Source organism: Oceanobacillus sojae (assembly GCF_007991515.1).
In the GTDB taxonomy this organism is placed as follows: Bacteria; Bacillota; Bacilli; order Bacillales; family Amphibacillaceae; genus Oceanobacillus; species Oceanobacillus sojae.
The window spans coordinates 1-57,671 of sequence record NZ_BJYM01000015.1; the positions used below are offsets into that span (position 1 = coordinate 1).

59 protein-coding genes, 2 riboswitches and 1 other annotated feature are annotated in these 57,671 nt (G+C 37.4%); of the genes, 24 read left to right on the plus strand and 35 right to left on the minus strand.

Annotated features, from left to right (window positions below):
- Positions 1-397: 397 nt before the first annotated feature.
- Positions 398-706, minus strand: coding sequence for a rhodanese-like domain-containing protein (locus OSO01_RS16600; RefSeq protein WP_147211569.1), 309 nt, complete (start codon positions 704-706; stop codon positions 398-400).
- 121 nt (positions 707-827) lie between these two features.
- On the opposite strand from OSO01_RS16600, the gene OSO01_RS16605 reads away from it, so the two are divergent.
- Positions 828-1,586 carry a YybI family spore inner coat protein gene (locus OSO01_RS16605; protein WP_147211570.1) on the plus strand — a complete coding sequence of 253 codons (759 nt, stop codon included), beginning with the start codon at positions 828-830 and terminating at the stop codon, positions 1,584-1,586.
- A 103-nt stretch (positions 1,587-1,689) separates the two neighbouring features.
- On the opposite strand, the gene leuS is transcribed toward OSO01_RS16605, so the two are convergent.
- Positions 1,690-4,104, minus strand: a complete 2,415-nt coding sequence (gene leuS, locus OSO01_RS16610; protein ID WP_147211571.1) for a leucine--tRNA ligase — start codon at positions 4,102-4,104, stop codon at positions 1,690-1,692.
- Between the two features lie 110 nt (positions 4,105-4,214).
- Positions 4,215-4,436 (minus strand) — a binding site (T-box leader).
- A gap of 361 nt (positions 4,437-4,797) precedes the next feature.
- On the opposite strand from leuS, the gene mnmM reads away from it, so the two are divergent.
- Complete coding sequence (mnmM, locus tag OSO01_RS16615) at positions 4,798-5,364, plus strand: tRNA 5-(aminomethyl)-2-thiouridylate-methyltransferase MnmM (protein WP_147211572.1); 567 nt, start codon at positions 4,798-4,800, stop codon at positions 5,362-5,364.
- A gap of 21 nt (positions 5,365-5,385) precedes the next feature.
- Here mnmM and OSO01_RS16620 read toward each other — a convergent pair whose 3' ends face one another.
- Positions 5,386-5,775, minus strand: coding sequence for a hypothetical protein (locus tag OSO01_RS16620; RefSeq protein WP_147211573.1), 390 nt, complete (start codon positions 5,773-5,775; stop codon positions 5,386-5,388).
- 516 nt (positions 5,776-6,291) lie between these two features.
- On the opposite strand from OSO01_RS16620, the gene OSO01_RS16625 reads away from it, so the two are divergent.
- Positions 6,292-6,819, plus strand: coding sequence for a gamma carbonic anhydrase (locus OSO01_RS16625; protein WP_147211574.1), 528 nt, complete (start codon positions 6,292-6,294; stop codon positions 6,817-6,819).
- A 62-nt stretch (positions 6,820-6,881) separates the two neighbouring features.
- Here OSO01_RS16625 and metK read toward each other — a convergent pair whose 3' ends face one another.
- Positions 6,882-8,081, minus strand: a complete 1,200-nt coding sequence (metK, locus tag OSO01_RS16630) for a methionine adenosyltransferase (protein ID WP_147211575.1) — start codon at positions 8,079-8,081, stop codon at positions 6,882-6,884.
- Between the two features lie 178 nt (positions 8,082-8,259).
- Positions 8,260-8,365, minus strand: a riboswitch (SAM riboswitch).
- A gap of 182 nt (positions 8,366-8,547) precedes the next feature.
- Between metK and pckA the strand changes: the two genes are divergently transcribed.
- The 4 genes from pckA to OSO01_RS16650 all read left to right on the plus strand — a co-directional run bounded on the left by pckA (position 8,548) and on the right by OSO01_RS16650 (position 12,896).
- On the plus strand, positions 8,548-10,134 hold the full coding sequence (pckA, locus tag OSO01_RS16635; protein ID WP_147211576.1) for a phosphoenolpyruvate carboxykinase (ATP): 1,587 nt from the start codon (positions 8,548-8,550) through the stop codon (positions 10,132-10,134).
- Positions 10,135-10,306: 172 nt separating this feature from the next.
- On the plus strand, positions 10,307-11,299 hold the full coding sequence (locus OSO01_RS16640) for an ABC transporter substrate-binding protein (RefSeq protein WP_147211577.1): 993 nt from the start codon (positions 10,307-10,309) through the stop codon (positions 11,297-11,299).
- A gap of 12 nt (positions 11,300-11,311) precedes the next feature.
- Complete coding sequence (locus tag OSO01_RS16645; RefSeq protein WP_147211578.1) at positions 11,312-12,118, plus strand: ABC transporter ATP-binding protein; 807 nt, start codon at positions 11,312-11,314, stop codon at positions 12,116-12,118.
- The gene (locus OSO01_RS16650) at positions 12,105-12,896 is read left to right on the plus strand and encodes an ABC transporter permease (protein WP_147211579.1); all 792 of its coding nucleotides are present in this window, start codon (positions 12,105-12,107) and stop codon (positions 12,894-12,896) included. Before OSO01_RS16645 ends, OSO01_RS16650 begins: the two co-directional genes overlap by 14 nt.
- A gap of 42 nt (positions 12,897-12,938) precedes the next feature.
- On the opposite strand, the gene ytkD is transcribed toward OSO01_RS16650, so the two are convergent.
- The 9 genes from ytkD to OSO01_RS16695 all read right to left on the minus strand — a co-directional run bounded on the left by ytkD (position 12,939) and on the right by OSO01_RS16695 (position 22,617).
- Entirely contained in the window at positions 12,939-13,409 is a 471-nt protein-coding gene (gene ytkD / locus OSO01_RS16655; protein ID WP_147211580.1) for an RNA deprotection pyrophosphohydrolase, read from the minus strand.
- Positions 13,410-13,439: 30 nt separating this feature from the next.
- Positions 13,440-13,952, minus strand: a complete 513-nt coding sequence (locus OSO01_RS16660; protein ID WP_147211581.1) for a hypothetical protein — start codon at positions 13,950-13,952, stop codon at positions 13,440-13,442.
- A 177-nt stretch (positions 13,953-14,129) separates the two neighbouring features.
- Positions 14,130-14,444: a hydrolase gene (locus tag OSO01_RS16665; protein ID WP_147211582.1), complete on the minus strand. Its 315-nt coding sequence runs from the start codon at positions 14,442-14,444 to the stop codon at positions 14,130-14,132.
- Positions 14,445-14,625: 181 nt separating this feature from the next.
- Complete coding sequence (locus tag OSO01_RS16670; RefSeq protein WP_147211583.1) at positions 14,626-16,179, minus strand: mechanosensitive ion channel; 1,554 nt, start codon at positions 16,177-16,179, stop codon at positions 14,626-14,628.
- A 117-nt stretch (positions 16,180-16,296) separates the two neighbouring features.
- Positions 16,297-17,733, minus strand: a complete 1,437-nt coding sequence (locus OSO01_RS16675) for an o-succinylbenzoate--CoA ligase (RefSeq protein ID WP_147211584.1) — start codon at positions 17,731-17,733, stop codon at positions 16,297-16,299.
- Positions 17,734-17,829: 96 nt separating this feature from the next.
- Positions 17,830-18,648: a 1,4-dihydroxy-2-naphthoyl-CoA synthase gene (menB, locus tag OSO01_RS16680; RefSeq protein ID WP_147211585.1), complete on the minus strand. Its 819-nt coding sequence runs from the start codon at positions 18,646-18,648 to the stop codon at positions 17,830-17,832.
- A gap of 27 nt (positions 18,649-18,675) precedes the next feature.
- On the minus strand, positions 18,676-19,470 hold the full coding sequence (gene menH / locus OSO01_RS16685; RefSeq protein WP_307725851.1) for a 2-succinyl-6-hydroxy-2,4-cyclohexadiene-1-carboxylate synthase: 795 nt from the start codon (positions 19,468-19,470) through the stop codon (positions 18,676-18,678).
- Positions 19,467-21,212 carry a 2-succinyl-5-enolpyruvyl-6-hydroxy-3-cyclohexene-1-carboxylic-acid synthase gene (gene menD / locus OSO01_RS16690; protein WP_147211586.1) on the minus strand — a complete coding sequence of 582 codons (1,746 nt, stop codon included), beginning with the start codon at positions 21,210-21,212 and terminating at the stop codon, positions 19,467-19,469. Before menD ends, menH begins: the two co-directional genes overlap by 4 nt.
- A 4-nt stretch (positions 21,213-21,216) precedes the next feature.
- The gene (locus OSO01_RS16695) at positions 21,217-22,617 is read right to left on the minus strand and encodes an isochorismate synthase (protein WP_147211587.1); all 1,401 of its coding nucleotides are present in this window, start codon (positions 22,615-22,617) and stop codon (positions 21,217-21,219) included.
- 502 nt (positions 22,618-23,119) lie between these two features.
- Between OSO01_RS16695 and OSO01_RS16700 the strand changes: the two genes are divergently transcribed.
- Entirely contained in the window at positions 23,120-24,055 is a 936-nt protein-coding gene (locus OSO01_RS16700) for a 1,4-dihydroxy-2-naphthoate polyprenyltransferase (protein WP_147211588.1), read from the plus strand.
- 41 nt (positions 24,056-24,096) lie between these two features.
- The gene (locus OSO01_RS16705) at positions 24,097-24,450 is read left to right on the plus strand and encodes a TraR/DksA C4-type zinc finger protein (RefSeq protein ID WP_147211589.1); all 354 of its coding nucleotides are present in this window, start codon (positions 24,097-24,099) and stop codon (positions 24,448-24,450) included.
- Between the two features lie 263 nt (positions 24,451-24,713).
- On the opposite strand, the gene OSO01_RS16710 is transcribed toward OSO01_RS16705, so the two are convergent.
- The 4 genes from OSO01_RS16710 to OSO01_RS16725 all read right to left on the minus strand — a co-directional run bounded on the left by OSO01_RS16710 (position 24,714) and on the right by OSO01_RS16725 (position 29,606).
- Positions 24,714-25,517, minus strand: a complete 804-nt coding sequence (locus OSO01_RS16710) for an alpha/beta fold hydrolase (protein ID WP_147211590.1) — start codon at positions 25,515-25,517, stop codon at positions 24,714-24,716.
- A 14-nt stretch (positions 25,518-25,531) separates the two neighbouring features.
- The gene (locus OSO01_RS16715) at positions 25,532-26,614 is read right to left on the minus strand and encodes a Gfo/Idh/MocA family protein (protein WP_147211591.1); all 1,083 of its coding nucleotides are present in this window, start codon (positions 26,612-26,614) and stop codon (positions 25,532-25,534) included.
- A 30-nt stretch (positions 26,615-26,644) separates the two neighbouring features.
- Positions 26,645-27,463, minus strand: a complete 819-nt coding sequence (locus OSO01_RS16720; RefSeq protein WP_147211592.1) for a sugar phosphate isomerase/epimerase family protein — start codon at positions 27,461-27,463, stop codon at positions 26,645-26,647.
- Between the two features lie 97 nt (positions 27,464-27,560).
- The gene (locus tag OSO01_RS16725; RefSeq protein ID WP_147211593.1) at positions 27,561-29,606 is read right to left on the minus strand and encodes a PTS sugar transporter subunit IIABC; all 2,046 of its coding nucleotides are present in this window, start codon (positions 29,604-29,606) and stop codon (positions 27,561-27,563) included.
- Between the two features lie 486 nt (positions 29,607-30,092).
- On the opposite strand from OSO01_RS16725, the gene OSO01_RS16730 reads away from it, so the two are divergent.
- The gene (locus OSO01_RS16730; protein ID WP_147211594.1) at positions 30,093-30,845 is read left to right on the plus strand and encodes a DeoR/GlpR family DNA-binding transcription regulator; all 753 of its coding nucleotides are present in this window, start codon (positions 30,093-30,095) and stop codon (positions 30,843-30,845) included.
- A 209-nt stretch (positions 30,846-31,054) separates the two neighbouring features.
- On the opposite strand, the gene OSO01_RS16735 is transcribed toward OSO01_RS16730, so the two are convergent.
- A complete protein-coding gene (locus tag OSO01_RS16735) occupies positions 31,055-31,636 on the minus strand; it encodes an ECF transporter S component (RefSeq protein WP_147211595.1) in 582 nt (193 codons plus the stop codon).
- Between the two features lie 163 nt (positions 31,637-31,799).
- Positions 31,800-31,923: riboswitch (FMN riboswitch) on the minus strand.
- A gap of 91 nt (positions 31,924-32,014) precedes the next feature.
- Positions 32,015-33,079, minus strand: a complete 1,065-nt coding sequence (locus OSO01_RS16740) for a zinc-binding metallopeptidase family protein (RefSeq protein WP_147211596.1) — start codon at positions 33,077-33,079, stop codon at positions 32,015-32,017.
- A 185-nt stretch (positions 33,080-33,264) separates the two neighbouring features.
- On the opposite strand from OSO01_RS16740, the gene OSO01_RS16745 reads away from it, so the two are divergent.
- From OSO01_RS16745 to OSO01_RS16765, 5 genes are all read left to right on the plus strand, one after another.
- Complete coding sequence (locus OSO01_RS16745) at positions 33,265-33,819, plus strand: thioredoxin family protein (protein ID WP_147211597.1); 555 nt, start codon at positions 33,265-33,267, stop codon at positions 33,817-33,819.
- 133 nt (positions 33,820-33,952) lie between these two features.
- Positions 33,953-34,951 (plus strand): potassium channel family protein, encoded by a 999-nt coding sequence (locus OSO01_RS16750; RefSeq protein ID WP_147211598.1) that lies wholly within the window; start codon positions 33,953-33,955, stop codon positions 34,949-34,951.
- 195 nt (positions 34,952-35,146) lie between these two features.
- Entirely contained in the window at positions 35,147-35,515 is a 369-nt protein-coding gene (yugI, locus tag OSO01_RS16755; RefSeq protein WP_147211599.1) for a S1 domain-containing post-transcriptional regulator GSP13, read from the plus strand.
- 297 nt (positions 35,516-35,812) lie between these two features.
- Entirely contained in the window at positions 35,813-37,159 is a 1,347-nt protein-coding gene (locus OSO01_RS16760; protein WP_147211600.1) for a glucose-6-phosphate isomerase, read from the plus strand.
- A gap of 339 nt (positions 37,160-37,498) precedes the next feature.
- Positions 37,499-38,686, plus strand: coding sequence for a MalY/PatB family protein (locus OSO01_RS16765; RefSeq protein ID WP_147211601.1), 1,188 nt, complete (start codon positions 37,499-37,501; stop codon positions 38,684-38,686).
- A 102-nt stretch (positions 38,687-38,788) separates the two neighbouring features.
- On the opposite strand, the gene OSO01_RS16770 is transcribed toward OSO01_RS16765, so the two are convergent.
- From OSO01_RS16770 to OSO01_RS16780, 3 genes are all read right to left on the minus strand, one after another.
- Complete coding sequence (locus tag OSO01_RS16770) at positions 38,789-39,397, minus strand: superoxide dismutase family protein (RefSeq protein WP_246145193.1); 609 nt, start codon at positions 39,395-39,397, stop codon at positions 38,789-38,791.
- A 72-nt stretch (positions 39,398-39,469) separates the two neighbouring features.
- A complete protein-coding gene (locus OSO01_RS16775; RefSeq protein ID WP_307725852.1) occupies positions 39,470-39,694 on the minus strand; it encodes a hypothetical protein in 225 nt (74 codons plus the stop codon).
- 118 nt (positions 39,695-39,812) lie between these two features.
- The gene (locus OSO01_RS16780) at positions 39,813-40,076 is read right to left on the minus strand and encodes a phosphocarrier protein HPr (protein ID WP_147211602.1); all 264 of its coding nucleotides are present in this window, start codon (positions 40,074-40,076) and stop codon (positions 39,813-39,815) included.
- A 206-nt stretch (positions 40,077-40,282) separates the two neighbouring features.
- On the opposite strand from OSO01_RS16780, the gene deoD reads away from it, so the two are divergent.
- Positions 40,283-40,990, plus strand: a complete 708-nt coding sequence (gene deoD / locus OSO01_RS16785; protein WP_147211603.1) for a purine-nucleoside phosphorylase — start codon at positions 40,283-40,285, stop codon at positions 40,988-40,990.
- A gap of 141 nt (positions 40,991-41,131) precedes the next feature.
- Positions 41,132-41,611 (plus strand): divergent PAP2 family protein, encoded by a 480-nt coding sequence (locus OSO01_RS16790; RefSeq protein WP_147211604.1) that lies wholly within the window; start codon positions 41,132-41,134, stop codon positions 41,609-41,611.
- 58 nt (positions 41,612-41,669) lie between these two features.
- Here OSO01_RS16790 and OSO01_RS16795 read toward each other — a convergent pair whose 3' ends face one another.
- On the minus strand, positions 41,670-41,981 hold the full coding sequence (locus OSO01_RS16795; RefSeq protein WP_147211605.1) for a YuiB family protein: 312 nt from the start codon (positions 41,979-41,981) through the stop codon (positions 41,670-41,672).
- A 394-nt stretch (positions 41,982-42,375) separates the two neighbouring features.
- Positions 42,376-43,584, minus strand: coding sequence for an NAD(P)/FAD-dependent oxidoreductase (locus tag OSO01_RS16800; protein WP_147211606.1), 1,209 nt, complete (start codon positions 43,582-43,584; stop codon positions 42,376-42,378).
- Positions 43,585-43,894: 310 nt separating this feature from the next.
- On the opposite strand from OSO01_RS16800, the gene OSO01_RS16805 reads away from it, so the two are divergent.
- Positions 43,895-44,878, plus strand: a complete 984-nt coding sequence (locus OSO01_RS16805; RefSeq protein ID WP_147211607.1) for an NAD(P)/FAD-dependent oxidoreductase — start codon at positions 43,895-43,897, stop codon at positions 44,876-44,878.
- Between the two features lie 223 nt (positions 44,879-45,101).
- On the opposite strand, the gene OSO01_RS16810 is transcribed toward OSO01_RS16805, so the two are convergent.
- From OSO01_RS16810 to OSO01_RS16820, 3 genes are all read right to left on the minus strand, one after another.
- A complete protein-coding gene (locus OSO01_RS16810) occupies positions 45,102-45,458 on the minus strand; it encodes a HesB/IscA family protein (RefSeq protein ID WP_147211608.1) in 357 nt (118 codons plus the stop codon).
- Between the two features lie 77 nt (positions 45,459-45,535).
- Positions 45,536-46,390, minus strand: a complete 855-nt coding sequence (gene dapF, locus OSO01_RS16815; RefSeq protein WP_147211609.1) for a diaminopimelate epimerase — start codon at positions 46,388-46,390, stop codon at positions 45,536-45,538.
- 20 nt (positions 46,391-46,410) lie between these two features.
- The gene (locus tag OSO01_RS16820) at positions 46,411-46,737 is read right to left on the minus strand and encodes a YuzD family protein (protein ID WP_147211610.1); all 327 of its coding nucleotides are present in this window, start codon (positions 46,735-46,737) and stop codon (positions 46,411-46,413) included.
- Between the two features lie 176 nt (positions 46,738-46,913).
- On the opposite strand from OSO01_RS16820, the gene OSO01_RS16825 reads away from it, so the two are divergent.
- Positions 46,914-47,138, plus strand: a complete 225-nt coding sequence (locus OSO01_RS16825; RefSeq protein ID WP_040979025.1) for a NifU family protein — start codon at positions 46,914-46,916, stop codon at positions 47,136-47,138.
- A 68-nt stretch (positions 47,139-47,206) separates the two neighbouring features.
- On the opposite strand, the gene OSO01_RS16830 is transcribed toward OSO01_RS16825, so the two are convergent.
- Both OSO01_RS16830 and OSO01_RS16835 read right to left on the minus strand, forming a co-directional pair.
- The gene (locus OSO01_RS16830; protein WP_147211611.1) at positions 47,207-48,172 is read right to left on the minus strand and encodes a 2-hydroxyacid dehydrogenase; all 966 of its coding nucleotides are present in this window, start codon (positions 48,170-48,172) and stop codon (positions 47,207-47,209) included.
- A gap of 60 nt (positions 48,173-48,232) precedes the next feature.
- Positions 48,233-49,198: a YutH/CotS family kinase-like spore coat protein gene (locus OSO01_RS16835; protein ID WP_147211612.1), complete on the minus strand. Its 966-nt coding sequence runs from the start codon at positions 49,196-49,198 to the stop codon at positions 48,233-48,235.
- Between the two features lie 86 nt (positions 49,199-49,284).
- Here OSO01_RS16835 and OSO01_RS16840 point away from each other — a divergent pair, with 86 nt between their 5' ends.
- On the plus strand, positions 49,285-49,803 hold the full coding sequence (locus OSO01_RS16840) for a phosphatidylglycerophosphatase A family protein (RefSeq protein ID WP_147211613.1): 519 nt from the start codon (positions 49,285-49,287) through the stop codon (positions 49,801-49,803).
- 52 nt (positions 49,804-49,855) lie between these two features.
- Here OSO01_RS16840 and nucF read toward each other — a convergent pair whose 3' ends face one another.
- The 3 genes from nucF to OSO01_RS16855 form a co-directional block, all read right to left on the minus strand.
- Positions 49,856-50,623, minus strand: a complete 768-nt coding sequence (gene nucF, locus OSO01_RS16845) for a 5' nucleotidase NucF (protein WP_147211614.1) — start codon at positions 50,621-50,623, stop codon at positions 49,856-49,858.
- 61 nt (positions 50,624-50,684) lie between these two features.
- Positions 50,685-51,320 carry a helix-turn-helix transcriptional regulator gene (locus OSO01_RS16850; protein ID WP_147211615.1) on the minus strand — a complete coding sequence of 212 codons (636 nt, stop codon included), beginning with the start codon at positions 51,318-51,320 and terminating at the stop codon, positions 50,685-50,687.
- Between the two features lie 30 nt (positions 51,321-51,350).
- Complete coding sequence (locus OSO01_RS16855; RefSeq protein WP_147211616.1) at positions 51,351-51,788, minus strand: DUF86 domain-containing protein; 438 nt, start codon at positions 51,786-51,788, stop codon at positions 51,351-51,353.
- 161 nt (positions 51,789-51,949) lie between these two features.
- Between OSO01_RS16855 and OSO01_RS16860 the strand changes: the two genes are divergently transcribed.
- Positions 51,950-53,380 carry an amidase gene (locus OSO01_RS16860; RefSeq protein WP_147211617.1) on the plus strand — a complete coding sequence of 477 codons (1,431 nt, stop codon included), beginning with the start codon at positions 51,950-51,952 and terminating at the stop codon, positions 53,378-53,380.
- 62 nt (positions 53,381-53,442) lie between these two features.
- On the plus strand, positions 53,443-53,688 hold the full coding sequence (locus OSO01_RS16865) for a hypothetical protein (RefSeq protein ID WP_147211618.1): 246 nt from the start codon (positions 53,443-53,445) through the stop codon (positions 53,686-53,688).
- A 75-nt stretch (positions 53,689-53,763) separates the two neighbouring features.
- Here the strand turns inward: OSO01_RS16865 and OSO01_RS16870 are convergent, their stop codons facing one another.
- A complete protein-coding gene (locus tag OSO01_RS16870) occupies positions 53,764-54,039 on the minus strand; it encodes a YutD family protein (protein WP_077602125.1) in 276 nt (91 codons plus the stop codon).
- Between the two features lie 204 nt (positions 54,040-54,243).
- Here OSO01_RS16870 and OSO01_RS16875 point away from each other — a divergent pair, with 204 nt between their 5' ends.
- Positions 54,244-54,789 carry a YhcN/YlaJ family sporulation lipoprotein gene (locus OSO01_RS16875; RefSeq protein ID WP_246145194.1) on the plus strand — a complete coding sequence of 182 codons (546 nt, stop codon included), beginning with the start codon at positions 54,244-54,246 and terminating at the stop codon, positions 54,787-54,789.
- A gap of 68 nt (positions 54,790-54,857) precedes the next feature.
- Complete coding sequence (locus tag OSO01_RS16880; RefSeq protein WP_147211690.1) at positions 54,858-55,805, plus strand: M23 family metallopeptidase; 948 nt, start codon at positions 54,858-54,860, stop codon at positions 55,803-55,805.
- Between the two features lie 82 nt (positions 55,806-55,887).
- Here OSO01_RS16880 and OSO01_RS16885 read toward each other — a convergent pair whose 3' ends face one another.
- Complete coding sequence (locus OSO01_RS16885) at positions 55,888-55,989, minus strand: methionine/alanine import family NSS transporter small subunit (protein WP_147211620.1); 102 nt, start codon at positions 55,987-55,989, stop codon at positions 55,888-55,890.
- Between the two features lie 14 nt (positions 55,990-56,003).
- Complete coding sequence (locus OSO01_RS16890; RefSeq protein WP_147211621.1) at positions 56,004-57,527, minus strand: sodium-dependent transporter; 1,524 nt, start codon at positions 57,525-57,527, stop codon at positions 56,004-56,006.
- Positions 57,528-57,671: the final 144 nt, after the last annotated feature.

A 57,671-nucleotide genomic window follows, 5' to 3' on the forward strand; every position in this document is an offset into this window, starting at 1 on the left:
GTCGCTTTAAAAAAGCGGCCAAATAAATATATCATATATCCAATATCTCGTCAACAACTTTTTATTGAAATCTTTTAAAAAGTATCAACTGAACATTGGATTTTTATTATAGCATTATCGACAAATTAAGTCAACACATGCCCGGTAACTTTCTTCTCGTTAAAACAAACTGCATTTCCTGTCCTTTTTTATACTTCTTCCTCTATAAAAATACATATAATATATCACATTTTGTAAGTACCTTCTGTAAACAGAATGCAGAGCTACAATAACTCTCTTTACTTTAATAAAGAATGTCTTCCTGCATTCAAATTTATTCCGCAGGTTTTTCACTTCCCTGCGGAACATTTTCTTTGGCTAATTATATATAGGCGAACGTTTATGATGAGCTTAGTTATTATTTAATAATAACTTCTCCTTGCCAATTTAACATTCCGCCGCTCATATTCCTCACTTTGAATCCCTGTTCTTGTAAAAAAGCAGCTGCATTATAGCTTCTTCGTCCAGAACGGCAAATCATAATATATTCTTTTTCCTTATCTAAGTCTGCATAGACATCTGTTATATCACCTAAAGGAATGTGAAGTGCATTTTCAATGATTCCTTGTGCTACTTCTTCATCTTCTCTAACATCAATAAGCTGAATATTATCATTCTCTTTTATAGCTTCTACTTCCTCCGGGGAAAGCTCTTTAATATCTTCCATTTTCTCTCATCTCCTTTTATTACATTCTTCTTTATCATATTAAATGGATAGTGAATAGGATTCAACTCGTTTGATTAAACTAAAGCAAAACTTAATCTCTTTAGAAATAGAAGGTGACATAATGGTTTATATCAGTTTATTGTTTTTAACTCTATTTTTTGCTCCGGCAGAAGCGACTCCAAATGACGGAATACTTATCCATACTTACGAAGAGGATGTTACAGGTGATGGAGAAGTAGAACTGTTAGAGTTAAAAGGGAAATTATTTGCTGAAGACGGTGTTTATTATCAAGATATTTGGGTCGATATTTCAAGCCATTCTTCTGATAAAACATGGCGGATTAACTATGGCGGAGGTTATGATCCGGAATTACAATTTGCCGATTTAACACATAATGGCGTAACAGATATTCTTTATCAGAGTCCAACCGGTGGAAGCGGCGGATTGTATACTTCTCAACTGAATCAATGGGAAAAAGATAATTTTATTGAGCTTCCTCTTCCTGTAGAACAACCGGTGAAAGGAGAATTTATGAATGATTTTAAGGTATCCGTTCAGTTACTGCCAAAAGAACCCCCTATCATTTTAGATGTCTCCGGGCAGAAAGAAGAATATATTCGTTTGAAATTATACAATGATCAGGGTCAGCTTTTGGAACCGACAACGCTGATGATTGATCCGGTTGCATTTTTTGAAGTAATTGATTTAGAAGATAAAAATGAGGCAGGCTTAAAAAGTTATCAGCAAATCAGCGGGGCTTATCATGCAGACCGAATTGGAACTGTTGAATCAATTTGGGTTTACGATAAGGACAAGTGGATATTGCTAAAAACTGCTTTACAAACGGACCTCCCTCATATAGATGACTCTGCTAGCTAAAAAATTCATTTTTTCCGTTAAAAAACCGGACTAATCATGTTCTCACGGTAGAACGTTGATTATAGTCCGGTTTCTTATAATATACATTTATTTAATAAAAATATTAATTAGCTACAACATTAACAAGTTTATCTGGAACAACAATTACTTTCCGAATTGTTTTTCCTTCCAACCACTTTTGAACGCTGTCTTCACTTAATGCCATTTTTTCAAGATCATCTTTTGCAGTACCTACTGGAACGCTTAGTTTTGCACGAACTTTCCCCATTACCTGCAGAACTACCTCAACCTCATCTTCAACAAGCTTCGATTCATCATAAGCAGGCCAGCCGGCATAACTAATAGATTCTTCGTTGCCAAGCTTTTGCCAAATCTCTTCACACATATGTGGTGCAACCGGAGAAAGAAGCTTCACAAACCCTTCTGCATAATTTTTGGGAATCGAATCTGCTTTATAGCATTCATTAACAAATACCATCATTTGAGAAATTCCTGTATTAAAGTGAAGGTTCTCAAAGTCTTCTGTTACCTTCTTCACCGTTTCATGATAAACCTTATCCAGCTCTGTTGCGGCATCATCTGTAATTTTATCTGTTAACGAGTTATCGTCATTAATATACAGTCTCCAGACACGGTCCAGGAAACGGCGGGAGCCGTCTAAACCATTTGTTGACCAGGCAACAGATGCATCTAATGGTCCCATGAACATTTCATACAACCTTAATGTATCTGCACCATGAGAAGTAATTATATCATCCGGATTAACTACATTCCCCTTTGATTTACTCATCTTCTCATTACCTTCTCCAAGAATCATCCCTTGGTTAAACAATTTCTGGAAAGGTTCTTTTGTAGAGACAACGCCGATATCATAAAGGAATTTATGCCAAAAACGTGCATATAGAAGGTGAAGTACAGCATGTTCTGCACCACCGATATAAATATCAATCGGAAGCCATTCTTCCAATGCTTTGGGATCAGCAAGCTGTTCTTTATTATGCGGATCAACATAACGAAGGAAGTACCAGCAGCTGCCAGCCCATTGCGGCATTGTATTTGTTTCTCTTCTGCCCTTCATCCCCGTTTCGGAATCTACTACATTCACCCATTCTTCATTCGTAGCAAGTGGAGATTCACCAGTTCCTGATGGTTTAATCTCTGTCATTTCAGGAAGTTCCAGAGGAAGTTCCTCATCCGGCACTGCTGTCATACTGCCATCTTCCCAATGAATAATTGGAATAGGTTCACCCCAATAACGCTGTCTAGCGAAAAGCCAATCACGCAAACGATACGTAATTTTCTTTGTACCTTTTTCATTTTTCTCCAGCCAATCAATCATTTTTGAAATAGCTTCGTCTTTACCCAGACCATCCAGGAACTCTGAATTTACGTGAGAGCCATCTCCGGTATAAGCTTCTTCTTCTATATTTCCGCCAGCAACAACCTCTTTAATTGGAAGTTCAAAAACTTTGGCAAATTCATAATCACGCTCATCATGTGCAGGTACAGCCATAATTGCTCCACTGCCATAACTCATCAATACATAATCTGCTACCCATATCGGCATTTTCTCACCGTTAACAGGATTTACAGCATAGGCACCAGTAAATACACCTGTTTTATCTTTAGCAAGGTCTGTACGCTCTAAATCAGATTTTGTTTGTACTTCATGCAAATAATTTTCCACAGCTTCTTTTTGGTCAGCCGTTGTAATCTTTTTAATAAATGGATGTTCAGGAGCCATTACTGCATATGTTGCTCCGAATAATGTATCTGGACGTGTCGTAAATACAGTAAAGGTTTCATCATGCCCTTCAATAGAAAATGTTACCTCAGCACCTTCTGAACGCCCGATCCAGTTACGTTGCATTTCTTTCAGGCTTTCCGGCCAATCCAGATCTTCCAAATCAGAAAGCAGGCGATCTGCATACGCAGTTATTTTAAGCATCCACTGTTTCATCGGTTTACGGACTACCGGATGCCCTCCTCGTTCACTTTTACCGTCAATTACTTCTTCATTTGCAAGGACGGTTCCAAGAGCCGGACACCAGTTTACAGCCACTTCATCCATATAAGCAAGATCATTTTCATAAAGCTTTTTGAAAATCCATTGTGTCCATTTGTAATAATCAGGATCTGTTGTATTAACTTCTCTATCCCAATCATAGGAAAAACCTAACTCTTTAATCTGTCTCTTAAAGGTTTGAATATTCGCTTCTGTAAACTTCTTAGGACTGTTTCCAGTATCAATTGCATATTGTTCAGCCGGAAGCCCGAATGCATCCCAGCCCATCGGGTGCATGACTTCATAACCCTGCATTCTTTTCATTCTGGCTAAAATATCTGTAGCTGTATATCCTTCCGGGTGTCCAACGTGTAACCCTTGACCGGACGGATAAGGAAACATATCAAGTGCATAAAATTTTTCTTTATTGGAAAATGTATTTGTTTTGAATGTTTTATTTTCATCCCAATATTTTTGCCATTTTTTCTCAATTCCCAAATGTTGAAAGCTCATTGTAATCCTTCCTTTCTTTCATGACTGTTGCATCGTTCAATCACACACGACACTGGTATCTATAACCTAACACCCCTAAAATTAGGTATAAAAAAAGCCACTCATCCCTATGAAGGGACGAGAAGCTGTGATTATTCCCGCGGTACCACCCAAATTAGCGCATCAGCGCTCGCTTGACATCAGTAACGTTGATGAAACGACAGTAACTACTTTATTTTCATTACTGCAAACTAAAAAGGTGAGTTCATATGTTTATCAGTAGCAGTTTTCACCACCCACTGCTTCTCTGGAACTGATACAACCTATTACTGATCCTTTTTCACTGTCTTTAATTTTATGATATTGGAATTATAATGAAATAAACATACCATGTCAAGTTGATAAAAATTTATCTTACCTTTAGTATACACAATTTTATGTATTTGGAAACAGTATATTGAAGAAATTTGGATAAACTTATTTATTTTTCCTTATATAACTAATAAGCATGAACCTGCTTTACTTTGTTATAATAAAAGAAAACTTCATCATTTAAAACCGAACCAAGTTGGAGCGTTACTGAATGCTTGGTTTGCGCTTAAAATTTTTGCTTTCTTTCCATTTTGGGAGCAGAGGTCATATAGTCAACTACACTGTGATAAATGATGATATTTTGAACACTTGAGTCAGAAAAGTACATAAGGAGACAGCTACATGCTATTAAATATTTTAACCTACGCACATACCCTATTAAGAGAAAGTCTTAAAGAAGGAGATATAGCAATTGATGCCACTTGTGGAAACGGTCATGATACATTGTTTTTAAGTCAGACAGTTGGATCTGCAGGCAAGGTTTATGGATTCGATATTCAAGAGCAGGCTATTCAAAAAACGCAAGAAAAGCTTCAAGAAAATGACTGTCATAATGTATCTTTAATTCAAGACAGCCATGAAAAGATTCCTGAATATATTAAAGAAGACATTTTCGGCGGGGCTATTTTCAACCTTGGTTATTTACCAAAAAGTGATAAATCTATTATTACAAAGCCCCATTCTACTCTTGCAGCTATAGAAGCTATATTGGAAAAGCTAAAAACAAAAGGTCTGATTATCTTAGTTATATATTACGGACACTCCGGCGGATTGGAAGAAAAAGAAGCTGTTCTTTCTTACACTTCGCAATTAAATCAAAAAGAGTATCAAGTACTCCAATACAAATTTATTAATCAACAAAATCAGGCTCCATTTTTAATCGCTATCGAAAAAAAGAAACGCTCCTGAATCAGGCGTTTCTTTTGATTATTAAGCAATCCCTAAAAATAATAATCGGAAGAATAAATTTAAGAAATGTCCGGTTGTCATGATAATAAATATAATAAGTGCAATCATGAGAACGCGGCTCCGCAGTGTTTTATATTTCTTCGGATAGGGAATCCAAATATAAGCCGATACAATCATCAGTGGAACTGAATACAAGTATCCGAATACGTAAACCCATTGTTGCAGTGCAGAAATATCGAATAGTTCAGAGTTCTGCAGACTGTTTAACTCCGTAATATACCCAATTGCAAAAATAATCGTTAACAAAATAATATAACTGTACGTTGTTACGCGCAGCCATTTTTGTTCATCACTAATCAGTATATAAACACCAATAAAAAATAAAATTCCTATGACAATTTGAATTAACATGAAAGTACAACCCCATTTTTACCGATAAATCAGTTTTCTCTCTGACAGGCCAAAAGTTCATTTTTAAAGAAATACTTTTACTTTAAATGTTCGCCTGTTTGAATAATATTTTAATCATTGATAGATTAGACCGATTTATACAATTACTTGTCCCAGTAATAACTGAAACAACTGCCGGTTTCCCCATCTCCAAGATTACGAATGGAATAAACCAAGATAGCATTTATCTATTTATTTATCACTATCATTATGTAACCAGCTTATTTATTCTACCATAAAAAGATTCGTATCTGTAGAGGTTATACAGAAATAAATATACATTCAAACTTATTATTCATAAGAAATAAGCGGTTTAGAATATATGCCTATAACTTAAAAAATCGTTTTAAAATGGTGTAAATATAAATGATTACCCTTTCCATAAACAGCTGAAAATCATCTGTTTTTCAGACTTCTTTCCAGAAAATATTTCCTCTGATATACTTTAATCATTATAAATTAGTTGGAGGAATACAGATGATTGAATCTTATAAAGGAATCTCTCCATCTATTGATCCTGCTGCATTCATTGCAAAAAATGCTGTGATTAATGGTGATGTAACAATTGAAGAAGAAGCAAGTATTTGGTTTCATACTGTTATCCGGGGAGATGTCGCCCCTACAAAAATTGGTAAACGGACAAATATACAGGATCTTTCTATGCTGCATCAAAGTCCAAATATGCCGTTAATACTTGAACATGATGTAACAGTAGGTCATCAGGTGACCTTGCATTCAGCAACTATACGCCATCATGCACTTATCGGTATGGGTTCCATTATTTTGGATGGTGCAGAAATTGGAGAGCATGCATTTGTCGGTGCCGGGAGTCTGGTGCCTCCAGGGAAGAAAATACCTCCTAGAACCTTAGCAATGGGCAGGCCTGCTAAGGTAGTCCGTGAATTAACGGATAAGGATTATGAAGAAATGGAACGTATCCGCAAATCCTACGTGGAAAAAGGACAATATTATTTAAGAGAAACATCAATGGGGATGGATAAATAGCATCACTACCATCTTGATTGCATGTAAAAAATGTCAGGCATCCTCAGATACCTGACATTTTTTTATTTAGCAGTTAAAGCTTTTAATTCTTCCACTTTATCTGTTTTTTCCCACGGGAATGTAATATCTGTGCGGCCAAAATGACCATAAGCAGCGGTATTTTTAAAGATTGGTCTTCTCAAATCCAGCATACGGATAATACCTGCCGGACGTAAATCGAATAACTCGCGCACTGCTTCCACTAATTTTTCTTCACTGACGAGCCCTGTGCCAAATGTATTAATCGAAATAGAGACCGGCTGTGCTACACCAATAGCATAGGCTAATTGAACTTCACAGGAATCAGCCAGACCTGCAGCAACGATATTTTTAGCAACATAGCGTGCAGCATAAGCAGCAGAACGGTCCACTTTCGTTGCATCTTTCCCGCTAAAGGCTCCACCGCCATGTCTTGCATAGCCTCCATATGTGTCAACAATGATTTTTCTTCCTGTTAAGCCGACATCCCCTTGTGGTCCGCCTAATACAAAACGGCCAGTCGGATTAATGAAGTATTTTGTCTTATCATCCAGTAATTCACTTGGTACAACAGCTTCTACAACATGTTTAATAATATCCGCTTCTATTTGTTCATTTGTTATATCTGGATGATGCTGTGTAGAAACAACAATAGTATCTACACGTAACGGCTGATCATTTTCATCATACTCCACCGTTACCTGAGTCTTTCCATCAGGACGCAGGTAATCCACAATTTTCTCTTTACGGACATCTGCTAATCTTCTGGATAAACGATGAGCCAAAGAGATTGGCAGAGGCATAAGCTCTTCTGTTTCATTGCAGGCAAACCCAAACATCAAGCCCTGGTCTCCAGCTCCTATTGCTTCAATTTCCTCTTCAATTTCCTGTCCCCGCCTTGCTTCTAACGCTATATCCACACCTCCAGCAATATCAGGAGACTGCTCATCAATAGCAGTTAACACTGCACAAGTTTCAGAATCAAAACCATATTTTGCTCGGGTGTATCCAATATTCTTTACTGTTTCACGTACAATTGCAGGAATATCTACATACGTACTTGTAGAAATCTCTCCGGCAACTAAAACAATTCCAGTTGTAACAGTTGTTTCACACGCTACTCTCGCATTTGGATCCTTCGAAAGAATCTCATCCAGAATAGCATCAGAAATTTGGTCAGACATCTTATCCGGATGCCCTTCAGTAACTGACTCAGAAGTAAATAAACGACGATTTGCAGCCATAAGGCTAACTCCCCTTTTCCTTGTATGTTACGGAACTCTGTTTCAATGTAAATCTATCATTCCACCCAATGTGGTTTCATTTTTTATGCAAACTTTTAATATATTTAAAAAGTCTCCTAAAAACAAAAAAACCTCTCCTTCAAAATACATGAGGAAAGGGAAACATATTGGCCTTTCGCTCTTATTGTTCAAGGAATGATCCTTGCATCAGGTTAGCACCTTTCACATTATGTGAGGTTGCTGGGCTTCATCGGGTCTGTCCCTCCACCATCTCTGAATAAGAGTATCCGTTCAATAATTAGATTAACGAAACAAGCCTCTCCTGTCAACCCAATTACCCTATGTAGCATAAAAAATATTTTTTCATAAAGTAGTATGGACTATTATATTTAATGTGTTATACTAATAAACATATTTTAAGGATAAAATGAATTCTACACCATTAAAAGGAGTGAATAATTGTCTTATGAAAATATTGCGGAGAAGTATTCTGGAGGAGTTCACTTCAACAAATATTTACAGCAACTATTCTGTAGGCCAACTTATTGAAAAAATTATCAATCGTGATGAAGCGAAATTGACAGCTACTGGTGCTATCCGTGCTACCACTGGAAAATATACAGGACGTTCTCCAGAAGATAAATTTATTGTAAAAGATGCCTTATCAGCAGATAAAGTAGACTGGGGAAATGTCAATCAGCCAATTGATGAGGATACCTTCAATCAGCTGCTTGACAAAGTGATTGCATATTTAGATAACAAAGAAGAAATTTTTCATCTCCAGGCCTATGCCGGTGCAGATGAAAAGTATAAACTGCCTATTCAAGTTATTAATGAATATGCTTGGCACAATTTATTTGCAAGACAATTATTTATTCCTAATGAAAAAGAGATGGAGCAATTGCACGAAGCTGATTTTACAGTAATCTCTGCTCCCGGTTTCAAAGCCAATCCTGAAGCAGACGGTACAAATTCAGAAGCATTTGTTTTAATTTCTTTTGAACAGCGCATTGTACTTATTGGAGGAACAGAATATGCAGGAGAGATAAAAAAATCAATCTTCTCTGTAGTTAATTTCCTTCTGCCTGAGCAAGATGTCCTGTCCATGCATTGCTCCTCCAATGTAGGAGAAGAAGGCGATGTAGCTTTATTTTTCGGATTATCCGGAACTGGAAAAACTACACTCTCAGCAGATGTTGACAGACGATTAATCGGAGATGACGAACATGGATGGAGTGAAGATGGCGTATTCAATATTGAAGGTGGCTGCTATGCAAAATGCATCAATTTATCGGCAGAAAAAGAGCCGCAAATTTTTGATGCTATCCGCTATGGATCTGTTTTAGAAAATGTAGTATTAGATGAAGATACGCGGGTCCCTGACTATGATGATACTTCTTTAACCGAAAACACACGTGCTGCTTATCCATTAGAAAATATTGATAATAGCCTAGAGCCTAGTGTCGCTGGACATCCAAATACCATTATATTCTTGACAGCGGATGCATCAGGAACCTTACCGCCAATCAGTAAACTGACAAAAGAACAGGCAATGTATCATTTCCTGAGTGGATACACCAGTAAGCTGGCTGGAACAGAACGTGGTGTGACAAAGCCTGTTGCAACATTCTCAGCATGCTTCGGTTCTCCATTTTTACCGTTAAATCCGTCAGTATATGCAGAAATGCTTGGAGAAAAAATTGATAAATTTAATGCCAATGTATTTCTTATTAACACAGGCTGGACTGGTGGTGCTTACGGGGTTGGAAACAGAATGAAGCTCTCCTATACCCGGGCAATGGTCCATTCAGCTTTAATTGGTGAACTGAATAACGTGGAAACAACAATAGATGAAATTTTTGGATTAGCCATTCCAAAATCGATTCCAGGTGTTCCAGATGAAGTTCTTGTTCCTAAAAATGCTTGGGAGGATAAAGAAAGCTATGAAACAGAAGCAAAGGTACTGGCTGGCAAATTCCATATGAATTTCGAGAAATTCACAGAAGTAAGTGAAAACATAAGAAAAGCTGGACCACTTTATAAATTAGTATAATCATCTCCTCTATAAAAGGGTAAACTCATTATCTTGAGTTTACCCTTTTTCACTTTTCCTCTCCCTGTAATTATCCGCAGCCTATTTATCCTAATTTATAGGCGTTCACACAATCATCCCGCCAATCATATATTTATAGAAGATGTTCAAGATCAGTTTTTGAGAAAGGAAGATGAAAGTGAGAAAACTTTCCTGTTTCATTTTATTAATAAGCTCTCTTCTTCTAATTAGTGCTTGTAATCAAAATAAAGTGACTAAAATAGATCTTGCGGAAGTAACTCGTTCTATTTTTTATGCACCGCAATATGTCGCTTTAGAAAAAGGCTTTTTTGAAGAAGAGGGGCTGGAGGTGGATTTACAAACAACTTGGGGTGGAGATACAACGATGACAGCACTTTTGTCTGACAGTGCTGATATTGCTCTTGTTGGTTCCGAAACATCTATCTATGTCTATGCTCAGGATTCCAGAGACTATGCTGTGAACTTCGCCCAGTTAACCCAAACGGACGGCACATTTTTAGTAGCCAAAGAAGCAGATGAAGACTTTAATTGGGAGGATTTACGGGACAGCAATTTTCTCGGACAGCGTGTTGGCGGGATGCCGCAAATGGTTGGAGAATATGTCTTGAAGCAGCATGATATTAATCCCCATGAAGATTTAGATTTAGTTCAAAATATTGACTTCGCTAATATTCCAGGTGCTTTTGCCAGTGGTGATTATGAATACGTTCAATTATTTGAACCTACAGCAAGTATTTTTGAAGCAAATGGTCAGGGACACATTATTGCTTCCTTCGGCGAAGAATCTGGTCAGGTCCCATATACCGTCTTCATGGCAAAGGAAAGCTTTTTAGATGAAGAGGAGGAAACTGTTAAAGCATTCACCAGGGCAATTTATAAGGCTCAACAATGGGTGCAGGAGACAGACTCATTAGAAATTGCCAAGGTAGTAGAGCCTTATTTTGAGGATACAGATGTAGAAATGCTCGCAAATGCAATCGAGCGTTATAAACAGCAAGGCTCCTATGCTACATCTCCACTGCTTGAAGAAGCTGCCTGGGAAAATCTGAAAAGCATTATGGATGAGGCCGGTGAACTCCCTGGAGATGCTCCATATGAAGATCTTGTTAACACTGATTATGCTGAGCAAATTATTGAAGAATAAAGGAGGGTAAAGATGTCTTATCTAACATTAGATGGAGTATCTCATTATTACTTCTCCAAAAAGCAGTACACAGAATCATTGCATAATATTTCTTTCTCTGTTAAGAGGAATGAATTTGTTGCTTTACTCGGCCCAAGCGGCTGTGGAAAATCAACATTGCTTTCGATGATTTCTGGAATGCTCCAGCCTGCTGAAGGTGAGATTTTAATAAATAATGAAAAAATAGAGATTAGCGATTTAGAAATTGGCTATATGCTGCAGCAGGATTATTTATTTCCATGGAAAACCATTATAGATAATGTACTCTTAGGACCCCAGATTAGAAAAAGACAGACAAGTGACTTAAAACAAAGAGCAATAGCTCTCCTGGAGGAAGTTGGACTCGAAAATGTGGCTGATAAATATCCAAGTGAATTGTCCGGCGGGATGCGGCAGCGAGCTGCTTTAATAAGAACGCTTATCACGGAGCCGGAAATTCTATTGCTGGATGAACCTTTTTCTGCACTCGATTTTCAGACAAAATTAAAACTGGAAGTATTGGTATCCGATTTACTTAAAGCTTATCAAAAAACGGCTATACTGGTAACACATGATATTGGAGAAGCAATTTCTATGAGCGACCGGATTATTTTAATGTCCTCGAACCCTGGTGCTATTGCTAAAATATACGATGTACCTGTTGAATTAAGGGATGAATCTCCTTTTCTCGCAAGGAAACATCCTAAATATGGACGGCTGTTTGACAAAATCTGGGCTGACCTAGACCAGCAGAAGCATACGGTAAAACCGATAGAGGAGAATGCTTATGAACGGTCCTAAGTTATTTGCAGCTTATCAGCAAAAGTTAAAAAAAGAAGCAAAAATTGTACTGACCTGGCAGCTCTCCATTCTGATTCTTTTTTTCGCCTTTTGGGAAGTAGCCAGCAGATTGTATTGGATTGATCCGCTTTTATTCAGCTCTCCCAGTCGTGTATTCAGCTCTATATGGAGCAGACTTATACAAGGTTCTTTACTAGGCCATATTCAGATTACACTGCTCGAAACCATACTCGGCTTTTTAATAGGTACTATTGCCGGAATCATCATAGCTTCCATGCTTTGGAGTTTTCATCGTTTTTCAAAAGTCATGGATCCTTATCTGGTTGTCTTTAATGCTATGCCAAAGGTTGCACTTGGACCAATACTTATTGTAGCTCTCGGTCCTGGCTATTTATCAATTATTGCGATGGGGTTTATTATTTCTGTTATTGTCACAACCCTTGTCGTGTTTGCAGCTTTCAATGAGGTTGATCAAAATTATTTAAAAGTATTAAGGAGCTTTGATGCAACAAAATGGCAATGCTTTAAAGAAGCTGTCTTTCCCGCTTCCTTACCCGCCATTATCTCCACATTAAAAGTAAACGTCGGGCTTTCCTGGGTAGGGGTTATTGTCGGAGAATATCTAGTTTCCAAACAAGGTTTAGGATATTTAATTATTTACGGTTTTCAGGTGTTTGATTTTACACTCGTTATGTCCAGCCTGGTCATTATCGCTATCCTTGCTGCAATTATGTACAAAACTGTAGAGAAAATTGAGCAATTACTGATAAGAAAATAATCTTCTAAAGTAAAAAGCAGACAGCTAAGTGCTGTCTGCTTTTTACACATATGTTTTTTTAATCCGGAGCATGCAGGATTCTAACACTGCATCCTTCATAATAAAACTATAATTTGATTTTCTTTTTACATTCGCCGGTACCTCTCTAAGTAATACCGGCCCGTTTGTTTCATAATAGGTGGGCTGCGGCGTAAGTTCATCTATTTCCGCAAAGTAGACGTTCTTAATCACTGTTTCGTATCGCCCGTCCACCTTATACTGACCAATGTAGTGGAGCTTTTTTACTGTCGCTCCTGTTTCCTCCATTACTTCCCGGATAGCTGCTTGTCCGGCTGTTTCCCCAGGTTCTACCTTTCCACCAGGAAACTCTATTCCTCTTTCCTTATGATCTGTTAACAGCCATTTATCTTTATATCGGCAGATGATCCATACATGCTTTGGATTTTTTGAAAATGGATGATCTAAAAAAGATAATTGTACCTTATTATTGTAATAATCTTTAAAAACGTTCACTTCTTCCACTACTTTCCCACGGTGGTGTCATCACTTATAGCTTATATCTTGGATTTTCCAGCCGTTTTGAAGTGTCATCTCCACTACAAGAGTGTAACTTCCTACCATGTCATTTTCATTTTCCTGTACCAGTCGTACGGAATGATTAGATGTATTAATCATATCATATTCATTTTCTTCTTGAAACCATGGCATTGTTTCTGTCGGAAATACATAAACGCCATCTGCTTCTACCCGAAAATAATAATCGACAAACTGCTCAGCTAATTCTGTTGTTAGATATGCTTCAAAGGCCTCCGTCAGTTCCTGTTCTGTCGCATAGTCCTTCAATTTATAAGAATCATCTGCATCCTGCTTCAGGGTATCTAATAATCCATTCATTACACGAATAATTTCTTCTTTATCAGGTTGTGTTTCTTCTGCCTCTGCAGCAGGTATATCAATTTGATTCTCACCTTGTACAGTAACTTCTCTTGGCGCAGTAATAGAGAAAATAATTGCTATCATTACGGTAAAACAAAGAATTAAAGCGAGTTTTCTCATAGTTAGCACTCCCTGTGGATATCTATGTTTTAATATAATTTTAAAAATCCGGTTCCTCTGAAAGTTAAAAGTCATTTTTAAAATTTTATCTAATATACTGTACCTTTTTATTATACCATCTAAACATTCCTATCATAAAGCACTGTTTTACTTGGTGCTTATTCTCCTTTATAATAATTATTTTCCATCTAATATACCCATAGTTCGGATATGGTTCTTTGTCTGTTCATCTCCTAGATCATACAACGTTTGGTACACGTCCGACATGGTTTCATCATATACATCGTTGGCTGTATCCAGATGATATGGAATAAAAGGAATATGCGAACGTTTATAGGTATCAAAACTTGCTTCATGCATCCCTTCAAATTTTCTGCGCAGCATTAACACCTCATCCGTAGTCGCATAAATAACAAAGTCGTCATTTCCCTGATACGGGATCCGTGAAATTTCTCCTTGTCCGATACTGATAAAATATTTTTGTTTATCCATTTTAATCACCTCCCGTTTATATTCTCCTCAAAAAATAAAAATAAACGAAATATATAAGTTGAAATAAAAGTTTTACCTTCTAGCATTCGCTTCAGAAATACATAAATAAATGATTTCAATTAATCCACTAAAGGAAAAAGCGCATATACCCATTTGAGTACATACGCTTTTTTCGTTTCTATTATTGATAATCTCGACTGTCAGGATTATCTTGATTTTGCTGCTCCTGATTAATGGAAGTACTATCGATGGTTCTGTCAAATTTCTGCAAGTATTTTGCGGCGAAATCTTTTCCTCCCAAACCGAACGCAAGACCAAATGCTAATGCCAATGCAGCAAGAAGTAAAATAAAGGCACTGTTAACGATTGTTGATGCAATACCTAACTGTGAAACCGCCATAAAGGCTGCAAGAATTAAAATACTATACTTCGCAAAACCTGCAAGTGCAGCCGATGCCGGACCATTTAACAGATGCAACAGTAGTTTCTGCACGATGGAAGCAAGTAATAAGGCAACTCCTAAAATAAGCACTGCTGCCAGTACATTCGGCAGATAAGCGGTAATTGCTGTTGCTATTCCTACTAAGAAATCCAGCTGTATCAGATATAGAGCCTGCACAGTTAAGAAGAAAATAATTAAAATCTGTACAACGTATCCGGCAATATAAGATGGTGTCCATTTAGTCTGAACCCCTGCTCTGTTATTGCTAATAGTAGAAACAAATCGATTAAACCCTAATTTAGCAAGATAATCTCCGGCAAATTCTCCAATCAGCTTACCTAACCAGATTCCGACCAATATTAAACCAATTGCAATTAAAATATTCGGCAGCATCTGTACGACGTTGTGCAGCATACCAATTGCCGGTTCTGTGATTCCTGCCAGCTCTAATTGCTCTAAAGCAGAGATGGAGATTGGAATCAAAATTAGAATGAAGACAATGTTTCCGACAAATTTTGCAAAAGATGTTCCTTCAAATAAATTGGACAGCTTTAATTTTTTTATCCATTTTTCTGTACCTGCTGCTTCTAATAAATTCGTCACAATACTGCGGACAATCTTTCCGACAAACCATCCTACTGCAAAAATAAGTACTGCTGCAGCCAGTTTAGGAATAAAGTTTAAAACAGAAGCCAATAAACCGCTGAAAGGTTCAGCTACGCCCTGAATATTTAAAGCCTGCAATACTCCAGGAATAAATAAGAGTAAAATTAGATAGAATGCAAATTTACCGACTGTTTCTGTTGTTTTTCGAATTCCTTCTTCAGAATCTGCAATTCCTAATTTTGTAAATAAACGCTGAATACGTAATTTTCTGCTTCCCTGGACAATAAGCCACTGTACAATTGTTGCAATTACCCAAGCCAGCAGTAATATTAACGCTGCCTTAATCACTGCCGGGATAAAGTTTAAGAACGTTGAAATCAAATCCGATAATGGATTGGCAATCATAGACAGATTAAGGATATTTAAGAATAAGATTAAAGCAACAATCAGCAGTATGTAATAAACTACTTTTGCAATAATCTTTTCCGACTTCACCGGTTCCCCTTTTAACCGGAACCGGTTAAATAGTTTGTCATCCCAGTTCTTTTTCTTTAACGCTTTTTCTACCGTATTGCTTACCAGTTTAGCAATTAACCATACGATAAGAAAGACAATAAGCGCTATAACTACATTTTGGAGCCCCGTCCAAAAATTTGCTGCAAAATAATCATTCATAAAGTTTTCCATAGATTTATGCTCCCTTCTAAACAGTATATTTAGCGCTTCCCTCCATCAAAAAGAACAAAACCTATGTTATGAAATTGTAATAAAACAGCAAAGAACATGCTCCAAATTGTCATGTATTTAGAGATATTTCTTTAATGCTTGGCGAACCAGTTTATTTGCTGCATTTCTCGGCAGCTGGTCAACAAAATAGACCTCCCTGGGCTGCTTGTAACGTGCTAATTTATTTCTTAAAAATAAGTTTATATCTCTAATTTCTATTTCTCTGTCAGTTACAATAAACGCGATTGGAACTTCTCCCCACTCCATATCTTCTCTCCCGGTTACTCCTGCTTCACGAATCCCATCTATCTGCAGTAATACATTCTCAATTTCTGAGGGGTAAATATTCTCACCGCCGGAAATAATTAAATCGCTGCGGCGGTCCACAACATATAAAAAACCTTCCTCATCGAGGTAGCCCACATCTCCTGTTGCCAGCCAGCCATTATCAAAAGATTTTTTATTTGCTTCCTCCCTGTTGTAATAACCATGTGTTACCATTGGGCCCTTCACAAGAATTTCTCCTGCCTCATTTAGGCCTTGTCCCTGGATTTTTAATTGTGCCGGAAATAATGGTTTACCAGCAGAACCAATTTTACGCAATGCATCTCCCGGGCTTAATGTCACAATTTGCGAAGCCGTTTCCGTCATCCCATAGGATTGAAATACAGGAATCTGTTTTTCTTTTGTCTGTAAAAGCAAAGATTCTGGAGCAGGGCCTCCTCCGAGCAGCATACAGCGGAAAGATTCTGGATAGCTTGCTTCTCCAAGATGTCTTATCAGGTGCTGAAGCATCACTGTTACCACAGATGCCATAGTGACCTGCTTATTCATAATAGCATCATGAACATCCTTAACAACGAATTTTTCCAGTAAATAAATAGGCATGCCATAAATAATCCCCTTCAGCATTGTAGACAAACCGCTCACATGAAAAAGAGGCAGGGGGATCAGCCATTTATCATCTTTGTGTATTCCAAAATTCAGACCAGAGCTTGTTGCGCTCCACCAATGATTTTCATATGTATGCTGGACAGCCTTTGGAAACCCGGATGTACCTGATGTATACATCATTGTAAATACATTGGACAGTTCTATTTCTTCTAACAACTGCACTTCCTTCGAAGCTTCCAGCTGCTCAAGCCCTTCAAATGTCAGCTGCTTTATTTCTCTTAAATCAGCTTCCTCAGCTTCTGTAATCAGAATAGTAACCTCAGCATCCAGCATCTGCTGCTTTCTCTCATAAGCTGTTAACCGTTTATTTAATAACACCACAACTACACCTAAATAGCTGCATGCGTGAATCATCTCCATCATTTCAATACTATTTCCCGAGAGAATAGCAACGTGATCTCCTTTTTTGATATTAGCGGATGCAAGCTGTCTTGCTTTTATCCTGCTATTTTCAGCAAGGCTGCTAAAGGTCACTTTTGTTCCATCCCTAAGTTCTACCGCTACTTCATTTGGAGATAAATCGGCTTGTTTATCAAGCCAATGGGGAATAACTGTACTCATTTTTCTTCCTCCATCGTTATTATTGTCTTCTGTGTATTCCTTCCTCTTGCAAAAAGAAACCTTTGCGTTATCTGCGAAGGTTTCTTAAATACAAGCTTAAGGGAATCTAGGGAACTGCTTGAAGTCCGGCTTTCTTTTTTCTTTAAAAGCATCTCTTCCCTCTTTCGCTTCATCCGTAGTGTAGTAAAGAAGCGTTGCATCTCCGCCCAGCTGTTGTAAACCTGCCAAGCCGTCTGTATCTGCATTAAAGGATGCTTTCAAGAAGCGTAATGCCATTGGTGATTTTTCTAAAATTTCCTCACACCATTGTAATGTTTCTTCTTCCAGCTTTTCTAAAGGTACAACTGTATTTACCAAGCCCATCTCATATGCTTCTTCTGCATTATATTGACGGCATAGGTACCAAATTTCACGCGCACGTTTATGTCCTACTAATCGAGCTAAGTAACCTGCGCCATAACCAGCATCAAAGCTTCCTACTTTTGGTCCAGTTTGTCCAAAGATTGCATTGTCAGCTGCAATGGTTAAATCACAGACAACATGAAGCACATGGCCACCGCCAATTGCATAACCGGATACCATAGCAATAACTGGCTTTGGAATTGTACGGATTAAACGCTGCAGGTCAAGTACATTCAAACGTGGAACTTCATCGCCGCCGACATAGCCTCCATGCCCACGCACTGACTGGTCTCCACCAGAACAGAATGCTTTATCTCCTTCTCCGGCTAAAACAATCACACCAATAGAAGAATCATCTCTGGCTTCCGTAAAAGCATCAATCATTTCTTTTACAGTATTAGGAGTAAATGCATTACGTTTTTCAGGACGATTAATCGTTACCTTTGCAACTCCGTTATATTTTTCATAAATAATTTCTTCATAGTTCTTTACTTTTTGCCATTCAACTGACATGTTAATGACTCCTTTCAAGCTCAAGGCTTATGTAATAATATAATTTTCACCTAAGAACACATTTACCATTTTACCAAAGTTTCGTGATTTTTCCACATGGACAGCATGTCCGGCTTCTGGATAAATGCTAAATTCTGCATGTTGAATTTCCTTTTGCATCATTTTATTTATCTCAACAAACTTTTCATCTTCTTCACCGGCAATTAATAAAGTTGGTTTCGAAAGCTTTGGCAACCCCTCCCACCATGAGGGCTGCACTCCGGTTCCCATAGTATGAAGGGACATTGCTAAGCCCTCTTTATCTTGAGAAAGACGTTCGTTTCTGATTTGTGTTTGTGCAGCTTCCGGCAGCCGTTTTTGCGTTGCGAACAAAGGAAGCTCCTGCCACATATTTACAAAATCCTTTACTCCATAATCTAAAATACGCTGCGCAAGCTTTTCATCCTTTTCTCTTCGGACAAAACGTGCTGCCTCTTCCTTTAATCCTGGAGAGGAGCTCTCTAAAATAAGGGAAGAAACATAATCCGAATAATACATTGCAAAGCTTAACGCTGTTCTTCCTCCCATAGAGTAGCCAATGATATGTGTTTTATTTATTCCTAATTTATCTAACAGATCTATGAGTAAGGAACAGCAATCCTTCATCGAAGAAATTTTTGTGTTTGTTTTCCCATGACCAGGCAAATCAACTAAAATACATTGGTAATTTGTTAAATAGGAGCAGACCTCTCTCCAAGTCTCACGCGTTCCTGTAAATCCATGCAATAACAGTACAGGCTCTCCCTTACCAATAATTTCGTATTGTAAGCCGTCTGAACTCATTGCCATCCCTCTTTTATTTCTTTCATAATCCGGTCCCATTTTTCCCTATGCCAGGCAGCATTTTCAACACGGTTTGTTCTTACTTCAATGATGGATAAACCATTATTCTCATAACTTTGCTTCAGCTGCATTTTTAATTCACTTTCTGTGGAAGCAACCGTATAATCAGCTCCATATAACTCCCCAGCCTTTTCAAAAGGTAAATCAACTGGTGTACCAAAAAGCGCTTCAAAATGCTTCTTATCATTTGCTTGTGGAAGGAAAGAAAAAATTCCACCACCATTATTATTCACGAGTACAATTGTGATTGGAAGCTGATATTGCTTTGCTGCCAGCAGTCCATTCATATCATGGAAAAAGGATAAGTCGCCAATAAGCAATGTAACACGCTCTCCGGAGGCGGCTGCTCCCACAGCACTTGAAGTCACTCCATCAATACCATTTGCACCACGATTGCACAGAATCGAAACATTTTTCGAGGTTGTCATAAAAAAGCTGTCCACATCACGGATAGACATGCTGTTCCCTACGTACAGAGCTGTATGATTCGGAATGACATCTGCTATTCCCCGAACTGCTTCTCCTTCTGTAACCTGTGCTTCTTCACCTGATAATAAATGCTGTTTGGCAATTTGATTGTATTTCAGCCACTCACTCAGCCACTCATCATTATTCTGCTTATCTGATGAAATTTCTATCAGCTGATTACATACCTGCTTCGGATCAGCATAAATATAAACTGTATCATTACCTGATGGATCACGGAAACCTTCATTCTCCTCCACAATAAATTGTGGAATATGTCCATGCTCTTTTATAAAGAATAAATATGCTTTCGATACGGGCATCGCTCCAAAGCGGATAATATAATCTGGTTTCAGCCGCTCACGAATATCCGAATCTCGTAAGAAAGCATCATACCCTTCTATCACCTGAGTTTTATTATGTGCGCCTGTCCTCACTTGTGATAACGGATCAGCCAGGACAGGAATATTCCAATGATGTGCTAACTGGCACACATTTTCTGCAAAATCTGTATCCAGCTGTGGACCACACACAAGAAGACCCCTTTGAGAAGAACCAAAAAGTTCTGTAAGCTCCCTTACATTTTCAGCAGCTAAATATTTCACGCCTTCCATTCTACTTATTCCGGAAGTATTTTCATTTCTTTTCGTCCCCCAAATATCCGGAAGCGAAAGATCAGGTGTAAGTGGTTCCCGAAATGGAAAATTCACCTGCACAGGGCCCTTATTTCCCTGCTCTGTATAGGCAAAGGCCTGCGCTGCTTTTTGGCGGGAGTACCTGAGCATTTGTGTTGATCCTTCTGGTATCGCCATTTCATGAAACCATTTCACGTAGTCTCCGTACATTTTAATTTGCTCAATTGCTTGAGGAGCACCAACCTGGCGTAATTCGTGCGGACGATCTGCTGTCAATACCAGCAATGGAACCCTGCTGTAAAAAGCCTCTACAACAGCGGGATAATAATTCGCAGCAGCTGTTCCTGATGTACACACTAAAGCTACTGGACGATTTGATTTTTTCGCTAAGCCCAGTGCAAAAAAGGCTGCTGACCGTTCATCGATTACAATCCATTCTTTAATAAATGGATGTTCAGAAAATATAAGTGCTAAAGGAGTAGACCTGGAGCCGGGGGAAATAATAACATCTGTCATTCCATTCTTCACCAGCTCATCAACAAAGTTTGCAGTATAACGTGTTAAACTTTCCGTATAATTCATTTCTCTAATCCACTCCTAAAACAGATAACATCGGCATTAATTTAATCTTAGTTTCTTCATATTCACTCTCAGGAACAGAATCTTCTACAATTCCGCATCCAGCAAACAGTGAGGCTTCATTCTGTTGAACAAGTGCAGAACGTAGGGCTACAGCAAATTCCCCATGATTATTACTGTCCATCCAGCCAATAGGGGCTCCATACCAGCCCCGGTCCAATAATTCATTATCACGGATAAATGCTAAAGCATCTTGTCTAGGTGTTCCTCCAAGTGCGGGCGTTGGATGCAATCCGCTTATAATAGAAAAAATACGATGATCCTCTTTTAACTTTGCCCGCACAGGAGTATATAAATGCTGCAGCGTTTTGTATTGATGGACAACAGGCTCATCAGGAACCACTATATCCGTACAATATGCTTCCATCGTACTGCGAATCATTTGCACAACATAATCATGCTCTTCGCGGTTTTTCGGGTCTTGAAAGAGATTGTTTGCTATTTGCTCATCCTCTTCTATTGTCTCACCTCTTGGCGCCGTTCCAGCCAAACAGGTTGATAACACTTCATCGTCCTTTACCTTTACAAGACGCTCTGGTGTTGCTCCAAGAAAACAATCCTCGCCCATTTCATAACCAAACACATATGAATTGGGCTGTGTACATACAAGACGCTGGAGAATGTCTGGAATGTTTGCTGACTGATTGAAATGTAAACGCACTTCTCTCGCAAGAACAATTTTATCAACTGCAGTTTTTTTCATAACATCCGTAGCTTTTTTAATTGTTTCCTTCCACAGGTCAGGTGCAATTTCCTGTTTACTTTGAACACGTAATACTGATGCATTATGGGGGGAATCCGTATTATCCATCAATGCCTGACGATTATTTTGTAATTCCTCCAATACAGATGAATAAGACTCCCCGGCACGGATGAAACGATTTATAGTAAGGTAATAATTTCCATCCGTGTACGTTAAAATATAACTTGGAATGGAAAAATGACTTTCAGGAAAATTTCCCCATAGTTTTGTCTGAGGCTTTAACGGGTCAAAAGAAAATCCTCCTAATGCCACAACCCCAGTTCCCGATGTATGGTAAGGATTATAGATAACAGCATCATCTAACAAGGCATTCCATTTCTGCTCTACTTGATCATAGCGATATTTAGATATCTCCGCAGTTAATTCAAAAGCATGCCCTGCTCCTGCCAGTTGAAAAATCTCATCTGCACTGGACCAAAATGTCCGTGGGAGCTTCAATACCCCAGCTTTTTCTAAAAATCTATATAAGTTAACTTGATTTATTTTTTCTGTATAGCTAAACAGTTTATCTTTTTGATCTGTGTGAATAGACTGTATGGCAGCTTCTAATTCAACTGTAAACTGTTTTTCTTTTACTTCAATCATGACGATAAACCTCCATAATAGTGCGTGTTCAAAAGTCCGATAAAAAGGACCAAGAAGTTCAAGACGGCGCAGCATTGAGCAACGCTTTTAATAGGTCGAGTAATCGCAGACCTCAACGGAGCGTATGCTTTTAGATACGTGAGTAGTGGAAAAGCAAGCCAACGCAGAAATTCGATATGTCATTTTTGTTGAACTTTTAAACATTCTCTAATAGTTGGACAGGTATTTAATTATCCTTTACTATTTTATGCCCTTTTCTCTACTTTCTCAAGAGAAGCCTTCTAATTCATTCAAATACGTCTTTTTTTCTAATTTTCTGTCGATAAATACTTCATTTTGAAAAATGAAGAAGGAAAACAATATAGAAATAAAAATAGGTATTTGAACTAAAAAAAAAGAATTACTTCCTTCTTCTTCCTGTCAATTTTATAAAATAGGTTTGACACGCCCATACCACTTATCTAAAATAAATACGATATGGTTTTTTAGGAGGAAGCAGGTAATGACAACAAATGATTCAGCTAATATAAAAGAATTGTTAAATGAACGGGAAGGATTCCACAAATGGTGGCGTTTAATCCGGCCCCATACACTTACAGCATCCTTCGTCCCTGTTTTTGTCGGGACAATGATTGCTCTTAATGAAGGAACGATCAACTGGCTGCTATTTTTTGCAATGATGATTGCTTCTATACTTATTCAGGCAGCAACCAATATGTTTAATGAATATTACGATTTTGTACGCGGTTTAGATAATGACCAATCAGTAGGAATCAGCGGATCTATTGTCCGCGACGGGATGCATCCGAAGCGAATCCGTAATATTGCCCTCATTTTTTATGCTATATCCGTTGGGTTTGGTATCTACATTTGTATAGCTTCCAGCTGGTGGATTGCAATTATTGGTTTATTTTGCATGGCAATCGGTTATTTATATACTGGAGGCCCTATTCCCATTTCCTATACGCCTTTTGGAGAATTATTCTCCGGTGTACTGATGGGAACAGTTATTATAGGGATTACGTATTATATTCAAACCTCTTCTATTACAGCGGAAATGATTTGGATTTCCATTCCAATCACAATTTTTATCGGATGCATTAACTTTGCAAACAATATCCGGGATCGCGATGGAGATGAAAGAGGGGGAAGAAAAACAATCGCCGTGCTTATCGGCAGACCAAATTCTGTTAAGCTGCTTGGGATTTTATTTATTGTTGCTTTCTCTATAACAATTATTCTCATTCTTACCGGTATTCTTCCAGCATGGTCCTTCCTTACATTATTAAGCGTCCTGCCGGCAATCGGTGTGATAAAAGGATTCCAAGGAAAAACAAAAGCGATAGAGATGATGCCTGCTATGGCAAAAACAGCAAAAACAAATACGATTTATGGTATGCTTTTAGGTCTCTCTTTATTAATTTCTGGATTGTTGTAAAGCATATGTGCATTCTGACTTAGAAAGGATGACACACAATCATGCAAGCAGAACATTTAACCAAAGAAGATATAGCTCTTTTTAAGAGAAAGCTTTTAGAAATGAAGGAAGAAGCTGAAGATTATACGGAACAGGGAAATAAACAAGAGGATGAGCTGGCTTCTGTCAATAATCATCCAGCTGATTTGGGAACAGAACAATTTGAACAGCAGCGAGATGCCGGCATTGATCAGATGCGGAGAGAAGAGCTGAAGAATATTGAAGATGCCTTACAAAGAATAGAAGACGGCACTTATGGAATCAGCGAACAATCCGGCAAACCTATTCCGAAAGAAAGACTGGAAGTAATGCCTACGGCCAGAATTCTTGTTGAAGAAGCTTCGGAAACCAATTAACAATATAAAGAAAATATATTACTTCATGTACAAACAGAGAGAGGGCAACCCTCTCTCTGTTTGTACATCAATATATTAATTAATGAAGTTTAAACGGTAATGAAGCCTCATCTCCAGCCCGGCTAAATACAGTATTCATTCTCACCAATAAGATAACGCACTTTAAATCAGTCCATATTATCCTCCATCTGCTGCAATAACGACAACAGCATTGGTTTGCACAACACGAATGAATGTTATTTACTTTCTCATCTACTAAACAGCTAGTCTGTGATAAACTTACGAATTTCTGTTACAGTATCCATCTTATGCCTGCTCCCGGAAATAGTTTTCGATGTTATTTCTTTAAAATTTGAATCCGGAATACCAGCATAGAGTGTTTCCGCAAATTCAAGCGGATGCAATGGGTCCTTCTCGGATGCTAAAATCAAAGTTGGAACAGATACAGACTTCCAATCTTTTTTGCTGCTATTAGGACAATCTGATGGAATACAGATTAATTTTGGTGAAGTTTCCTTAGCAAAAGGGTAATCAAATTGTCCTAACAATGTCTTTCCGGCATAACTGGAAATTCCGTTCATTTTTTGATAAATCGCTGTTTGCTTAAATGTCTCTTTATTATTCAAGACAGTATCATCATTCAATATCTGATAAATCGTTCGAAAAGCTTCTTGTATTATCTCTGGCTGAGGCTGATCCTCCCAAGCCGGACGGGAAAGAACTAATTTTTGAATTCCTTTTGGGTAGCGCAAAGCAAAATTCAAAGCCACTCCGGCACCAGTAGAGATTCCACCAATGATAAACCGGTCAATTTTCAAGAAATCGATTAGAGCTTTCACATCATCTGCAAATTGATGGAAACTCAGCTTACCAGTTTCACCGAAATTAATTGTTTTTCCATGAGCCCGAAAATCAATTGTGATACGTCTGCTTTGTGGAATTTCATTCAAAATTTCCTGTGTTTGATTTACATCCCCGCCAAGTCCATGAAGAAATATAAAAGGTATTCCTTCGTTGCAATCATCCTGATAATAAAAATGGATCTCGTCAAAATTAAATATAGGCATTCTTTATCTCCTTCCTAAAGGTCTCCAGAAACAGAGTCCACCCGAACCTTTTGACCGATTTCAACCGATTTTTGAACTGCCTGCATAATTTTCATTGTTTCAATACCATCAAAAACAGTTGCACCTCTTCCTTTCTCACCGGTCAATACAGTACGTGCGAAATCTTCAATTTGACGACGATAGAAGTGACCATCCGCAGCAACTGGACGATGGTAACTGTCATCTGAGGCTTTAAAAATTTCCACATCGCTTCCTTTAAAGAACCATGGATTATATGTTTTTGCAATAATTGAGCCATGTTCACCATAAACTTCGAAGCCTTCATGCCAATCCATCCGAACTTGTAAAGTTAAATCTAACTGCCCAACAAACCCATTTTCATATTCTGCTGTTACAAACCATGAATAAGAACCATATTTTTCAGTTAACCAGGCAGTAACTGCAATAATATTTCCACCTAAATAGCGTGCGGTATCAAATAAATGACTTCCATGACCGCGCATATAATAACGGCGCTTGTCCGCTTTCGGATTTCCGGCAGGCTTTTTCGCATTAGGTCCTTCTAAAATAACCGGCTGCACATTATCTGTTGTTGTATAACGATACGTGTTATCACAATACCAAGCTTTTAAAGCCAGCATCTCACCCATTTCCTGATCAATAAAATCCTTAGCTGCTTCAATTCCCGGATCAAAGCGTTTCATGTTTCCTACTTGAACATGCAGATTGGAATTCTTAACATACTCGCCTAATTCTTCAACTTCTTCAATGGACATACCTAAAGGTTTTTCTACTAAAACCGGCTTACCTGCTTGAACTGCTTTAATAGTCATTGGAACATGAAAATTATCTGCAATTCCTATTACAATCGCATCAATTGCCGGGTCAGCCAGCATTTCGTCATAATCGCGATAAAGCCTAGCTGGATGATAGATAGCATCCATTTCATTTAAAAGAAATTCATCCAGGTCACAAATCGCGTAAAGCTCTGCATTACTGGATCTTCTAATAGAATCGAAATGTGCTGCTTGTGAGATTTGTCCTGCTCCTAATACACCGATTTTTACTAGCTTATCTTCTTTTTTAATATTCGTCATCTTACATTCTCCTCTTTCATTTATATCCATTTAAAAGTGCGTACTTTTTAATGCAAAGGCGATATCTTCTTCATCTAATCCATGCATAATCACTGGGCCATCATAGTATTTTTTTAATTCCTTTAAATATTGATTTAATGGAAGACTGCCTTTACCTATGGGTGCAAATGTAATTTTCCCCTTCGAAACAAGGCAGTCTTTGCAGTGGGCCACTGCAATATACTCACTCAGTTCCTTCAAAGATCTGTTAATTTTATTTTCCAATTGGCCAATATCATCAGTAGTTATAATATTGGCAGCATCAAACAATACTTTTAAATAAGGACTTTGATAGTGATTCATCAATTTCTTGACATCCTCTATCGTACTAATAACATTTGCTTGTTCCGGTTCAATTACAATAGTCACTCCATTACGAGAAGCAATATCCAGCATTTCATCTAATGATTCGAACAAATAATTCCAGGCTTTTTTTGTATGGTTTTCAGGATGCGGACTCCAAAAATCCTCCTGATTAAAACTGCCTGTTGAAATAGAAACATATGGCACATTTAGCTTTTTGGCTGACTCTACCACATTTTTAAATCCTTCTATATTTTTTTTCCGTGTCTCGTTATTTAATTCTAGTGTATTATATGTTCCAGAGATAACAGAAATTGAAATCCCTGTCTTTTCACAAGTCTCCTGTATCTGCTCAAGAATTTCATTACTGACTTTTTGGGGCAGGCTGGGCAGCCCTACATTAGCAAAATTAAATTGTACTGTACTAAAACCAAATTCACGAATCTTTATAAACGCTTCTTCTAAGGGATATTTAACAAATACTTTAGAAAAAATTCCTTTTTCCATCAGGTAACCTCCTAATTTATTATATAAATAAAACATTTTAACAGAGTAAATAATTGATTAATTTAATTGGAATCATATAAGTTATAATTAATTTCAATTAAAATTTGATCAGGTTTTTTTGACCAGCTTTGATTCTTCCTTGCACTAAAAGTTCAACTTCGTACATTTCTTTGTCCAGATTCGTAAAAATAATTGGTGTAATCAGAGAATAACCTTTATTTCTGATTTGTTCTGCATTGATTTCAGCAATTAAGTCATTTTGATTAACCACATCGCCTTCTTCAACCAGCAGGCGGAAACCTTCTCCTTCTAAATTAACTGTATCCAGACCAATATGAATAAGAACTTCATTACCAAAATTATCGACAATAGATATAGCATGCTTTGTTGGAAATACTCCTACAATTTCCCCTGACACGGGGGCATAGATCACATTATCCTGCAGTTCAATTGCAAAGCCATCCCCCATAGTTCTTGTAGAAAACACCTGATCTGGAACTTCATCAACTGAAATTATTTCTCCGGCTGCAGGAGCTGTGATATCTAAAAGTTTAGCTGGTTCTGATTGAACAGCTTTAGCATTTTTTCCCGTCTCAACAATCGGTTCATAATCATCTCCCCGAAGCTTTGTAAGTACCCCTTCTTTAATTCCAACTGCTGCGTTACCATAGATCACTTGAACGTTTTTACCTAAAATACTTACACCAGAAGCTTCTAATTGATCAGTGAAAATATCTTTATCAACAACTGCAGTATCTGCTACATCCACACGTAATCTGGAATAACATGCATTCACATTACGAATATTTTCTTTGCCGCCTAAACCTTTGATAATATTCGTAATTTGATCGCCATCATAATTTTCGTTAGATTTTTTTATGTTTTTATCTTTGTCTGTCATACGGCCAGGAGTCTTCAGATTGAATTTCACAATTGCAAATCTAAATAAGAAATAATTGATTGCAAAGAAACTCAGTCCAACCGGGATAAGGATCCACCAATGTGTCCGGGTTGTCAGTAAATTAAAGAATGCAAAATCCAGCAATCCTCCTGAGAAGGAAAGTCCTAAATGCGCCCCCAATAGATTCATTGCTGTAAATCCCAGACCGGTAACTACTGCATGAATTAAAAATAGGACAGGAGCAGTAAAGATAAATAGAAATTCTAATGGTTCTGTTACACCTGCGATTAAAGAAGTTAATCCTGCAGATAATAAGATGCCTTTCACTTTAGCTTTTTGTTCTTTTTTCGCTGTATGATACATTGCTAAAGCAATTGCCGGTATAGAGAAAATTTTCAATACAAACAATCCATTCATGAAATTACCAACAGTAATTGGTACGTTATCTGCTAATTGAGAGAAGAAAATCAATTGATCCCCATTGACAACTTGACCTGCGGCATTTGTATATTCTCCAGCTTGTAACCAAAATGTTGGCCACCATACGTGATTCATACCGAATGGAATAGTTAATCTTTCTACAAAACCGAACATAAAACCGGAAAAGCCTGCGTTTAAATTTACGATAAATGTAGACAAATTATTAATTCCGCCTTGAATTGTCGGCCAAATAATAATCATTATAAAACCTAAAAACAAAGCGCTAAAAGCAGTAATTATTGGCACGCTTCTTTTCCCGGCGAAAAATGCTAATGATGTTGGTAACTTAACATCGTGAAATTTATTAAATATAGTTGCTGAAAGCAGCCCAACAATGATACCTCCCAAAACTCCTGTTTGAACGGTTGGAATTCCTAAAATTTCAACATACATATCTGATTCAGCAACCATCTCTGGTGTAATCCCCATTGTTCCGCCAATGGTTACGTTCATAATCAAATAACCTACAATAGCTGATAAAGCTGCTACACCATCATTATTCGTTAATCCGATAGCTACCCCTGCAGCAAAAATCAATGGTAAATTAGCAAAAATAATATTTCCTGTAGCTAATAACACGTTAAAGATATTTTCCATCACTGGATTATCTGCAATAGGCATCATTTCCAAGAAAGCAGAATTTGTAAAAACTGTTCCTAAGGCTAATAACAGTCCTGCAGCTGGTAAAATAGCAATGGGCGTTTGCAATGACGCGCCGATACTCGTCAATTTATTTACAAACTTCATAAGTAGATTTTTCATTTTGTCATCTCCCTAAAAATCTTGTTGATTCGCAGAAATAATTACTATTTTCAAATAATTAAAATTAATAATGCCCATTCTCCTTATAGTTTTTATGACTTCAACCTTTGGTAACGCATACATTAAACTACCCAAGTAAGTCGCACAATCACATTTTTTGATACTGTTGACTTATAAGTTCATGCCTCTTCATACTTTATATCACTTCCTTTTTAATTGTTTTTTATTGAATTGAATTTAATATTATCGTTTTTAATTGATTATGTCAATAAAAAGGATAAAAAGAAATTGGATATTCGGATATTAGCTGATTATAACTTCACTTATATTGGCCTATCTTTCTATCCAAAAGACAGAGTAACGAACGTCTTTATAATTTCCACAGTCATTAATAGTACTTCTTTATTTATTATGATATAATTATTTTTATAAATAACCCGATATAAACAATCTAATTCAATTAAATACAATAAAAAGGTGATAAATATGCTAAAAAAAGAACGTCATATCTACATATTAGATAAGGTTCAATCCGAGGGAAGAGCATTGGTTTCTGAATTAACGAAGGAACTGAAGGTAAAGGAAGACACTATTCGAAAGGATATGCAGGAGCTGTCGGCAAAAGGATTAATTAAAAGGGTTCATGGCGGGGCATTAAGCATTGTCAATGACAAGGTAGACTTTAACACGAGAATTGATCAAAATGCTAAAGTTAAGGAAGAATTAGTCAAACTCGCTGTTCCCATTCTGGAAAAAGCGGATGTACTTTTTATTGATGGCGGCACCACTAACTTAAAGCTGGCTGAGAAGCTGCCCCAGTCTTATAAAGGGAGAGTATTAACGAATAGCCCTTCAGTGGCTTTTGCCCTAAGCAACCACCCTCATGTACAAATCTATGTTATTGGTGGTGAATTCAATAAGAATTCACACGTTAATACAGGTTCCTTTGCTATTAAAGAAATTGAGAGGATTCACGTAGAATTATGTGTACTTGGTATTTCATCAATTGATTCCAATCTTGGAATTACAGTTCCTCTTTTTGAAGAGTCCCTGCTAAAAAGTCAGTTAATTAAACAAAGTTCTCAAATACTTAGTGTGGTGACCAAAGAAAAGTTAGAAAAAGTCTCTACTTTCTTTGTCGAAAAAAGTAATGCTTTAGATTATCTAGTAACAGAGAAATCTGTACCGGCTAATATCATTGATGCATACAAGCAAAATGGGATAGAAGTCTTGCAATAACATATCCCTTTTAATCTCATGGATAGCTAACTATAGTAAGTCATACCTTTCACCTGATTTCTCAATATAGCACTATTCGTTTGTTTATTTTTCATGCACCAAAATAATTTACTCTCTTTTTATGCACTTTTAAATTAACAATAAGAAAGAGGCCGGAATTTTGATCCGGCCTCTTTCTTATTGTACTCCTTAGTTCTTTTTATATTGTATTATATAAACCTCGTCCGCTGCTGCTGAATCCAGCTCTGCAGCTTATTGAACAATGGGATAAACAAAATTCCGATAAAAATTCCTTTAATTATATTAAATGGCAGCACGCCACCAATAACTGCAATCCATTTCATTTGTTCAGACATTTCCCAGCCCATAAACCAGCCATAAGCAGGTAAAATTAGATAATAATTGAGTACACTCATTCCGACTGCCATAATAACAGTACCTGTTGCCAATCCGCTGACAAGACCTTTTAAACCCTTTATCCGATGATAAATAAGTGAAACCGGTAAAACAATCATTAATCCGGCAACAAAGTTGGATAAAACACCAATTGGCTCTCCAGATCCCGAAACAGCCAAATATAACAAGTTCTTAAATCCAACGACAAGCACTCCTGCCATTGGTGAAAAGATCAAAGATGCAATTAATGCAGGTACATCACTGAAATCCACTTTTAAATAAGGTGTTGGTAAAAACGGAAGTGGAAAATTTAGAAAAAATAAAACAAGAGAGATAGTACTTAATAATGCGATAATAATTAACTTTAGCAGCTGATTTCTTTTCTTCTTTTGCATCAGCTTACCTCCTTCATCATTTTTCCGATTCCAACTCGTGATGAAGGTACGATGCTATTTTTAGCCTGTAAGCAATTAAAAAACCCTAAAGCATAAGGGCTTTAGGGTTTGAGTCATCGCTAAATAAATACACACAAAACATGCGTATGGTTAAAAACAAGCTCGACATCTTCTCCCATCCAGACTATTACTGTCGGTTCTGGAATTACACCAGATCAACTGCATCAACGTACAGCTCGCGGACTATTTCCGCCGGTCGGGAATTACACCCTGCCCCGAAGATTGGAATCGAATATTTAATTACTTTCAGTATACCATAGCATATTCATTTGACAAGAGAAAAGTTTTTAATTCAAAGTAATTTCATATTTCCTTATATCAAACATCATCATGCAATGGATTTAAATCTTCCTTCCCTGTCAGGTTTTCAAGCATCGTTACTAATAATCCAATTTCCTTATCAATATCCTTCTTGCTTACTGTTTCTACTGGTGAATGCATATATCTGAGCGGTAGAGACACTAATGCCACCGGCACTCCTTTCCCTGTGTATCGCATTTTATCGGCATCGGTTCTTGTTGCATCCGGTGTTAATTCATATTGTAAAGGAATTGATTTGTCTTTTGCTGCTTTTTCCAGCCAACGATTGATTTTGTGGTGAATTGGTGCTCCTTTTGCTAAAACAGGGCCGCCTTCTAAATGAACCTCAGCCAGCTTTTTCGAATCAACATTTGGATAATCTGTTGCAAAGGTAACATCAACAGCAATTGCAAAATCGGGCTTTACTCCAGCCGCGGCAAAGTAAGCTCCCCCCATATTTGTCTCTTCGTTCACCGTACTTGCACCGTAAACGCCAATCGACAAATCTTTTCCAGACAGCTTGCGAATTACTTCTGCTACAATGAATGCTCCGGTACGATTATCCAGCCCTCTGGCGGAAATATACCGATCCTGTAATATTTCCGGCTCTGTTTTTAACACACAGAGATCCCCAATCTGAACCTTTTTAAGTGCATCTGCTTTTGACTGAAATCCACAATCCATATAGAGGTCCTGCACACCGATATCACCTTTGATACCTCCATGATGCTGTGCGTTGACACCGATGACCCCTGTAAGTGTTTCCTGATATCCCAACACTGTCACCCTCATGCCAATAGCTGCTTTCAGATTAATTCCACCCAATTTTTCAAAAAATATAAAACCACGTTCATCAATACGCTGAATAATGAAGCCGATTTCATCACAATGACCTGCTAAAAGAACTTTAAATGGTGCATCTGGATTAACCACTGCAATCACGTTCCCAACATGATCTGTCCTAATTTCATCGGCATACTCCTTGACATAATTAATCCATTTCTTTTGTATTTCCATTTCCATACTTGATGGAGATGGCGTATGAAGTAAGTCCATTAAAACATCATATTTTGTATCTGCCATGTTATAGCCTCCTATAAATGCTTGTCCAAAAGGACGATGAAAAATTCAAACCGCCATTTTCATTGTACCTTCTAAACATTCCCTATAAATTCTTCCCTATCCTTCTTTACAAGGTAACTTTGGTTTACCAATTCTGCAGAAGAAGGTAAACTAACTATATCAAATAATTGAAATGAGGGATATAGATGTCATTAAATGAATGGTATGAAAAAGGGCTTGATCCAGATGAATACATCGAAGCAATGAACGTAAACAAAGAGGATTTATTGCACATTTATGATAACTTTTCATTACCTGCAGATGAAGCTTTTTTTGAAGAAATTAGAAGCAAGAACTTAAGAGCAATTATTCTTACAGAAGATTGGTGTGGTGACGCGATGTTAAACATGCCGATTCTTCTTAAAATTTCAGAGGCTGCCAATATGCCTGTCAAGGCTTTGCTTCGGGATGATAATCTTGAATTAATGGATCAGTATTTAACAAATGGAACAGCCAGATCTATCCCTATTATCATCTTTATTAATACAGAGGGAAAGGGAGTCGGAAAATGGGGACCAAGAGCCCCAAAAATTCAAGCGTATATAGACGAAGCACGCGCCCAGCTTCCACCAAAGGATGCCAGTGATTTTGAAGAAAAGCAAAAACAAGTGCACCGGTTTATTTCAAAATCCTATCGCGATAATCAGGATAACTGGTCTATCGTTTATGAAAGCATCAAAGAAACTTTAAAAACAATATAATTTTTAAAAACCATCGATTTCAAAGTATAAATCGATGGCTTTTTAAATTATGTATATTTATAGTTTCGGTTTTAATGAATAACATTCCTTTCTATCTGCGTATACTAACGAAAATAGATAGGAGGATTCCTTAATGAATGAGCGTTTTCTAAAACTTCTTTACTATCGCATTCCTAATATACTGAAACTGCTGCTTCTTGTTATAATTTCATTGTCGCTCTTCGGGTATCTTATTTATTTAATCGAACCACAGCGTTTTCCTACATTGTTAGACGGAATATGGTGGGCACTTATTACAGGAGCGACTGTCGGTTATGGAGATTATGTTCCTGTGACCTTGCCAGGCCGGCTGATTGCAGCATGCTTAGTTTTAACTGGCGGCGGATTAATTGCGTTTTATATCGCCTCCATATCCACTACAGCTATAAAGCGTGAAAAAAATTCACAGGAAGGCAAGCTTGCTTTTCATGGTACAAACCATTATATATTTGTCGGTTTTAATGAACAGACCCGGCAGCTTATTGACTTAATCATTCACCATTACTCAGATAAAAAAATTGTTATCATTGATCAGACTTTAACCAATCTTGCTTATACAAAGCTGCCAGTGCATTATATTAAAGGAAATGCAGCAGAGGATACCACTCTCCATATGGCCAACATTAAAGCAGCTTCCTGTATATTTGTTGCTGCCGATAACCAAAAATCCGATTATGAATCAGATACTCATGCTATCCTGACTACCATCGCTATCCGTGGGAATAATCGGGATATACCTGTTATCTTAGAAATTCTAACAAAGAAACAAATTGATAATGCCGCCCGTGCAGGTGCAACAACAATTATTCGATCAAATGATTTTATGAGCAGTCTGTTTTTCCATGAATTAGACCCGGAGATACAGGCAACACCTTTTGAAGATATTTATCATCTTCTTATCCAGCATAAATTTATTCACCAGCCTGTTCCTGATTCACTTATTGGAAAAACTTATTTAGAAGCGGTAACTCCCTTCCTGGAAAAAGGATTCCTTATAATCGGTGTGCTTCGTGAAAAAGAATATATCCTTCATCCAAAAACTACTTTTATCCTTCACGAAAAAGATACACTTATTAATCTTGCCAACCGGTAACGTTAAGTTGGATATTTCCTATACTTTATGATAAAGTAGTATATTGTTGAAAAAAGCACGTGTTCAAAAGATGCAGAAAAAGATTCCCATTTTTATTTACTAGCTTTATAGCTGGTATAAAAAGCTGCCTTTTCTTTTTCCATCCACTTTGGATAACTTAAAACAGAATTGAAAAAGATATAGGAGATGTTCAATATGGCTACAAACGTAGAAGTAGGTCAAGTACTAGAAGGAAAAGTAACAGGCATTCAGCCTTATGGTGCATTCGTTGCAATTGATGGTGACACACAAGGGTTAGTTCATATTTCTGAAATCATGCATGGATATGTAAAGGATATTAACGAACACTTAAGTGTCGGCGATACTGTTAACGTAAAAGTCATTCAAATCGATGAAGGAAAAGGAAAAATTTCTTTATCTATCCGCGCTACAGAAGAAGCGCCAAAAGAAACTGCTAAACAAGATAATACAGTAAAAAACTACGATTCCAGCAATGAATCAAGCGGTTTTAACATTCTTAAAGATAAACTGCAGGACTGGATTGACCAGACGCAAAATAAATAAGCTGACAATGATCACCAAAAACAGGTGCCTGAATTTTCTTCAGGTACCTGTTTTTTAATGAAGTATACCTCTGTTCAGATTATCTTTTTTCAGATGCACCAAAATGTTTTTATAAAGACTCTCTCAAACTATTTTTTCTCTTTTAATTTAAGGGATTTCTGCTATTATCAACATCATTTTTCAGCACTTTATTTCCGGTTTAAATGAAAGCCTTTCAGGTCGTTACCCTTGATTTCATCACATTAATAGATTAAAGTAGAGTCATATATGGAATCAATTTTAAAGGGGGAACTCTAAATGACACATGTAACTTTTAAATATGATAAAGCACTTTCGTTTTTCGACAAAGAAGAAATTAAAAACCTTTCTCCATTTGTATTACGTGCACACCAAATGATTCATGAAAAAATTGGAGCCGGTAATGACTTCTTAGGCTGGGTTGACCTTCCTAAAAGCTATGATCAGGAAGAATATGCACGTATCAAGAAAAGTGCAGAAAAAATCAAAAATGACTCTGACGTTCTTCTTGTAATTGGTATCGGCGGTTCTTATCTTGGAGCCAAAGCAGCTTTAGAAATGCTGAACCATTCGTTCCAAAACCTTCTTCCTGCTGAAGAAAGAAAAGCACCCCAGGTAATTTTTGTAGGTCATCATTTAAGCTCTACTTATATGAGTGAGCTGACTGACGTACTAAAGGATAAGGATTTCTCTATTAACGTTATTTCTAAAAGTGGTACAACAACAGAACCGGCAATTGCTTTCCGTATCTTTAAAAAGCTTTTGGAAGAAAAATATGGTGAAGAAGAGGCTAAAAAGCGTATCTATGCAACTACTGACCGTCAAAAAGGCGCTCTAAAAACAACAGCTGATGAAAACGGTTATGAAACATTCGTTATTCCAGATGATGTTGGCGGACGTTATTCTGTATTAACAGCAGTAGGCTTATTGCCAATTGCGGCAAGCAATATTGATATCGACGCAATTATGAAAGGCGCCCAAGCCGCAATGGATGACTTATCGGTGCCTGACATAAATAGGAACCCTGCTTATCAATATGCAGCCGTACGTAATATTTTTTATCAAAAAGGAAAAGTAACAGAATTACTCATCAATTATGAACCTGCCCTTCAATACTTCTCTGAATGGTGGAAACAGTTATTTGGCGAAAGTGAAGGAAAAAATCAAAAAGGGATTTATCCATCATCAGCAAACTTCTCAACTGATTTGCACTCTCTTGGTCAATATATCCAAGAAGGAAGAAGGAATATTTTCGAAACGATTCTTCATGTAAATGAATCTAAGAAAAATTTAACTGTTGAAGAAGAAGCAAATGACTTAGACGGATTAAATTACTTAGCTGGTAAAAGTATTCATGAGATTAATGATAAAGCATTCCAGGGAACACTATTAGCTCATACAGATGGAGATGTTCCAAACTTAATCATTGAAGTTCCTAAGTTAGATGCTTATACTTTCGGCTATTTAGTATACTTCTTTGAAAAAGCATGTGCTGTCAGCGGCTATCTGCTTGGTGTTAATCCATTTGACCAGCCTGGTGTGGAAGCATATAAGAAAAATATGTTTGCTTTACTTGGCAAACCAGGATTTGAAAACGAAAAAGAAGAACTTGAGAAAAGATTATAATATGAGTGCGTGTTCAAAACAAAACTTCATTTCACGGGGATAACAATCTCTATGAAATGAAGTTTTTTCTATGGAATCCTGATTGTTTAACACGGTCATGCGTTAATAAAAAATAAATCTAAATTTTTTTAAATTATTTGGTTTATTCTTTTTAACAACGGGTATTACTATTATTGTAAGGCTTTCTCGTATTCCCCCTGTAGGCAGAGCGTATGACGCTTTGCTTTTTTTTGTCTAAAAACGGGAACTCTAAAGAAGTTTTAGACCAGTTTTCTACCTTTCTAAAGTATCTTTGTTATAATAGAAAAATGATAAGAATGCAAGGAGGCAAATAAAATAATGAGTTTTTTTGAAGAAGTACATGATCGCAAGCAAACAAAATCTATGAAATGGGATATGCTGCAGATGAGATTCCAGTCTGACGATGTTCTACCGATGTGGGTAGCTGATATGGACTTTAAAGCCCCAGAAGCTGTCAATCAGGCACTTATCCAACGCGCAGAGCATGGAATTTATGGATATACAGTAATTGATGAGGATGTTACATCTTCAGTGACCGACTGGTTAAAAAACCGTCATGGGTGGGATATCGAGCCTGAATGGCTTAACTACAGTCCTGGAGTAATTAATACACTTCATATGGCTTTACAAGCCTTTACAGAACCAGGTGATAAGATTATGATTCAAACACCTGTTTATACGCCATTTTACAATATTATAAACGTTTTAGATCGTGAAATTGTGAAGAATCCATTGATTCATCAGGATGATTATTACACAATTGATTTTGAAGATATGGAAAATAAATTAGCAAGTGGTGTAAAAGCTTTTATTTTATGCTCTCCGCATAATCCGGTTGGCCGCGTCTGGACTGAAAAAGAGCTGCGTAAAATGGCAGAGCTATGCCTGCAATATGATGCAATGATTTTTTCTGATGAAATTCATGCGGATTTAGTTTTTCAAGGACATAAACATCTGCCAATTGCGAGCCTGTCAACAGAAATTGCCGATAAAACAATTACTTGCATGGCACCATCTAAAACATTTAATTTAGCTGGTCTGCAGGCTTCTTATGCGATTACGCCGAATAAGGAAAACAAGGAAAAATTAACAAATGCCTTTCTTCGTCAGGGATTCAATAACTCCTTAAATGGAATGGCCGTAACAGCAATGGAAGCTGCGTACCGTCATGGACAACCCTGGTTAGAAGAACTGCTGGAAGTTATCCAGAGTCATACTGAATATATCAAGGAAATGTTTGCTGCGGATGCTCCTGAATTAAAAGTGACAAAATCAGAAGGAACATATCTTGTCTGGGTGGATTGCTCCGAATTAAATATGGACAAAAAAGAATTAAACCGATTCATGATTGATAAAGGACGTGTAGGCTTAAATCCTGGTCAGGACTATGGCGTAGAAGGGGACGCATTTATGCGTATCAATGTCGCATGTCCACGGGCAACTATCGAAGAAGGCGTTAAGCGGATTATCCATGCTGTAGAAGTTTGGAGAGAATCTAATAATTAAACCTATAAATAGAAAGAAGCTGCATTTCGAATGCAGCTTCTTTCTATTTATTCCATTATAATTGCCTCAAATTTTCGTTAGCACATGAAGTAGCCGGAGGAATTACCCATTTTCTTCATTTTCCTGTTTATCATTACTCTCTGTCGGGTCTGTAGGTGCTTCTTCTCTATCTCCGCTTTGAGAATCATTTTTAATAGCCCCGCAAATAATACGGTCACCTGAATCCCCAGCCGGCTGACTCATTCCATCATCCACTCCATCATGAATAATTAAAGAAGTACCATCATTAGTAATCAAGCTATTTTTACCTTTTTTCAACGTTGCTTCAGCAATTACCAATTCTTCTTTAACGTTCCCGTCTTCATCCGCTTCAATGTTGGGAAGGTCTCCGAGATGAGGCCCATCCGTCCGTAAAAGACCATGTTCTTTACCGTCAGGATTAAAATGGTTACCGCTTGAAGAAAAATCGGGACCCTCACATTTTCCATACTCGTGAACATGGATAGCGTGGAACCCTGGATTTAATCCTTCAACTTCAACTGTTACAGCTACTCCTCCATCCGTTTCATTTAACCTGGCTGTTCCTACTCGGTCTCCATCTGCATTATACATTTCTACCATTTCTGAGTTTGCGTGCGGCAGCAAACACCCTGATAAAAGAAATAGCATTGCGAAAGCCATCAACATAATCCATTTATTCCGTATGCTCATTGATAAACTCCTTTGCTTTTTCCATAGTTTGAGCAAAGAAGCGATTTTTTAGTCAAAAAAACTCCTCAAATCCTATTGATTAGAGGAGGAATTTGTTACATTATTATTTTCGTTGTTCTGTGCCTGATTTAAAGCATCCTGGTATTCCTGCTCAAAATTTTCCTGATCTCTCTTCGATTTTTTCATCATCCAACGCATAAAAAATACTGCTAAGATCAAAAAAAGAATCAGTGTTATTACAGCAGGAATATACTCCGTTTTATCTTCCGGAAAATAAAGAAATGGCATCATAATCATAAAGAATTCACAACCTTCCTGAAACAATTATAACAAATGCTTAAGGCATGAAAATCGTTCGATGTATAACGTATAAAAGCGCCCTGATGCCAGAGCGCTTTTATACATTTGTTAAAAATTATTCGCCTAAATGTTCTTTGATAACGTCAGCGATACCTTTTAAAGCATCAGCTTCATCTTTTCCGTCTGCGCTTACTTCAATTTCAGCACCTTTAGGAATTCCTAAAGACATAACGCCCATAATTGATTTCAGGTTAACGTTTTTGCCTTTGTAGCTAACTTCAATTTCAGAATCAAATTGACCAGCTTTGTTTACCAGCAAAGTAGCCGGGCGTGCGTGTACTCCGGTTTCCGCAGTAATTTTAAACGTTTGTGACTTCATTATATACAACATCCTTTCAATTTGAAAATCTCTGTCGTTTATGTACCTGTTATTCACCTCACATAAACCTATGTTATATTATATACAAAAATCACGAAATATGAAATACATATCTACTTTTTTTATGAAAATGTATTCATTTGTTTTTCAAAAACCTTTATGATACCTTTATCATAAGGACAAAATGAATAATGGAGGTTTACAAAATGAGTGTACATATTGGAGCAAAGCAGGGAGAAATTGCAGATAAAATATTATTGCCGGGAGATCCGTTACGTGCTAAATATATCGCTGAAAATTATTTAGAGGATGCAAAGCTTTACAATGAAGTCAGAGGTATGTACGGTTATACCGGGACCTACAAAGGAGAACGTGTTTCTGTACAGGGAACCGGCATGGGAGTGCCTTCTATCTCCATCTATGTGAATGAGCTTATTCAAAGCTATGATGTCAAAAAACTCATCCGCGTAGGTACATGCGGAGCAATCCAAAAAGATGTTAAGGTTCGCGATGTTATCTTAGCTCAGGCTGCTACTACAGATTCACAAATGAATCAGCTTATCTTTAACGGAATTGATTATGCTCCTATTTCTGATTTTAAATTATTAAAAAATGCTTATGAAGCCGGTACAGAAAAAGGATTGCAGCTACGCGTCGGAAATGTATTTACAAGCGATACCTTCTATCGTGATAATGCCAAAGAAGTTAATGAATTGCTTGCCAAATACCAAGTACTTGCTATTGAAATGGAATCTACTGCATTATATACTCTGGCAGCTAAATATGGTCGTCAGGCACTATCAATTCTTACGGTTTCTGATCATATCATTACCGGTGAAGAAACAACCGCTGAAGAACGTCAGACAACTTTCCATGAAATGATGGAGATTGCTTTAGATACGGTTATTAAATAAATATTTTACGGGAATATGTATTTTTTAACCTGCAATACCGCATATTCCTGTTGGTTCCTGATCCTTTCTTTTATTATGATACAGACTATGGTAAAATAACAGAAAATTGATGCGTTAGTCAGGAAGGAAGTACCCTCATTCATGACATTATTGACGAATTTCCCATTATGGGCTGCACTGATTGCTATTGTATTTGCGCAAGTTATAAAGATACCTATTAAGCTGATTTTCACAAAGGAATTTCAACCTGGACTTGCTTTCAGTACAGGAGGAATGCCCAGCAGCCACTCTGCAGCAGTTACTTCTTTAGCAACTGCCATCGGTATTGTAGAGGGTGTATCATCAAGTGTATTTGCGCTGGCTTGTATATTTAGTGTGATTACAATGTTTGATGCTTCCGGAGTCCGCAGACAGGCGGGTGAACAGGCCATTGTTATTAATCAGCTGGTTCGCGATTTTCAACTAATAACCTCCAGTGCCAAAGGCTGGAGTAAAAAGAAAGAAAACGAAAAAATACAAGAACTAAAGGAATTACTTGGACACCAGCCAATAGAAGTATTTTTTGGTGCAATTACAGGGATTATTATTGCTTTTTCCCTTGCTCCGCTCTTTTCTTATTAAATAAAGAAAGCCAATACCTAGCGGCACTGGCTTTCTTTATTTTTATGTAATTTATTTTTTAAAACATTTGGTAGCCGCTTTTCCTTAAAAAGCGAATAACAAAGCCCGATACAATTGTACCAATAAAACCAGATAATAAAATCACAATATCAGCAATAGTTAAGCCGACAATTCGATCTCCAAGTGCTGAAAAGGATTCCCCGGTACTTGTAAAATAGCTAATAAAAGAAACATTATCTATAATAAAAATCATTACTATAGGAAATAAACATGCCATCAGCCATGTTTTTCTTAATAACATATTTAAAATAAATGCAATGCCAAAAAATATAACAAAATACAATACAACAGAAACAACAAGTTGAACCATTCTCTTCCCTCCGTCCTTTCTTAGGATGCATACAAGGGACATTTTATCTTAAAACTGCAAAAAAGCAAAGCAGCATCTGCCAAGCTTCGCTTTTTTGTCAATATATTTCTATAAGTGCGTGTTCAAAAAGTCCGATAATTAGGACCAGTCGGCTAAGGTCGCAACGTCCTGGGGTTGCGATTACTCACCCCACCGAGGACATTTGTTGCAAGGCCAACACTAGCACGTCCTATGCGTCGAAAGTTCAAGGCGACGAAGATTTTTCAAACGGATCGTATGCTTTATAATACGTGAGTAACGCTTTTGGTGGGGCGAGTAATCGCAGCCCCATTGAAAAATCTTCGTCAACGCAGAAATTCGCCGTGTCATCTTTTTTGGACTTTTTGAACATCCTCTATAATAAATGAAAATTCCCCTTCTTCAACAGCAAATTCCAACCGCCTAATTTATATAAATAATGATTGTCAGAAATTCGTTTTATTAATACTGCTTTCCAGCCGAATACCTTATGATTCTGTATCGTCGCTACCCCGTCATCCCTTCCTAAGGTTGCAAGCATACCTTGCTTAACCGGCTGACAGGAAGTAAGTTCTTTATTCTTTAGCCTCAAAGAGATATTTCTTGCAACAACAGCTGCCTCCCCTATGGCTTTTTTTGCAGTAGGAAGGATTTCTTCTCCATTTTCATTCGCAGTATATGCACAATCTCCGACAACGAATATCGAATCATCTTTGGTAGACAGCATATTTGAATATACTTCTATTCTTTTATTTTTTAAGTTTAGTCCAGATTTTTCAAATACTGGATTAGCTTGTACTCCGCCGGTCCAAATAAAAGTGTGAGAAGCAATAACATGTTCTTTCCCTTCCACTTCATATATCACCTTGTTATCCTGGCACTCTTTCAGTTTAGCCTGATGGATAATTTCTACTCCTCTGGATTGTAAAGAAGTGATTGCATAATGTGCCAAATCCTCATCAAACTTCTGCAGCAAAGAAGTATTTTCTTCAAGCATATATAGATGCACCAGTGTTTTCTCAACATCATATTCTCTACACATAACCGGGATCTGATTGATAAGCTCCCCGGCAAATTCAACACCAAGAATCCCTCCGCCACCAATCACAATATTTAATTTGCTCTCATCCTTTTTAATATCATTGGCATAGCTGGCAAAATTGTATTCTATATGTTCACGAATAAAACGGGCACTGTTAATATCTGTGATAGAATAAGTATACTCATTCAGTCCTGGAATCCCCTCCGTATTTGGCTCAGGCCCCATTCCAATTACGAGTAAATCATAATGAAGCTTTCTATTTTTAAGCTTAATCTTTTTGGCTTCCCGTTTGATTGAAACAACTTCATCTATTATAAAATTTATTTTTGAACGATTGATGATATCTTTTATTTTTATTTTAGAGCTATCTTGATGCAGAGTACCAGCAGCATTCTCATGTAAACAGCTTGTTTGGAAATGATAGTCATATTTATGCACTAACGTGATTTCGGCTTCATTCTGTCCAAGCTGCTTCTGAAGCTTTACTGCTGTCATTATACCTCCATAACCCGCTCCTAATATTACAATATGCGGTTTATTCATGGTTTTTCACTACTCCTATTAATTAATATAATTCTTACCAAAATATTTTTGTCATATAAATAACTTCATTTTGTAATCAAACTGTAATAATCACTAACTTATCTTAAATGCTCTGATAAAAAATAGCAAGCTTTAAAATCTCTTTTTTATCTATACTTATGAAGAAAAAGTGAAGACATGCAAAGAGTATTAAATTGTCAAAATAAGATATCTTTGAATTATCCTTCCTTTTGAAGCGATTTAATACAAACAAAAACGAGTTTATGATACCATAGGATTGGTAAACGTCTAGAAAGAAAAGAGGTATTTTATGGAGAAAGTTTTTGATGTAACAATCATTGGAGCTGGACCCACTGGCTTATTCACAGCCTTTTACGGCGGCATGCGTCAAGCTAGTGTTAAAATAATTGAAAGCCTGCCTCATATCGGAGGTCAATTGACAGCACTATATCCGGAGAAATATATATATGATGTTGCAGGGTTTCCAAAAGTTCGTGCACAGGAGCTTGTTGACCAATTGGAAGAACAGGCAAAATTATTTGACCCTGAGATTGTACTTGGACAGGCTATTGAGAGTGTTGAACGGTTGGAAGACGACAGCTTTCGTCTCATTTCAAACACTGGAGAAGTTCACCTGACAAAAACAATCATTATTACTGCCGGCAATGGTGCATTTCAGCCTAGAAGATTGAATGTAGGTGATAGTGAAGCGTACGAAGGTAGAAATTTACACTATTATGTGAAGGATATGAATAAATATAAGGATAAGCATGTTGCTATTTTAGGCGGAGGAGATTCAGCAGTAGATTGGGCATTGATGCTGGAAAAAACTGCTGCTAAAGTAACATTAATTCACCGGCGCGATCAATTTCGTGCACATGAACATAGTGTAGAGCAACTAGAGGCATCCACTGTTGAAAAACTCACACCATTTGCACCAGCAGCAATTGTTGCAAATGAAAAGATTGAAAAGCTTATCTTACAGGAGATAAAAGGAGAAGAATTAGTCGAATTAGAAGTAGATGATGTCATCTGTAACTACGGCTTTATTTCCAGCCTTGGACCAATCAAAGATTGGGGTCTGGAAATTGAAAAAAACAGTATTGTCGTTAATTCCAAAATGGAGACTAATATCCCAGGAATATATGCTGCAGGAGATATTTGTACGTATGATGGTAAAGTCAAGCTGATTGCAACTGGATTTGGCGAAGGGCCAACAGCTATTAATAATGCCAAAAATTACATCGATCCAAAAGCTAGGATTCAGCCAAAGCACTCAACAGCAATGTTTTAATAAATATACCGAAGCTATATAATGTTTTGATTAAGAACGTTTGAATGAAGAAGCCTTTTCATTCAAACGTTTTTCTTTTACGGATTGCTGAAAAGGAAGGAAATTGCAGGCAGCTGTCTGCCTTTACCGAGGTGATATGCTGCAGCAAATATAGGGAAAATCTATCTTTTATTGAGGGATTAAAAGAAAGATTGGCAGAATAATTCTGCCAACCTTTTCTCCTTTAACAATCACCGGGCGCTCCGGCATGCTCTGCAGTACGGAAGGAAGAACCGCACCCACAGGATATAATGGCATTCGGATTATCAATACTAAATCCTCCGCCCATCATATTCTCTTTATAATCAATCTTTGTGCCCTTAATAATAGGTATATCCTGATTAAAAAAAACAATTGGAATATCATTAATGGTTTCAACAATATCCAATTCTTCATTAACCTCATCTTCAAAGCCCAATGAATAGGATAGACCGCTGCACCCGCCACCTTTTACGCCAAAGCGTAGAAGTGATTGATCTGGTTCTTCTTTCATCATTTCTTTAATCTGTGCACTTGCACGATCAGTCAGTTCAATGATCATCTTCTGAACCTCCTTTATCCTTGTATATCCTATAAGCTTAGTATACACCTGCACTTGTCAGAATCAAGTAATTCATTCTACGCGTAGAAAATTCCTGATGCAATTGTTTCTGCTCCGCCAGTCATCCAGATATGATCATCTTCTTTCCATTCAATGACCAAATCTCCGCCAGCTAAATGCACAATTACTTTTTTTCCTTTCGTGACTTTATTATTTAATGTCGCAGCCACAACAGCTGCACATGCTCCTGTTCCACACGCTTCCGTAATCCCTGAGCCGCGTTCCCACACACGGAAATGTAATTCCTCGTCAGACACAACTTCAATAAACTCTGCATTGACACCTTCAGGGAACCGTTCATCTTTTTCCATAATTGGGCCAAGCGTTGTCAGCGGCGCTTCATCAATAGCATCAACCATCGTTACAACATGCGGATTTCCCATTGAAACAGCAGTGACATGTAATATTTCATCAGCAATCTGAAACGGCTCATTAATAACTTTTGTCCCTGCTTCTCCAAGCATTGGAATCTGCTCTCTTTGTAAAATAGGCTCCCCCATATCAATAGTAACCTCTTCTACTTCCTTATCTCTATTCACTTTAACAATAGCATGGACAACATTTGCTTTTGTCTGTATGGAAAATTCTTTTGTATTTACAATTCCTGTCTCATAAACATATTTTGCAGTACAGCGCAGCCCATTACCGCAATTCATTCCTTCCGAACCATCCTTATTAAAAATTCGCATTCCTACTTCTGCTTTTTCTGCTGGATGAATCAGGATCATCCCGTCTGAACCAATCCCTGTATTTGGATTTGACATTTTAACAGCTAATTCAGACAGTCGTTCTTCTGGTAAATCTGTATGAAATAGATCAATATAGATATAATTGTTTCCTAATCCATGCATTTTTGTAAAGGGTATTTTCATCCGTTACTCTCCTCTTCTGCTTATCCTTCTTTGATCTCTAACCCAAGCTGATCTAATACTTGATAGATCGGCTTTAAAGTTGGAATACCTTCAGCTACCATTTTATCATTTACCCATATGATAGGATAAAAAAGATCCTCTTCGATTATTTTTTCGACATACGCCTGATGAATAGAATCCGATTGCGGTTGATTTATATCAATATAATTATATTGAACACCGTCAGAAGCATACTTTCTTCCAATGGCGGCCTGGAGCCATTCGTACGTATCTTTGGAGCCCGGCGCGCCAACACAGCTGGCACAGATTTGTTCGCTTCCATAGACTGTTATCGTTATTTCCGGCATCTTTTACACTTCCCTTCAGAGTCATGCTATCTCTTAACATATACCTATATTAATTATTTTACAAAATAAGAGGAAAAAGATAAAATATAATTAACCAGCTAATTGAAAATCATTTTCAAATAGATTTTTTTGTTTAATCGCGTTATAATAGATTTGTAGGAAAGGAGTAGGTTATTGTGGAAGAACAAGTACAAGAAGTATTAAGCAAGCTTCGTCCATTCTTATTACGTGATGGCGGGGATGTAGAATTAGTTGACGTTGATGATGATGGCGTCGTTTTATTACGTCTCATGGGAGCATGCGGCAATTGCCCAAGTTCAACCATTACATTAAAAGCCGGAATTGAACGCGCACTTATGGCAGAGGTTCCTGGTGTAACAGAAATCGAACAGGTTTTTTAATGAATTTAATATAGAACGGAGCGCTCTTTTGCCTTGATAGAGACACTCCGTTTTTTTATTACCTTTATTTACGATACTGGTGTAACAGCAGGCTCCCCTTTGACAACTGCCTGAATATTATCCAGACAGAGCCGAACCATTTTTGTTCTTGTTTCTACACTGGCAGAGCCGATATGCGGGATGCATACTGTATTCTTCAAGCCAACAAGCGGATGATTTGCTCTAATTGGCTCTTCATCAAAAACATCCAGGCCCGCTGCCTGAATTTCCCCAGTTTTAAGCGCCTCTGCTAACGCTTCTTCGTCCACTACTTTTCCGCGCGAAATATTTATAAAAATAGCACTGGATTTCATTTTTTTAAAAACAGCCTGATTAAATAATTTATCGGTTTCTTTAGTGTGTGGCACAACTGTCACAATAAAATCAGAAGTCTCTAAAAGTTCATCGAAGCTGACATACTTTGCATTTAATCGTTCTTCTGCATCTTTTTTCCGGGAACGATTATGGTACTGTATATTCATGTCAAAACCAGTTGCCCGTTTAGCAATAGCTTCTCCAATTCTCCCCATTCCAACAATTCCAAGTGTTTTCCCGTAAATATCGGTGCCTGCAAAGAAAAATGGGGCCCATGACTGCCACTTATCCTGCTTCACCCATTCATCCGCTTCCACGATACGTCTGGCAGTAGCCATAATTAGTGAAAAACCTAAATCTGCAGTTGTTTCCGATAAAACATCAGGAGTGTTCGCAACAACAACTTGATGCTTTTTACATGCTTCCACATCAATATTATCGTAGCCTACAGCCATATTAGCAACTATCTTTAAATGAGGAGCTTTTGATAACAGCTCTTCATCAATAGAATCACTTAACACCGCGAATAAAGCATCTGCATTTGCTATCTCTCTAAAAAGCGTCTCTCTCGGTACAGGCTCCTCTTCTTTTTCCCACATGCAAATCTCTAATTCGTCCTGATAAGCTTGTAAGTATTTTTCATCAATTTTACGGGTAATGTAGACCTTTGGTTTAGACATACTGGTATTCTCCCTCCTGCGAATAAATGATAATTCCTGTTCTAGTTATGATGATACTGCTTACAACCAGCTTATCATAGGAATCCGCCAATCGGAAACATCTACACCCGTCATTTCATAAAATCTTGCCAATCTCCTCTCGTACACTTCCTGATGCTTTATCAATTGCTCTAATCTTTGAAAATCCTGATACTGAAATCCTTCTTCTAAAAAATCATAAAGATGTATCGGAAAGAATAACCTCGCAAATATAAGTCTCCATGCAAACACTGATAATGGCTGATAATTTTGATAATCATTTAAGAATTGATTAATTTCTGTGTCCGGTCGATTATGCAAAAAAGAAAAACGAATATATTCAGCAATGTCCCGAGTTGGATGATCATACACGAGTTCATCTGTCCAGATAATTGATTTCCCGAAAGTACTCCATCTGGAGAAAGCCACTGTTCCCTGATCCGTTTGTAAGATTCGCTGTTCTTTCTCACTTTCCCGTAAATATTGAATAGCATTTTCGCTAATTCCAACAATATATGGTAAAACATCCATTACTTCCGATAAATAGCTGCTTGCTGCCTCTTCCTTTGCCTGCCTGGTCAATTCTTCTTCAAAAAAAGTAAGCTTTTCTTCCCAAAGCTTTCTCCATGTACCATAGCTGGATATAGCTTTAGGCTCATACTGAAAACTGCTGCCAATGCGGTGAATATCTCCAAGTTTTTTCCCTGTACTCTCACTTACTGAAGCCTGTGAATAATCTTCTAATACGAGAACCATCCAAAGCCCATTTCCATTATTGGTAAACCATTCCCCGTTGATATTACGAATTGGGTAAGCTACAGAGGACATTCCATTTTCTCTTAAGAAATATGCTAAAGTTGCCTGCTCCATTAATATCATTTCCTTGTTTCCAGCAGGAATGGTAAAATAAATATAATGCTCTTTTTGATATCCTTCACGCTCTTCAATGAACTGCTTTCCTTCAACCTGGATTGCATATTGACTTCGGAGCATTTCTGACATAGGCATCAACAAACTCCTCCTTATCGTATATATTAAATATATGAAGGAAATGACTATACAATCATATTAAATCGAAAAAGGTGTGTTTTAGAATGACGAAATATACAAGTAAAACAAAATTGGAAGTAAGAGCAAGACAATTGCTAAAAGAACGTGGTGTAAAAATAGATGATATTGCCGAATTGGTATACTATCTGCAATCAAAATATCATACAGATTTAACAATGGATAAATGCCGTTTTAACGTGAATCGTGTTTTGACCAAAAGAGAAGTTCAAAATGCTGTTATAACGGGTATTGAATTAGACATGCTGGCAGAGAAGAAATTATTAAGCGAGCCGCTTCAGGAAACAATTCAAATTGATGAAGGGTTATATGGAATAGATGAAGTAATTGCCTTATCTATTGTTAATGTATACGGGTCCATTGGCTTAACTAATTTTGGTTATATTGATAAACAGAAGCCCGGTATTTTAGAAAAACTAAATGATAAAAGCAGTGGCGAAATTCATACATTCTTAGATGACATCGTTGGTGCTATCGCTGCAGCAGCATCCAGCCGTCTCGCTCATGGAGATGCAGAGAACGAGCATGAGGAACTGGACGGATAAAAAAAGAAAAGCATTCATATTCTGTTTTATATAGAATATGAATGCCTTTGTATTACTCAAAAGTCCATTCTGATAAATTTTCAATTATATAGGTCGGTTGTTCCTCAAAAGCCACCAATTCTTCCTTAGAGGTAACTCCTGTATGAACAAATAGAGTATCCACACCTGCATTAAATCCTGATTGGATATCCGTTTGATAATTGTCCCCCACCATTAAAACATCCTCTTTCGGAAAACCAAGCACATCTAATGCCTCTTTCATAATAATTGTATCCGGTTTTCCAATAAAAACCGGATTTTGCTGTGTACTGGTTTGCACCAATGCTGTAAAAGCGCCATTACCAGGTCCCATTCCCGCTTCAGTCGGAATGGCATGATCCCGGTTGGTGGAAATAAACTGTGCACCTTTTCTGATAGCAATACATGCTGTCGCAAGCTTATTATAATTAATATCTCTGTCTAACCCTACAACAACAGCATCCACATCTGTACTGTCTGTCAATTGGATACCATGTTCCTTTATCGGCTCCTTCAAACCACTTTGTCCAATACAGTAGCATGTTTTTACAGACTGGTCCTGTAAATATTTTGCAGTAGCCATACTGCTTGTAACAACCTGATTATGATCTGCCTTAATCCCTAATCTGTTTAACTTTTCAGCCACTTCCTGGGTACTTTTAGTAGAATTATTCGTTACAAACACATAGGGAATATTTCTGTCTGCTAATTGCTGAACAAATGGAACAGCTTCGGGAATGACCTCATTCCCTCTATACATTGTTCCATCTAAATCAATAAGATACCCTTTATAGTTTTTCACGTTATTACCTCTCTATCTCTATTCCGCCATTGAAATTTATAATACCATGCTGTCTAATCAATCACTCTGAGGTTGCAGCAATTCTCCATTGACAGCATTTCTCCCCGTCAACAAGCAATGATTTTGTCTTTATTTCCTGATTCGGAAATAAAGCTTCGTACATTTCTTTTTCATGCTGGCACATGACCGGATAATCCTTTGCCACTTCTAAAAAGGGACAATGAAAATTATTTAAATGAAATCCACCCCGTCCCTTATTCTCCACTTGAAACATATAACCGCTTTTGTTCTGCAGATCCTTCAAAGCAGCTATTTTCTCTTCAGTAGTCGAATACTTATCTAAATACTTCTTTAATTGTTCTTTTTCCTTGGTTGATTGTTTTTTAAGAAGATCACTGATAAGCTGGTTTCCCTGTAATTCTTCTAAGTCATGAAGCAAATCTAACGAGAGTTCTTTATAGCGATTGGGAAAACGTACCTGGCTCTGTTCTGTCAGGCTATATGTGTGATAGGGCCGCCCAATCTCTTTTTTATGCTGCTGTACTTCAATAAACCCCTCTTGTACAAGCGTATGGAGCTGTTTCCTGACAGCTGTCTCAGAAATAGCAAAGTTCTCCATAATGGCATCCATTGTTAACGTTCCCTGTTCCTTCAGCACCCGGATAATCTTATCCTTTGTCGAGATACGTTTTCCCATCCGCTTAAGCCCCCTTTTTAAGCATGCTTGTTACTTATTAGTAAAAGCATTTGCAACGCCTAATTCATTCTGCAGATATTTATCAATCCAATCTGAAAAGTGCACGAATATATTTAAATTCTCTTTGAAAAACTGTTCTAAGCTTTTATGATCGATTGTCTGGTAATCATGTACTAAAGGTTTCCGCCAGAGAATGAGCGCTTTATAAGCTCCCTCTTCCTCCACAGGAATAACTTTTTCATCCACTAAAATATCAATAATATCCTCATAACTGCCGGGATCTCTCATAATAAATCCGTCTATCATCATATTCCCGACGTCCAGCGTTCCTTCAATAAAAATATGCGCCATACGCTCTAATGCCAGATAATCTATTTTGCTTTTATAGGAATGATTTCTCAATGTATCTAAAATGTCAGTCATAAATATCAGTGTGCGCCTAATTTTTTCTTGATCTACAAAATACATTATTGATACCTCCAAAAACGTCTATACTATTATCATATCATAATTACCAGAGTAATTTCACCGGACTTTCATTGAAAATAAAGAAGACAAACGAATTTTATCCTTCTTTTTCAAAAACATGGTATAGTAAGTCTAATAAGAATTAAGGGGACGTATGCACATTGGAAAAGCTACAAATTTTAAAAATGGATGCAAGCAGTATTGCAACGGCAATAAAAAAGAAACAAATTACCTCAGTAGAAGCTGTGACAGTTTTTATAGAACGAATTAAAGAAATTAATCCTTCTATCAACGCTGTTGTGGAAGACCGTTTTTCTGAAGCGCTGCAAGAAGCACATGAAGCAGATGAGCAGCTTCAAAACAATAAATCTGTAGGCAGATTACATGGCGTACCAATCAGTATCAAGGAATGCCTCCATGTGAAAGGGATGAAGACAACAGGAGGCTTAGAGCATCGCCAGGATCTTATTTACCAGGAGGATGCCGAAGTTGTAGATCAATTAAAGCAGGAGGGAGCCATTATTCTTGGAAAAACCAATACACCTGCACTTTGCTTTTGTCAAGAGACAGATAATAAACTATATGGCAGAACGAATAACCCTTGGGATCCAACTAAAACTGCCGGCGGATCAAGTGGTGGAGAAGGTGCACTGCTGGCTGCTGGCGGCGCAGCAGTTGGTATTGGTTCTGATGTTGGCGGGTCCATTCGTTTTCCAGCGCATTTTAATGGTGTTATCGGCTTCAAGCCAGGCAACGCTACCGTATCCGTCGAAGGACATTTCCCAGCGGTTCAGCATGACCTGCAAAAACGTATGCTTACTGTGGGGCCAATGGGAAAGTCCGTTCAGGATATGCAGCTTATCTACGAAATTTTATCTCATTCGCCTGTAAAGCCGCAAACTTTGCGTGAATTTAAAATAGAGATATTACCGCTGAATCCCGGCTACCCTCTTTCTACAAAGACAGGACAATTATTAGGACAGCTGGCGAATTTCCTTGAAAAAATTTATAATGTCCAGCAGATTATGCCACCTTATTTTAGAGATAGTGCATTAATCTGGCAGGAAGTGATGTCCATCAATGGAAGTAAATTAGTTGAAAATGAAGCATTTAATAATGACCGCTCCGGCTTACTGCGCTCGTTTTTAAGAGAAAAACTGAACCAGCGCACAAAAGTTCATCCTTATTTATCCTGGGCAATCATGGGAGCTAAAATGTTCAAGCCTTCCCGAAAAAGAATCATGGAAATCACTGATATTCTCCAGCAGGGAGATGAACTGTTAAAGACATATTTAGATAAGCGCCTGCTGATTCTACCTGTTTATTATCAATCTGCGCTGGAGCATGGCCAGGTTTTTAAAGAAATCTTTTCTATCCGGAAAACATATTTGCAATATATGCCGTATACAGCATACGCAAATGTATGGGGACTTCCTTCACTTACTGTGCCTGTTGGTGAAGATGAGAAAAACATGCCGATAGGAGTACAGATAATCAGTGGGACTGGAAATGAAGACGCCATTTTCCGGCTTGGAAAATTACTTACTAAGCGTTTTCGCGGATATAAAATAGCTCCGGTGGAAGAACGGTAATTATTAGTAGGCGTTATTTCCCTCCATCTGTACAAAATGAAATTATAAGGAGGGAAATGAAGATGCCGAAAAAAGATTATCAAGAGCTCTCAACAGTTCAAAAACAGCATGATGCTTTAATTCCAGAGGAGTTTCCAGAAGGATCTTATGGATCAGATATTCGTGAAAATGATTTAGTTTCCGGAAAATCGACAGATTGGGAAGAAGGCCAGCAGCGGACCAGTGCATTTACCTATGCGGATAAAGAACAGCATAAAAAGCTGCAGAGAAGAGCGCCCGGGGCGCATCCATTAGGGAAAGAAGATTAACGTTTATTACGGTATAAAAAAAAGAAGTTCAAGAAGCCTTCTTATTCCATCATAAGAAGATATATTGAACTTCTTTTATTTCTGCACTTTTTTCAAAACAAAATAGGCACAGCCAAAATTGCAATATTCATACATATAATCCTGAAAACAGCTGATTTTAGCATCAATGGGGGCTTTGGCGTGATTATCATGATAAAACCCTTTTAGGCGCAGCTGTTCATAAGCCCAATCTCCGACAATAAAATCATATTTCGATAAAACCTCAGAATAACGTTCCTTGATAGCCTCTGCTTCAAAGCCATTTTTATTTTCTTCAATTAATTCATATGTTTTCCCATTTAATTCAATCATGAGAGGACACCTACATTCCTTTTCAATTATTCTTAGTTTATCACAGAAACAGTTAGAAAAACCAGAAAAAATTACCTGCATGAATTACGCTTCTTTTCTAAAACTAACATATAAAGAAAATCCAAAAAAAACGGCAGCAAAAGAAAATATGTCTGTTCTCTTTGCTCAACCGCGTTCAAAAAATCTTAGAAAGGATAAATGAATATGAACAAAGGAATAGGAATTATCGTATTAACTGTTTTTATGACACTTGCAGGCTGTGCAGCTGACCAAAACAATACAGAATCAGATCCATTAGATCCAAAAAACAGAAGGCCGGAGATGGAATCAAATACTAACTCGCCATCACGTGATCAGCTTGGTTTTGTCCGCTATACACAGGATGAATTTGAGCAGAATAATCAATCCGAACCAAAAGCAATTCATGTTGACAGAAATGAAATGGCTGATATGATTACCCGTATTTTACTACAAAACCCTGATTTTAAAGAAGTGGCGACATTGGTGACGGATGAAGAAGCTTTAATCGCATTTGAAGCATCTAATAATATTTCTAAACAGGAAGCTATTAAAAATGCAGAAAAAACAGCACTATCCATCCTTCCCGGCTACTATACAATTCATGCTTCTGACGACAAAAGCTTAATTCAAAATATTGAAACACTGCATTATTCCGTTATGGAGGATGACGACTTAGATATTGATCCATTGGTTCAGACAATCGTTGATTCCATGAAGAAAGACGACTAAAGAGAAATAAAATATCTATATTTTATAAGGAGGTGATTCATCTGGTTAGAATTCGCAATGTTACACTGATGATGCTTTGTTTCTTTTTTATTTTTCAAACAGCCTCTTTGGTACAAGCAGATCCAGAAAATCAAATATATACAGACAGAATGGCTTTATTTAAAAAAATAGAAACAATTACACAAGTCCCGTGGTACTATTTCGCAGCGATGGACAATTACGAGCGGAATACACTCCCTTCCACTGAAGAAGAAAAAGTTATTTCAATTCAATTCGATGAGACAGAATGGTTTGGTTTAGGAAACGCTGCTAAATCAACGGAACAGGATATTATAAAGCAATTCGGCGGAATTGGTAAGGACGGGAATGACGATAATCAAGCAGATTCTAATGATCCAGAAGACATCCTCTATACGATGGCAAATCACATTTTATCCTATGGCTTACAGGAGGATGATATAAAAATTGCAATTTGGGAGCATTATAAACGTGATTTAACTGTACAGACTATCATGAATACCGCAAAAGTGTTTCAAAAATTTGGTGATATTCATTTAACAGACCGGGCTTTCCCCCTGGATACGAATTATAATTACAGCTACCGAAGTACATGGGGAGACCGCCGTGGATTTGGCGGCTTACGAATTCATGAGGGTACAGATATTTTCGCTTCCTATGGGGTTCCGGTACGCTCAACAACGTATGGGGTTGTTGAAATGATGGGCTGGAACTTATATGGAGGCTGGCGTATCGGAATTCGTGACATTTATAATATTTATCATTACTATGCACATATGAGCGGATTTGACGAAGAGATAAAAGTTGGTCAGGTCGTGCAGCCTGGCGATATACTGGGCAGTGTCGGATCGACAGGTTACGGCCCGCCGGGGACATCCGGTAAATTTCCTCCGCATCTTCATTACGGCATGTACAAAGATAATGGGTACAGTGAATTTTCATTTGATCCCTATCCTTTTATTTCGAAATGGGAACGTATGGAGAAAAATAACAATTAAATTTGTATTGGCAATATGGTGTGTATCCTATTTTTAACGGAGTACACACCATATTTTAAATACAATAATAATTTTATAAAGCTTATCCTTTACCTTTTTGAACTGCATTCCAAATACTGGCTGCTAACCCTCCCCATATAATAACGATACCGATAATCATTACAATAATTGCTGAAGCACTCATAAGCATGTTACCTCCTATTTATCGTCGTAATCAGATAACGAATCATTGGATTTCCATTTCATTGATGCCAGAACAACTCCAAGCACTAATACACCGGCTACTACTGCCCAACCCGTATTATTTATAAAGGCATTGGAGTAGTTTTCATAATTCCCAGAGTCTGTGTCAAACTCTCTCATTAAATTCAGCTTAAACAGTCCAAACATCATATAACCCATTACAATCGGTGTAATAACAGCTATGCTGATCGTCCACCATGAACCAAGACGAATATCTGAAATTTCATTGGCATGATTTTTAAGCATATTGGTTTTACGAAGAATCCAGGCAATTAAGACTACTTCAACAAGACCGATCATGGCCACACCGAATTGATTAATAAAATAATCAATATTATCTAAGAAGTATAAGCCGCCTTTAGAAGCGTATAATAATGAAAGTAGTGCTGCAAGACCTCCACCAAAAAGAACAGCTTTCGATCTTGAAATTTTGAATTTATCTACCAATGCAGCTACATAAGTCTCAGTAATAGACATTAAGGATGTTATTCCGGCAAGAGTCAACGATATAAAGAATAGCGCCCCGAACAACCCGTTAAATGCCGGCAATTCATTAATAATAGCAGGGAATACAACAAACGCAAGCCCAACTCCTCCAGCTACAACTTCATCCACACTAACACCAGCTGAAGAGGCCATAAATCCTAATATTCCAAATACACCAATTCCAGCTAATAGCTCAAAACCGGAATTTCCAAACCCGACAATAAATGCGTTATTCGTAATATCTGATTTTTTAGGCAAATAACTTGAATAAGTAATCATAATTGCAAAAGCAATAGATAAACTAAAGAAAATTTGTCCATATGCTGCAATCCATACACTTGGTGACAAAATTTGACTGAAATCAGGTGTAAAAAACGCATTCAAGCCTTCCATTGCACCAGGTAAAGTGACTGCTCTAATTACAACAACAAGAAATACAATAAGAAGTAAAGGAATAAAAATACGGTTTGCAACCTCAATTCCTTTTTTAACACCTCGGAATAAGATTCCAAGTACTAACAGCCAGGTAATAATCAGCGGAATTAACACGCCTGGTACCAAGCCGCCTATTTGACCAGGAATTTCAGCTAACTGCAGATACTCTCCAAATAAAAAACCTTCTGTATCTGCTCCCCAAGTTTGATTAAAAGAAAAGATAGAGTAAGATATTGCCCAGGCAATAATCACTGAATAGTATGTTGAAATGACAAATGCGACAAGTACTGCCCACCATCCGATAAATTCTGTTTTCTTATTAATTCTTCGAAACGTTAAAGGGGCAGATCCACGATACTTTTGACCCATTGCAAATTCCATAATTAAAATAGGAATACCTGCTGTCAATAAAGCAAATAAATAAGGTATAAAGAATGCTCCGCCACCGTTCTCATAAGCAACTGCCGGAAAACGCCATATATTTCCTAAACCAATCGCTGATCCGACAGCAGCCATTATAAACCCGGCTCGTGTTCCCCATTGTGAACGATTTTCCATCCATGATAACCTCCTTTTTAATAAGTAAATCATAATGAAAGCGCTTTTAAAAGAGAATAATAACAAAAATCATTACTTTCAGACTATTCAATTGTATTATATCTCTTCCTCAACTTTTGTCAATATCCAATAATGGAAATTATA

Excerpts from the sequence above, each read along its gene's own strand:
- menD (WP_147211586.1), bottom strand. The coding sequence starts at position 21,212 with ATGAATTATACGGAAAGTTTAACACGTTATACTGCAAACTTTGTTGAT.
- OSO01_RS16865 (WP_147211618.1), top strand. The coding sequence starts at position 53,443 with ATGCCGAAAAAAGATTATCAAGAGCTCTCAACAGTTCAAAAACAGCAT.
- OSO01_RS16740 (WP_147211596.1), bottom strand. The coding sequence starts at position 33,079 with ATGGCAGATACAAAATATGATGTTTTAATGGACTTACTTCATACGCCA.
- OSO01_RS16620 (WP_147211573.1), bottom strand. The coding sequence starts at position 5,775 with ATGTTAATTCAAATTGTCATAGGAATTTTATTTTTTATTGGTGTTTAT.
- OSO01_RS16875 (WP_246145194.1), top strand. The coding sequence starts at position 54,244 with ATGAACAAAGGAATAGGAATTATCGTATTAACTGTTTTTATGACACTT.
- mnmM (WP_147211572.1), top strand. The coding sequence starts at position 4,798 with ATGCTATTAAATATTTTAACCTACGCACATACCCTATTAAGAGAAAGT.
- OSO01_RS16790 (WP_147211604.1), top strand. The coding sequence starts at position 41,132 with ATGACATTATTGACGAATTTCCCATTATGGGCTGCACTGATTGCTATT.
- OSO01_RS16700 (WP_147211588.1), top strand. The coding sequence starts at position 23,120 with ATGACAACAAATGATTCAGCTAATATAAAAGAATTGTTAAATGAACGG.
- dapF (WP_147211609.1), bottom strand. The coding sequence starts at position 46,390 with ATGAAAATACCCTTTACAAAAATGCATGGATTAGGAAACAATTATATC.
- OSO01_RS16705 (WP_147211589.1), top strand. The coding sequence starts at position 24,097 with ATGCAAGCAGAACATTTAACCAAAGAAGATATAGCTCTTTTTAAGAGA.
- OSO01_RS16840 (WP_147211613.1), top strand. The coding sequence starts at position 49,285 with ATGACGAAATATACAAGTAAAACAAAATTGGAAGTAAGAGCAAGACAA.
- OSO01_RS16830 (WP_147211611.1), bottom strand. The coding sequence starts at position 48,172 with ATGTCTAAACCAAAGGTCTACATTACCCGTAAAATTGATGAAAAATAC.
- OSO01_RS16745 (WP_147211597.1), top strand. The coding sequence starts at position 33,265 with ATGTCATTAAATGAATGGTATGAAAAAGGGCTTGATCCAGATGAATAC.
- OSO01_RS16640 (WP_147211577.1), top strand. The coding sequence starts at position 10,307 with ATGAAAGTGAGAAAACTTTCCTGTTTCATTTTATTAATAAGCTCTCTT.
- OSO01_RS16775 (WP_307725852.1), bottom strand. The coding sequence starts at position 39,694 with ATGATTATGATGCCATTTCTTTATTTTCCGGAAGATAAAACGGAGTAT.
- OSO01_RS16870 (WP_077602125.1), bottom strand. The coding sequence starts at position 54,039 with ATGATTGAATTAAATGGGAAAACATATGAATTAATTGAAGAAAATAAA.
- deoD (WP_147211603.1), top strand. The coding sequence starts at position 40,283 with ATGAGTGTACATATTGGAGCAAAGCAGGGAGAAATTGCAGATAAAATA.
- OSO01_RS16650 (WP_147211579.1), top strand. The coding sequence starts at position 12,105 with ATGAACGGTCCTAAGTTATTTGCAGCTTATCAGCAAAAGTTAAAAAAA.
- OSO01_RS16880 (WP_147211690.1), top strand. The coding sequence starts at position 54,858 with ATGATGCTTTGTTTCTTTTTTATTTTTCAAACAGCCTCTTTGGTACAA.
- OSO01_RS16800 (WP_147211606.1), bottom strand. The coding sequence starts at position 43,584 with ATGAATAAACCGCATATTGTAATATTAGGAGCGGGTTATGGAGGTATA.
- yugI (WP_147211599.1), top strand. The coding sequence starts at position 35,147 with ATGGCTACAAACGTAGAAGTAGGTCAAGTACTAGAAGGAAAAGTAACA.
- leuS (WP_147211571.1), bottom strand. The coding sequence starts at position 4,104 with ATGAGCTTTCAACATTTGGGAATTGAGAAAAAATGGCAAAAATATTGG.
- OSO01_RS16765 (WP_147211601.1), top strand. The coding sequence starts at position 37,499 with ATGAGTTTTTTTGAAGAAGTACATGATCGCAAGCAAACAAAATCTATG.
- OSO01_RS16715 (WP_147211591.1), bottom strand. The coding sequence starts at position 26,614 with ATGACGAATATTAAAAAAGAAGATAAGCTAGTAAAAATCGGTGTATTA.
- OSO01_RS16725 (WP_147211593.1), bottom strand. The coding sequence starts at position 29,606 with ATGAAAAATCTACTTATGAAGTTTGTAAATAAATTGACGAGTATCGGC.
- OSO01_RS16600 (WP_147211569.1), bottom strand. The coding sequence starts at position 706 with ATGGAAGATATTAAAGAGCTTTCCCCGGAGGAAGTAGAAGCTATAAAA.
- OSO01_RS16770 (WP_246145193.1), bottom strand. The coding sequence starts at position 39,397 with ATGAGCATACGGAATAAATGGATTATGTTGATGGCTTTCGCAATGCTA.
- OSO01_RS16670 (WP_147211583.1), bottom strand. The coding sequence starts at position 16,179 with ATGGAAAACTTTATGAATGATTATTTTGCAGCAAATTTTTGGACGGGG.
- OSO01_RS16735 (WP_147211595.1), bottom strand. The coding sequence starts at position 31,636 with ATGCAAAAGAAGAAAAGAAATCAGCTGCTAAAGTTAATTATTATCGCA.
- OSO01_RS16805 (WP_147211607.1), top strand. The coding sequence starts at position 43,895 with ATGGAGAAAGTTTTTGATGTAACAATCATTGGAGCTGGACCCACTGGC.
- OSO01_RS16605 (WP_147211570.1), top strand. The coding sequence starts at position 828 with ATGGTTTATATCAGTTTATTGTTTTTAACTCTATTTTTTGCTCCGGCA.
- OSO01_RS16780 (WP_147211602.1), bottom strand. The coding sequence starts at position 40,076 with ATGAAGTCACAAACGTTTAAAATTACTGCGGAAACCGGAGTACACGCA.
- OSO01_RS16660 (WP_147211581.1), bottom strand. The coding sequence starts at position 13,952 with ATGAGAAAACTCGCTTTAATTCTTTGTTTTACCGTAATGATAGCAATT.
- OSO01_RS16885 (WP_147211620.1), bottom strand. The coding sequence starts at position 55,989 with ATGAGTGCTTCAGCAATTATTGTAATGATTATCGGTATCGTTATTATA.
- OSO01_RS16625 (WP_147211574.1), top strand. The coding sequence starts at position 6,292 with ATGATTGAATCTTATAAAGGAATCTCTCCATCTATTGATCCTGCTGCA.
- OSO01_RS16760 (WP_147211600.1), top strand. The coding sequence starts at position 35,813 with ATGACACATGTAACTTTTAAATATGATAAAGCACTTTCGTTTTTCGAC.
- OSO01_RS16730 (WP_147211594.1), top strand. The coding sequence starts at position 30,093 with ATGCTAAAAAAAGAACGTCATATCTACATATTAGATAAGGTTCAATCC.
- OSO01_RS16675 (WP_147211584.1), bottom strand. The coding sequence starts at position 17,733 with ATGAGTACAGTTATTCCCCATTGGCTTGATAAACAAGCCGATTTATCT.
- OSO01_RS16855 (WP_147211616.1), bottom strand. The coding sequence starts at position 51,788 with ATGTATTTTGTAGATCAAGAAAAAATTAGGCGCACACTGATATTTATG.
- OSO01_RS16850 (WP_147211615.1), bottom strand. The coding sequence starts at position 51,320 with ATGGGAAAACGTATCTCGACAAAGGATAAGATTATCCGGGTGCTGAAG.
- pckA (WP_147211576.1), top strand. The coding sequence starts at position 8,548 with ATGAAAATATTGCGGAGAAGTATTCTGGAGGAGTTCACTTCAACAAAT.
- OSO01_RS16645 (WP_147211578.1), top strand. The coding sequence starts at position 11,312 with ATGTCTTATCTAACATTAGATGGAGTATCTCATTATTACTTCTCCAAA.
- menB (WP_147211585.1), bottom strand. The coding sequence starts at position 18,648 with ATGTCAGTTGAATGGCAAAAAGTAAAGAACTATGAAGAAATTATTTAT.
- OSO01_RS16665 (WP_147211582.1), bottom strand. The coding sequence starts at position 14,444 with ATGGATAAACAAAAATATTTTATCAGTATCGGACAAGGAGAAATTTCA.
- metK (WP_147211575.1), bottom strand. The coding sequence starts at position 8,081 with ATGGCTGCAAATCGTCGTTTATTTACTTCTGAGTCAGTTACTGAAGGG.
- OSO01_RS16720 (WP_147211592.1), bottom strand. The coding sequence starts at position 27,463 with ATGGAAAAAGGAATTTTTTCTAAAGTATTTGTTAAATATCCCTTAGAA.
- OSO01_RS16810 (WP_147211608.1), bottom strand. The coding sequence starts at position 45,458 with ATGATCATTGAACTGACTGATCGTGCAAGTGCACAGATTAAAGAAATG.
- OSO01_RS16710 (WP_147211590.1), bottom strand. The coding sequence starts at position 25,517 with ATGCCTATATTTAATTTTGACGAGATCCATTTTTATTATCAGGATGAT.
- menH (WP_307725851.1), bottom strand. The coding sequence starts at position 19,470 with ATGAGTTCAGACGGCTTACAATACGAAATTATTGGTAAGGGAGAGCCT.
- OSO01_RS16795 (WP_147211605.1), bottom strand. The coding sequence starts at position 41,981 with ATGGTTCAACTTGTTGTTTCTGTTGTATTGTATTTTGTTATATTTTTT.
- OSO01_RS16750 (WP_147211598.1), top strand. The coding sequence starts at position 33,953 with ATGAATGAGCGTTTTCTAAAACTTCTTTACTATCGCATTCCTAATATA.
- OSO01_RS16695 (WP_147211587.1), bottom strand. The coding sequence starts at position 22,617 with ATGATTGAAGTAAAAGAAAAACAGTTTACAGTTGAATTAGAAGCTGCC.
- OSO01_RS16835 (WP_147211612.1), bottom strand. The coding sequence starts at position 49,198 with ATGCCTATGTCAGAAATGCTCCGAAGTCAATATGCAATCCAGGTTGAA.
- OSO01_RS16890 (WP_147211621.1), bottom strand. The coding sequence starts at position 57,527 with ATGGAAAATCGTTCACAATGGGGAACACGAGCCGGGTTTATAATGGCT.
- OSO01_RS16820 (WP_147211610.1), bottom strand. The coding sequence starts at position 46,737 with ATGCCGGAAATAACGATAACAGTCTATGGAAGCGAACAAATCTGTGCC.